Below are 57,671 nucleotides of genomic sequence, written 5' to 3'. Positions count from 1 at the left end.
AGGCGATCGGCCGCCGTCAGGCCCAGGCTCTCACCGACCATGTAACCGTTATTGAGAATGTTGTAGTGGCTGAGGGTCGCGCCCTTGGGAAAACCGGTGGTGCCAGAGGTGTACTGGATATTCACCGGCTGATCGAAATGCAGGCTGTTCTGGCGCTCATGCAGTTGCTCGACCGTCACGCTGCCAGCCAGACCGGTCAATTGCGACCAGGGCAGGAACCCCGACGGCGGCTGGGCATCCAGGCTGATAACGCCACGCAGCTCCGGCAACCGCTCGCTTTGCAGTTTGCCGATGGATTGCTCGGCCAGCTCCGGCACCAGGCCCTGCAGCATCGCGTGATAGTTTGAGGTCTTGAAGGCGCCGGCACACACCAGCCATTGGCAGCCGGACTGCTTGAGTACGTATTCGAGTTCGGAACTGCGATACGCCGGATTGATATTGACCAGGATCACGCCGATTTTCGCGGTGGCAACCTGGCTGATGCACCACTGCGCACAGTTCGGCGCCCAGATACCAAGACGGTCCCCGGCTTGCAGCCCCAGCGCCAGCAGCGCCCTGGCGTGCAGGTCCGCGGCCTCGGCCAACTGCCGCCAGGTGTAACGCAGCTGTTGATGGCGCACCACCAGCGCCTCCCCGTCCGGGTACCGCGCGACCGTGTTGTCGAACGCCTGGCCGATGGTCATCGCCAGCAAGGCTTTGTCCTGGGAACCACGGGTGTAACTGCGTTGCGGGCTTGCACTGGGTTGATCCATGACGACCCCTATTGTCTTTATTTATGGGCTTGCCGCGGCTACCTGTGAGAGCAACCTGTGGCGAGGGGGCTTGCCCCCGTTTGAGTGCGCAGCACTCACAAGATCTTCGACATATCGGAAATTTTGGGGCTGCTGCGCAGCCCAACGGGGCGATGCGGCGTTCCGACAAGCCCCCTCGCCACAGGCCATCACCACAGGATGGGTCCGCGTTCTATCTTGAACTGGCTCTACTCTCGCTCAAGTTGACGTTAACGTAAAGGGTGATTGACAGCCATTCGTCACAGGCTTACGTTAACGTAAAGGTGAGAACCCATTGACAGTCCCACCAACCGACAAAAAAGCCAAAAGGTGACCCATGAGCTATCCATCCCTGAACTTCGCCCTCGGTGAAACCATCGACATGCTGCGCGATCAGGTCCAGTCCTTCGTCGCCAAGGAGATCGCCCCGCGCGCCGCTCAGATCGACATCGACAACCTGTTCCCCGCCGACCTGTGGCGCAAATTCGGCGACATGGGCCTGCTGGGCATTACCGTGCCTGAAGAGTACGGCGGCGCTGGCCTGGGTTACCTGGCCCACGTGGTCGCGATGGAAGAAATCAGTCGTGGCTCGGCCTCGGTGGCCCTGTCCTATGGCGCTCACTCCAACCTCTGCGTCAACCAGATCAACCGCAACGGCAACCACGAACAGAAATCCAAATACCTGCCGAAGCTGATCAGCGGCGAGCATATCGGCGCATTGGCCATGAGCGAACCGAATGCCGGTTCCGACGTGGTCTCGATGAAACTTCGCGCCGACAAGCGTGGCGACCACTACGTGCTCAACGGCAGCAAGACCTGGATCACCAACGGTCCGGACGCCAACACCTACGTGATCTACGCCAAGACCGACCTGGAAAAGGGCCCCCACGGCATCACCGCCTTCATCGTCGAGCGCGACTGGAAAGGTTTCAGCCGCAGCAACAAGTTCGACAAGCTCGGCATGCGCGGTTCGAACACCTGCGAGCTGTTCTTCGATGACGTCGAAGTGCCGGAAGAAAACATCCTCGGCGTACTCAACGGCGGCGTGAAAGTGCTGATGAGCGGCCTCGACTACGAGCGCGTCGTCCTTTCCGGTGGCCCGACCGGGATCATGCAGGCGTGCATGGACCTGATCGTGCCGTACATCCACGACCGCAAGCAGTTCGGCCAAAGCATCGGCGAATTCCAGCTGATCCAGGGCAAGGTCGCCGACATGTACACCCAGCTCAACGCCAGCCGCGCCTACCTGTACGCCGTGGCCCAGGCTTGCGAGCGCGGTGAAACCACGCGCAAGGACGCCGCCGGCGTGATCCTCTACAGCGCCGAACGTGCCACGCAAATGGCTCTGGACGCGATCCAGATTCTCGGTGGCAACGGCTACATCAATGAATTCCCGGCCGGCCGTCTGTTGCGTGACGCCAAGCTGTACGAAATCGGCGCGGGCACCAGTGAGATCCGTCGCATGCTGATCGGTCGCGAACTGTTCAACGAAACCCGCTAAACGGAGCTGTCCATGGCTACCCTGCATACCCAGCTCAACCCTCGTTCAGCGGAGTTCGCCACCAACAGCGCGGCGATGCTCCAGCAGGTCGACGCGTTGCACACCCTGCTCGCCCAAGTGGCGCAAGGTGGTGGCCCGAAGGCTCAGGAACGCCACACCTCGCGGGGCAAACTGCTGCCTCGCGAGCGCATCAACCGTTTGCTCGATCCGGGCTCGCCGTTTCTGGAAATCAGCCAACTGGCGGCGTATGAGGTGTATGGCGAAGACGTCCCCGCTGCGGGCGTGATCGCCGGGATCGGTCGTGTGGAAGGCGTCGAGTGCATGATCGTCGCCAACGACGCCACGGTGAAAGGTGGCTCGTACTATCCACTAACGGTGAAAAAACACCTGCGCGCCCAGACCATCGCCCAGCAGAACCGTCTGCCGTGCATCTACCTGGTGGACTCCGGCGGCGCCAACCTGCCGCGTCAGGATGAAGTGTTCCCGGACCGCGAGCACTTCGGGCGGATTTTCTTCAACCAGGCCAACATGAGCGCCATGGGCATTCCGCAGATTGCCGTGGTCATGGGCTCCTGCACCGCTGGTGGCGCCTACGTGCCGGCGATGGCCGACGAAGCGATCATGGTCCGCGAACAAGCGACGATCTTCCTCGCCGGCCCGCCGCTGGTGAAGGCCGCGACCGGTGAAGTGGTCAGTGCCGAAGACCTCGGCGGGGCCGATGTGCACTGCAAGATCTCCGGGGTGGCCGACCACTACGCCGAGAGCGATGAACACGCCCTGGCGCTGGCGCGCCGCAGCGTGGCCAACCTCAACTGGCGCAAGCAAGGCGAGGTTCAGCAACGCACACCAATCGCCCCGCTCTACAGCAGCGACGAGTTGTACGGCGTGGTGCCGGCCGATGCCAAGCAGCCGTTCGACGTGCGCGAAGTCATCGCGCGGCTGGTGGACGGTTCGGTGTTCGACGAGTTCAAGGCGCTGTTCGGGACCACGCTGGTCTGCGGTTTTGCTTACCTGCACGGTTACCCGATCGCGATCCTCGCCAACAACGGCATTCTTTTCGCTGAAGCGGCGCAAAAAGGCGCGCACTTCATTGAACTGGCGTGTCAGCGCGGCATTCCGTTGTTGTTCCTGCAAAACATCACCGGCTTCATGGTCGGCCAGAAATACGAAGCCGGCGGTATTGCCAAGCACGGCGCGAAACTGGTGACGGCGGTGGCTTGCGCCAAGGTGCCGAAGTTCACGGTGATCATCGGCGGCAGCTTCGGTGCCGGCAACTACGGCATGTGCGGTCGCGCCTACGATCCGCGCTTCTTGTGGATGTGGCCAAACGCACGCATCGGTGTGATGGGTGCCGAACAGGCGGCCGGCGTGCTGGTGCAGGTCAAGCGCGAACAGGCCGAACGCAGCGGCCATGGTTTCAGTGCCGAGCAGGAAGCCGAGATCAAGCAACCGATCCTCGACCAGTACGAAGAACAGGGTCACCCCTACTATTCCAGCGCGCGCCTGTGGGACGACGGTGTCATCGACCCGGCCCAGACCCGCGACGTACTGGCCCTGGCCTTGTCCGCGTCGTTGAACGCGCCAATCGAACCGAGCCGCTTCGGCGTGTTCCGGATGTGATTTTTTTGTTGTAGGAGCGAGCCGGCTCGCGATGGACGTTGACGATAACGCGTGGTTTCTGAAAAAACGCGCCGCCCTGTAGCCCATCGCGAGCAAGCTCGCTCCTACACAAGAGCCGTGGAGACGGACAACATGAGCGACTTCAACACCCTCGAACTGCTGAGCGATCCAAGGGGTTTTGCGACTCTCTGGCTCAGCCGTGAAGAAAAGAACAACGCCTTCAACGCCGAAATGATCCGCGAACTGATCATCGCCCTCGACAAAGTCGCGAGCGATGCCAGCCTGCGTTTCCTGATCGTGCGCGGCCGTGGCAAGCATTTCAGCGCCGGTGCCGACCTTGCCTGGATGCAGCAATCGGCCGAACTCGATTACGCCACCAACCTCGATGACGCCCGGGAACTGGCGGAGTTGATGTACAACCTGGCCAAGCTGAAAGTGCCGACCCTGGCCGTGGTGCAAGGCGCAGCCTTTGGCGGAGCGCTGGGCCTGATCAGTTGCTGCGACATGGCCATCGGTGCCGATGACGCGCAGTTCTGCCTGTCGGAAGTGCGCATCGGCCTGGCACCCGCAGTGATCAGCCCATTCGTGGTGCAAGCCATCGGCGAGCGCGCGACCCGGCGTTATGCCCTGACGGCCGAGCGCTTTGGCGGGCAACGGGCACGGGAAATCGGCCTGTTGTCGGAGAGCTATGCCAGTGCCGAACTGGAGCAGAAAGTCGAACAGTGGATCGACAACCTGCTGCTCAACAGCCCGGCCGCCATGCGCGCCAGCAAGGATCTTTTGCGCGAAGTCGGCGACGGCTCATTGACCCCGGCATTGCGCCGCTACACCGAAAACGCCATCGCCCGCATCCGCGTCAGCCCCGAAGGGCAGGAAGGCCTGCGCGCCTTCCTGCAAAAACGTCCACCGAGCTGGCAAGCCGAAACCACCAAGGAGCCCCGTTGATGAGCGCACCTGTACTCACCACCCTGCTGGTGGCCAACCGTGGCGAAATCGCTTGCCGGGTGATGCGCACCGCCAAGGCCCTGGGCCTGACGACCGTGGCCGTGCACAGCGCCACCGACCGTGACGCCCGGCACAGCCGCGAAGCCGACATTCGCGTTGACCTGGGTGGCAGCAAAGCCGCCGACAGTTATCTGCAGATCGACAAACTGATCGCCGCCGCCAAGGCCAGCGGCGCCCAGGCGATTCACCCCGGCTATGGTTTTCTGTCGGAGAACGCCGGATTCGCCCGCGCCATCGAAAACGCCGGCCTGATTTTCCTCGGCCCACCGGCCTCGGCCATCGACGCCATGGGCAGCAAGTCCGCGGCCAAAGCCTTGATGGAAACCGCCGGCGTGCCACTGGTGCCCGGTTATCACGGCGAAGCCCAGGACCTGGAAACCTTCCGTGCCGCCTGCGAACGCATCGGCTACCCGGTACTGCTCAAGGCCACCGCGGGTGGTGGCGGTAAAGGCATGAAAGTGGTCGAGGACGTCAGCCAGCTGGCCGAAGCCCTGGCCTCGGCCCAGCGCGAGGCGCAATCGTCGTTCGGCGATTCGCGGATGCTGGTGGAGAAATACCTGCTCAAGCCACGTCACGTGGAAATCCAGGTGTTCGCCGACCAACACGGCAACTGCCTGTACCTCAATGAGCGTGACTGCTCGATTCAGCGCCGGCACCAGAAGGTCGTCGAAGAAGCCCCGGCACCGGGCCTGAGTCCGGAACTGCGGCGCGCCATGGGTGAAGCGGCTGTGCGCTCGGCGCAGGCCATCGGCTACGTCGGTGCCGGCACCGTCGAGTTTTTGCTGGATGCCCGCGGCGAATTCTTCTTCATGGAGATGAACACCCGCCTGCAAGTCGAACACCCGGTCACCGAAGCCATCACCGGTCTCGACCTGGTAGCCTGGCAAATTCGTGTGGCGCGCGGCGAAGCGTTGCCGATGACTCAGGATCAGGTGCCGCTGGTGGGCCACGCGATCGAAGTGCGGCTGTACGCCGAAGATCCGGGCAATGATTTCCTGCCGGCGACCGGTCGCCTGGAGTTGTATCGCGAATCCGCCCCGGGGCCTGGGCGCCGGGTGGACAGCGGCGTTGAAGAAGGTGATGAGATCTCGCCGTTCTACGACCCGATGCTCGGCAAGCTGATTGCCTGGGGTGAGGATCGTGAACAGGCACGGTTGCGCCTGTTGAGCATGCTCGACGAGTTCGCCATCGGCGGGTTGAAGACCAACATCAATTTCCTGCGGCGCATCATCGGTCACCCGGCGTTCGCCGCTGCCGAACTCGATACCGGCTTCATTCCGCGCTATCAGGAACAGTTGTTGCCGGCGCCAGTGGAACTCGGCGATGAGTTCTGGCAAGCCGCCGCCCAGGCATTTGCCCAGAGCCAGCCGCACGCAACCCGTGCCGATGACCCGGCTTCACCGTGGGCGGCGCCTAATGGTCTGCGTGCCGGTTTGCCGAGAGAAATCACTCTGCACTTGAGTTGTGAAGGCCAGGACTGTGCGCTGACGCTGGGCGACATCAATGCCCACAGCGCCCGACTCAAGGGCGAGCATCTGTTGACCGAGCAGGCTGGCGTACGCCGTCAACACCGCGCGATACGCCGTGGCGAGCAGGTGTATTTGCAGTGGGATGGCGAATTGCACCGCATCGAGGCCTACGACCCGATCAGCGCCGTCGAGGCCAGCCACAGCCATCAGGGCGGACTGACCGCACCGATGAACGGCAGCATCGTCCGCGTGCTGGTGGAGGCCGGGCAATCGGTCGAGGCCGGAGCGCAGTTGGTGGTACTTGAAGCGATGAAAATGGAGCACAGCATTCGCGCGCCCCATGCCGGGGTGATCAAGGCGCTGTATTGCCAGGAAGGCGAGATGGTCAGTGAAGGCAGTGCGCTGGTCGAACTGGAAGAAGCGTGAAATGAAGATCGGTCCTACGCATTGCCAGGACCGATCTGATCAGAACCTGGCTGTTGCCTGAACCACCACGCCGATGATTCGACATTCGTCGGCGTACAAGGCTTTCGGATACGTCGGATTGAGCGGGACCAGATAACGCTGACCGCCCTCTTCGATCAGCTTGCGGAACGTGGCCTCGGTGCTGTCCGGCCACTGGGCAATGACCAGTTTGCCAGGCACGGCTTCCACGGCCGGGTCCACCAGAATCAGCATGCCTTCCGGGATGCTGATGCCATTGGGCGCGGTCATCGCGTCGCCCGCCACTCTCAACCAGAATGCCGGCCCCCGGGCGTGGTAATCGGACAGTTCATAGCGCTCCTTGCCGTACACCGGAACCTCGCCGTCGCGCACTTCGGCAGGCTCGCGCCAGTCACTGACCGGGTAGCGAAAGTACGGGTTGTACTTGTGGGCCAGGGGGATTTCGTCGTCCGCTGACGCCTGAGGTTCCCGGATCACCAGCGCCACTTCGAGAAACTCCAGGCCCAGCGCCTTCAGCACCCGGTTCATGTCTTCGATGCCTGGTTCACGACGTTTGTTGAGCCAGTGGCCAATGCCGCCCTGGGACATCCCGAGGCGCTCGGCGAGTATCTCTTGAGTGATTTTGAGTTCACTCATCTTGGCCTTGACCAATTCAATCCATTTATCCATGTGCGGCACGATACGTGGGCGCCTCCGACCATCAAAACACAAATTGTAGTATTTAAATTCTCGTCACAAATACAGTTCGTATTAGGATCGACTCACGGATCTGAATCTAACACGGAGCTTGCCATCGCCATGAACTCACCCGCCAATGACCTGCCAGGCATGCAAATCGACACTACCCTCACCTCATCCCTGGACTCGGCGGCGGCACAACGCGCGCTGGACTATTACTTGAAACCTGCTGTTTCGGAGGAAGTGGCCGAGTCGCGTTTTTTTGATGTGAACCGCAACATCAGCGGCGAAGAAGCGCTGGTCCATGCCTTGGACCTGTTGCGCTGCGCTGCCGCCACCGCGTACGAATCAGCCAGCCACCTGCAAGGCGTAAACCGCGACCTGGCGTTTTCGACGGTGCACATGATCGACATGGCCAAGGCGATGGTCGATCGGTCGCTGGAAAAGTATGAAAACGCTTGAGGTGAGAAGGCAGATCAAGAGGACAGGAAAGAATTTTCCTGTCGCGCAGGTAAAAACGTTTGACTTGCAAACGAGAATGATTATTATTGCATCGACTGATCGCGAGATCAGTCGATGGACCAGGTGACCTTAGGTCGGTCTCCTGGACTATCTCCTCATCAGGCTAATCACGGTTTTTGACCCGGCTTTTTGCCGGGTCTTTTTTTGCCAGTTTTTTTCTGGCTTTGGCTTCAGGCTAATGAAGTCTTTGGGTGCCGCAAATTCGATGGCGCGGATGATATCAAAAGAATTCCAGTTGGCAAGAGAAGCCCGGCATCATGGGTTCAATCCAGCGACAGATAGCACTTGAGAAGCAATCGCACAGTCTCTAAGCTGCGTCAGCGTCAAGGAGGACGCCCCCACCTCTGCACCCCGCAATTTCCCTCGGTTTCACCCCTCTCTTGCGTGTAAAGTAGCCGCGATAAAAATCATATTCAGGACCCGATTATGACCGTGGCCAAATCCTCTTTCGACATCAGTGCCAACTTCGACAGCGGCAACATCCAAGTCATCGACATCAGCGATCCGCTCAAACCGCTTCTGGCCATTCGTCCGGACACCCGCAGTGCCCATTTCCAGTGGTTCCACTTCAAGGCCAGCGGCCTGCATGTCGGCCAGGACCACTGGTTTCGCCTGAACAATGCCAGCCAGTCCTCCTATAACAAGGCCTGGACCGGCTATCAGGCGGTGGCGTCCTACGATCACGTCAACTGGTTCCGCGTACCCACCATTTTCGAAGGCGACTGTCTGCGTTTCAGCCTCGAAGCCGAGCAGACCCACGCCTGGTTCGCCTACTTCGAACCCTACAGCCGCGGCCGCCACGACTGGCTGATCGAGCAGGCGCTGAGCAAGGCCGGAACCGAACTGCTGGCCACCGGCAAGAGCGTCGAAGGCCGTGACATCCAGCTGTTGCGCAAAGGCACCGGGGCCGAAGGTCGACGCAAGGTGTGGATGATTGCCCAGCAACATCCGGGCGAACACATGGCCGAGTGGTTCATGGAAGGCGTGATCGAACGCCTGGAAAAACACGATGACCCTGTGCTGAACAAACTGCTGGCCAGCGCCGACCTGTACCTGGTGCCGAACATGAACCCGGACGGCGCTTTCCACGGTCACCTGCGCACCAACGCCATGGGCCAGGACCTCAATCGTGCCTGGCAGAGCGCCAGCCAGGAAATCAGCCCGGAGGTTCTGTTCGTTCAGCAGCAGATGGAAAAGTACGGTGTCGATATGTTCCTCGACGTTCACGGCGATGAGGAGATCCCTCACGTGTTCACCGCCGGCTGCGAAGGCAATCCCGGTTACACGCCGCGGATCGAAAAGCTCGAGGAGCACTTCCGCAGCCACCTGAAGCACACCACCAAAGACTTCCAGACCAAGTACGGCTACACCCGCGACGAACCGGGCCAGGCCAACATGACGCTGGCCTGCAACAGCGTCGGCCAGAAGTACGACTGCCTGTCACTGACCCTGGAAATGCCGTTCAAGGATCATGATGATCATCCGAATCCGTTGACGGGCTGGTCGGGCAAGCGGTCGAAGCAGTTGGGCAAGGATGTACTCACCACCCTTGCGGATATGGTCGATACCCTGCGCTGATCACCCTCACAAAGCGCTGCAGCCGGTGCACTTGTGGCGAGGGGGCTTGCCCCCGTTGGGGTGCGCAGCAGCCCTAAAATCAGATGACGCGGTAAATCAGGTATACCGCGCCGGATCGGTTTACGTCTGCTGCGCAGCCGGACGGGGGCAAGCCCCCTCGCCACAATGGTTAGCCTGCATCCTCTTAACCGCGATCCTTACCCCGCAACATGCTGTCCAGCACCTCATCACGCCGCACCCAACCGTGAAACAGCGCAGCCGCCAGATGCAGCAACACGGTCAGAAACAGCAGATACGCCAGATACCCATGCGCCTTGCGCAAAAACGCAAACAGCTGTGCATTCGCCGACACAATCGACGGTAGCTGCAACGAACTGCTGAGCATGACCGGCTCGCCCGATGCCGAAATCATCGCCCAGCCCAGCAGCGGCAAGACCAGCATCAGTGCATACAACAAGACATGCGAAGCCTTGGCCGCCAGCGCTTGCCAACCCGGCAGGTCAGCCGGCAGCGGAGGCTGTGTGGTGGAGAAACGCACCACCAGACGCACAATCACCAACAGCAAAATCGCGATGCCCAAGGGTTTGTGCAAATGGATCAGCCATTCATGCCGTTCGGACACCGAGGCGACCATGCCGGCGCCGATAAACAGCATGGCGATGATCAACAGCGCCATCAGCCAGTGCAGCAGGCGCGCCAGCGGGGCGAAGTGGTTCGGTTGAGTGCTCATTGCTGGACCTCCTGCTTGGCGGCGGGCAACTGACTGACTTCGCTGGTGCGACGCAGGTAGGAATTGGCGTACCCGGCTGAACGCGCGGCGAGCAACGGGTCGTCGGAACCTTCGATCCCGGCAGGCAACACCAGCGGATCGTAATTGATGTCACGGCATTCGCCGTTGAGTTGCGGCTGAGTCTTTTCAAGCACCAGCGTGCCAGCGTTCAGCACCTTGCGTCCTTCGGGCCAGGCTTTGCTGGCGTCGTTCACCGGATCGCCGGGGTTGGCCAGGGTGATGTTCAGTTGCCAGCGCAAGGGGCCTGCGGCGATTCGCTGGACCAGGTCTTTCTCCAGGAAATCACTGCCCTCCGGCGCCGTGGCCCCGGGTGCGTCCTGGGCCAGAGGCACCATGTTCCAGCGCACAGCCTGGCGTTGACCCGCCGCGTTGACCAGGTAGAACGCATTGACGCTGTTGTAGTTTTCGGTCACGTAACTGGCCGACGGCTTGGCGGTTTTGATCCAGGCCAGGAAAGGTGCCGCTTCCGGGTGCGAAGCAAAGAATGCGGGCACGGCCTTGGGGTCCGGCTTGCCGGTGGCCGGGTCTGGCGACTGGGCTTTTTGCAATTGATAGAACGCCTCGGGCGTGCCCACCGGGAACACCGGCATGCTGTTCATTCCGGTGCGCCACTGCTGGCCGTTGGCCTGAGTGAAACGCAAGGCCATGCTGCGGATCGGCACGGCACTGTCCGGCGCGTAGGGGTTACCGGCCGGCAAGGCGAAACGCCCGACCACCGACGTCTGCGCCTCATTGAACACCTGAGCGGTGGAATAGCTGCGCGCCTCGCCACTGCTCTCGAAATGCCCGATCACGCACACACCTTTGGAATGGTTGCGGCGGAAACCCGGATGCACACCGTTGTTGGTTTCCAGCACGTTGATCAGTTTCTTCGGGGTCAGGCGCTGTGGGTCGAAGGTGCCGTTGACGTAGGCAAACGCCCCGGCCAGTGCGGCAACGACCACGGCAATGCCAGCCAGACGCAACGTCAGGCTCGCCGCACTCAAGGGTGGCCGGGTGGGCGGTGATGATCGATCTACCATGAAAGACTCCAGGGCCATCGGCCACAAGTGAGAAGAATCAAGCAGACGAACCGCACACAGTTTTATTCCCACGTACGGTATTTATTTTTTCTGACGTGGAATAACCTCCAATAGCGAGCGTCTTCCTGGTCCACTGTCCAGCGTAGTGACTAGTCAGGACTTCATGAACGATATCGACGAACAACTCAGAGAAATCATTCCCCGATTGCGACGGTTCGCCGTGTCGCTGACGCGCAACCCGAGCAGCGCTGACGACCTGGTGCAAACGAGCCTGGAACGGGCGCTGTCGAGTTGGGCTGGCAAACGCGCCGAGGGCGACTTGCGCGCCTGGCTGTTCTCGATTCTGTATCGACAGTTTCTCGATGCGCACCGCCGCTCCCGGCGCTACGCGCGCATGCTCGATTTTTTCACCGGCCGTGACGATGCCCAGCCCTCGGTGGAGCGCACCGTCATTGCCCAATCGACCCTCAATGCCTTCGATCAACTGCCCACCGAACAACGTGCGCTGCTGCTCTGGGTCTCGGTAGAAGGCTTGAGTTACAAGGAGGTCGCCGAGATTCTCGACGTCCCCACCGGCACCGTGATGTCCCGCCTGTCCCGGGCTCGCCAGGCCCTGCGCCAACTCAGCGATGGCGAAATCAACCGCCCCTCCCTGCGGAGACTCAAATGATCAGCATGCCCCCAAGCGAGCGTGACTTGCACGCCTACGTCGACCACCAACTCAGCGAGGACGACCGACGCCTGGTGGAGACTTTTCTCACAAGCAATCCGACGGTTGCCGATCAAGTGCGGGCCTGGCAACAAGATGCCCAGCAACTGCGCGCGGCCCTGAGTGGCGTGTTGCAACAACCGGCCAATCCGGAACTCGATCCGGCCATGATTCGCCAACGCCTGAAACGCCAATCGCGGCGACATCTGGCCAGCGCGGCCGTGTTGCTGATCGCGGTCAGCATCGGCGGTTTCAGTGGCTGGCAGGCCCGTGAGATGACCTTCACTGGCGCACAGCTGCCGATGACCGATGCGCTGCAGGCGTATCGTCTGATTGCCCAGCAAGGGATCCTGCCAGCCGACTACAGGGCCAGCGACGACGGCGACATGCAGAGCTGGCTCGACCGTTATTTCACCCAGGCCAATCGCTTGCCTGACCTGTCGGGGGCAGGCTTCAAACCGGCCAGCGGGCGCTTGCTCAGCACCGAACAAGGGCCGGCGGCGATGGTGGTCTACGAGAATCAGGGCGGGCAGAAAATCAGCTTCTACGTGCGCCCCCCGGGACCGAAAAACTTCATGTTGCCAAGAGGCAGTCGCAGTGATGGCGACTTGCGGGCCGAGTATTGGTCGGGGGGCGGTTACAACTATGCGATGGTCAGCCCGGCGGATACGCCGGCGGCGCAGATGCTGAAGCAGACCGTGCAGTTTTAGTCACACCCACAGAACATGAATGGAACACTGTTCTATTGTGGGAGCGGGCTTGCTCGCGAAAGCGGAGTGTCAGTCGACATTCATTTATCTGATACACCGCCTTCGCGAGCAAGCCCGCTCCCACAGGGGATCGGTGGTGACTCACCCCTGTCCAAATACTTGAGAAGGCCGGCGCAGCAATGGATCGAACGGATTGATCCGCGGCCCGATCAATGCCGCTTCGCGCTTGAGCATCTCCACCACCGTCGGCAAACGATCCGGGCCCAGGCGGTCACTCACGGTCGCCACGCTCAACGCCGCCACCGCCCGACCCTCACGATCGAGAATCGGCACCGCCACCCCGGCCATACCCTGCAGCACACCGGTGTTGCGCCCGGCGTAACCGAGCTTGCGCACGCTCTCGACTTCCGAGCGCAGGAACACCTCGTCATACAGATGGAAGTCCTTCAGCCGCGGCAAGTTGTAGTGGATCACCGTGTCGCGCTCTTCCGGCGGCAGAAACGCCAGGATCGCCAAGCTGCCCTGCCCAACGCCCAGAGCCACGCGTCCGCCGATATCGCCGGTGAAGGTACGAATCGGAAACGGCCCTTCACTGCGATCCAGGCAGATTGCATCAAAGCCGCTGCGCGCCAGCAGAAACAACGAATCCCCCAGCGATGCCGATAGCCGCAGCAGTGCCGGACGCACCAATTCGCGCAGGTTGCCGCTGTTGCCCGCGCGGGCGGCCAAAGCGAAAAAGTCCAGGCTCAGGCGATAGCGCTTGCTGCGCGCGTCCTGCTCGACCATGCCCTCGTCCATCAGACTGCGCAATAAACGATGGGTCGTCGGCTGCGACAAACCGATGTGTTGCGCCAGTTGCGTCACGCGCTCACCGCCCTCGACGGTATCGCCCAACGCACGCAGCACCGCAAACAGTCGTGAGACAGCGCCGACACCGACATCATTTTTATTTCCATTCCGCTCAGTGGAATCAGACATGATTTTTCTCGACGATTAATTTACTCACCGAATGAAACTAAAAATAGTCATCGCTTCAGTGAAATAGGCCATTGAGCCCATCCTAGTCTTCGTCCTAATCTGCGTCCAGACAGGGGCGATTCGAACAACAGCGGCAGCCGACTCAAGTCGAGCGCCAACGCCCCCCGGAAACATTTTTTTCGTATCTGCCCATACAAAAAAGCGCGCCTTCGGGCGACGCATAACAATCTCAGGTGGAGGCGCAGTCATGGCTTTTTTGCAACTTGAAAAACTCGGCAAACGCTACGGTGAAATCGACGCCGTGGTCGCCACCGACCTCTCGGTGGAGAAAGGCGAATTCGTTTCCCTGCTCGGCCCTTCCGGATGCGGTAAAACCACCACCCTGCAAATGATCGCCGGGTTCGTTGAAGTCACCAGCGGGCGTATCGTCCTGGACGGTCGTGACATCACCCATGCCAAGCCCGCCAGCCGTGGCCTGGGCGTGGTGTTCCAGAGTTACGCGCTGTTCCCGCACATGACCGTCAAGGACAACGTCGCCTTCGGCCTGCGCATGCGCAAGGTGCCGAATGCCGAGATCCGGCAGCGGGTTGAGCGGGTTCTGAAACTGGTTCGCCTGCACCAGCACGCAGAGCGCTACCCACGGGAGCTGTCCGGCGGCCAGCGTCAGCGTGTAGCTCTGGCTCGGGCTTTGGTGATCCAGCCACCGGTGCTGCTGCTCGATGAACCGCTGTCCAACCTCGACGCCAATCTGCGCGAAGAGATGCAGTTCGAGATCCGCCGCATCCAGCGCGAAGTCGGCATCACCACGCTGATGGTCACCCACGACCAGTCCGAAGCCCTGTCGATCAGCGACCGCGTGGTGGTGATGCAGGCCGGACGCATCACCCAGATCGACGCGCCCTACACCCTCTACGAACACCCGCGTACCGAGTTCATTTCCGGGTTCGTCGGCAAGGCCAACCTGCTGCCCGGTGAACGCGATACGGCCGGTGTGGTTCAGGTGTGCGGACGTGGCGATGGCGACCTGACCCTGAGCCTGCGTCCAGAGAAAATCGATCTGCGCGAGGCTGGCGTTGGTCGCCTGCAAGGCAAGGTCAGCAGCCGTTTCTTCCTCGGCAGCCAGTGGCTGTACGGTGTGTCGACAACCCTGGGCGAACTCTGCGTGGTGCGCCGCAACGATGGCTCGGCACCATTGAGCGAAGGCACGGCGGTCGGCCTTGACTGGGACGCGGCGCTGTTGCGGGTGCTGAGTGTCGACGAAGTGACGGCATGAGTGCACTCGCCGCCATTCGCCTGGGGCGCCAGGGTTACCTGCTATCGGCACCTGCCCTGGCGTTGTATGTCAGCCTGCTGGTGATCCCGTTGATGCTGACGCTACTGCTGTCGTTCAACGTCTTCGACTACGGCTCGGGGATCAAGGGCGACGCCTACACCGTCGAACACTACGGCAGCCTGCTGGGCGATCCGTACTTCTACGAGATCTTTCTGCGCACCCTGTGGATCAGCGCCCTCACCACATTGCTCTGCGTGCTGATCGGGGTTCCCGAGGCGTACATCCTCAGCCGCATGGGTGCGCCGTGGCGCTCGATTTTTTTGATCCTGATCCTCACTCCGCTGCTGATCTCGGTCGTAGTACGCGCCTTCGGCTGGAGCCTGCTGCTCGGCGCCGACGGCCTGGTCAACCAGACCCTGCAAGCCTTCGGCGGCTCGCCGATGAAGCTGCTCTACACGCCGTTCGCGGTGGTGATTGCGTTGGTTCACGTGATGCTGCCGTTCATGATCATTCCGGTGTGGACCTCGCTGCAGAAACTCGACCCGGCCGCCGAACAAGCCGCGCTGTCGCTGGGCGCCGGTCACTTCACGGTGATTCGCCAGGTGGTATTGCCGCAGATCATGCCCGGCATCCTGTCCGGCACCCTGATCGTGTTCGGCCTCGCCGCCAGCTCCTTCGCCATTCCCGGCCTGCTCGGCGGACGTCGCCTGAAGATGGTCGCCACGCTGATCTACGACCAGTACCTGTCGGAACTCAACTGGCCCATGGGCGCGGCCATTGCCGTGGCTCTGCTGCTCATCAACCTGCTGATCATGCTGTCGTGGAACCGCATGATCGAAGGCCGCTACAAGAAGTCATTGGGATAATTCGTCATGTCCAGGAACGGTTCTTTCGCCCTGCTGTTTCACACCCTGGTGGTGCTGTTCATGCTCGCACCGCTGGTGGTGGTGTGCCTGGTGGCCTTCACTCCGGAGAACACCCTGAGCCTGCCGACCACCGAGTTTTCCCTGCGCTGGTTCCGGGCCGTGTTCGAGCGCGCCGACTTTGTCGATGCCTTCTATAACAGCCTGATTCTGGCGTTCAGCGCGGCCAGTCTGGCGACACTGATTGCCGTGCCGGCGGCGCTGGCGATCACCCGCTTCGAATTCCCTGGCCGGGACTTTTTCAATGGGCTGTTTCTGTCGCCAATCATCATTCCGCACCTGGTACTGGGTGTGGCGCTGCTGCGTTTGTTTGCACTGATAGGGGTCAACGGCAGCTTCGCCTGGCTGATATTCGCTCACGTGCTGGTGATCACTCCGTATGTGCTGCGCTTGGTGCTGGCCTCGGCCATCGGCCTGGATCGCAGCGCCGAACACGCCGCGCAATCCTTGGGTGCCGGGCGTTTCACGCTGTTCCGGCAGATCACTTTGCCGATGATCCTGCCGGGGGTCGCCGGGGGCTGGCTGCTGGCATTCATCAACAGTTTCGACGAAGTCACCCTGTCGATCTTCGTCACCTCGCCGGCCACGCAAACCCTGCCGGTACGCATGTACGTCTACGCCACCGAATCCATCGACCCGATGATGGCGGCGGTGTCGGCACTGGTCATCGCGCTGACCGCGCTGACCATGATTCTGCTCGACCGGGTCTATGGCCTGGATCGGGTTCTGGTGGGCAAGCAATGAGGACGCCATGGCGCTGCTGAAACGACTGGCCGAAGGCGACCGCCCGGTCCTGGACTTTACTCTCGACGGCCAACCGGCCAGCGGCTTGCTCGGCGATACCGTGCTGACTGCGGTGCTGACCTGCAGCGATCACCTGCGCGGCAGCGACTTCAGCGCCGAACCCCGCGCCGGCTTCTGCCTGATGGGCGCCTGCCAGGACTGCTGGGTGCGCCTGGGCGATGGTCGCCGGGTACGTGCGTGCTCGACGTTGCTGGAAGCCGGGCAACACATCAACCGCGAACCGGGGCGATCGATATGAACACCCATTCCCACTACAGAAACCGAATCCCCTGTGGGAGCGCGCTGGCTCGCGAAAGCGGCCTGCCAGCCAACATCTCAGCTGCCTGTGTCGCCGTCTTCGCGAGCAAGCCCGCTCCCACAAAAGCACAGCAGCCGAGGTGCGCATGAAACCCATCGTCATCATCGGCGCCGGACCTGCCGGAATTCGCGCGGCGCAAGCCCTGGTCGCCCACGGCGTTCGCCCAGTGCTGCTGGACGAAGCTGCACGCGGTGGCGGACAGATTTATCGGCGTCAGCCGATCAACTTCAAGCGTTCGCCAGTCAAGCTGTATGGCTTCGAAGCGCCCAAGGCCAGTGCGTTGCACCAGACCATCGACGAGTTGCGCGAACAGCTCGATTACCGCCCTGAAACCCTGGTGTGGAATGCCGAGGACGGCGCCCTCGACACCTTGCAGGACGGACGTGCCGCACGACTGGAATTTTCCCGGGTGATCGTCGCCACCGGCGCCACCGACCGGATTTTGCCGGTGCCGGGCTGGACGCTACCCGGGGTCTACAGCCTCGGCGCGGCGCAGATCGCCTTGAAGTTTCAGGGTTGCGCCATCGGCGAGCGCGTGGTGTTCGCCGGCAGTGGCCCGCTGCTGTATCTGGTCGCGTATCAATACGCCAAGGCTGGCGCCAAGGTGGTCGCGGTACTCGACAGCTCACCCTTCAGCGCCCAGGCTCGCGCCCTGCCAGGCCTGCTGTCGCAACCGGCCACGCTGGTCAAAGGCATCTACTACCGTGGCTGGCTGACCGCCCACGGCATCCCGGTGCATCAGGGTGCAACCTTGAAGCATGTCGACGGAGATCAACGGGTGCAGGCGCTGATCTGGTCCGACGCAAAAGGCGAACATCGACTGAACTGCGATGCCGTCGCCTTCGCCCACGGCCTGCGCAGCGAAACCCAGCTCGCCGACCTGCTCGGCTGCGAATTTGCCTGGAACCCGCTCAATCGCGCCTGGCTCCCACAACGCGATCGCGCCGGGCGCAGCAGCGTCGCCGAGGTGTACCTGGCCGGTGACGGCGCCGGGGTCATGGGCGCCGACGCCGCGGAAATGGCCGGCGAACGCGCCGCATTGGCGTTGCTCGAAGACATCGGCTACCTGATCCCGACGCAGCGCGCCGCACAGCTTGAACAGGTGCTGGAACGCATCGGCGATTTTCGTCAGGGCCTGGAACGCGCCTTCGCCTTTCCCGAGAACTGGGCCGCCGGCATCGCCGATGACGTGATGGTCTGCCGCTGCGAAGAAGTCCGCGCCGGCGATATTCGTGAAGTGGTGCGCGAGGGTCACTGGGAAATAAATCGGGTCAAGGCCCATTGCCGGGTCGGCATGGGTCGCTGTCAGGGTCGGATGTGCGGCGCGGCGGCAGCGGAGATCATCGCCTGCGAAAGCCAGCGCGCGGTGTCCGACATTGGCCGGCTGCGCGCCCAGGCCCCCATCAAGCCGCTGCCCTTTGGCCTGGAGATCGACGCATGATCGAAGTCGACGCAGTGATCATCGGCGGCGGCATTGTCGGTGCTTCGGCGGCGCTGTTTCTCGGCAAGGCCGGGCGTCGCGTGGTGCTGCTGGAGCGGGACTTCTGCGGTTCGCATTCCAGCGGCGTCAACTACGGTGGCGTCCGCCGCCAGGGCCGACCGTTGTCGCAATTGCCACTGTCGCAACGAGCCCACGCCATCTGGGCGCAGCTGCCGCAATTGATTGGCATCGACGGCGAATATCAACGCAGCGGCCACCTGAAACTCGCCCGCAGTACAGACGATTTGCGTGCCCTGCAAGACTACGCTGCCAGCAGCCAGGGCTTCGGCCTCGACTTGCAGGTGCTGGACCGCACCGAGCTGCGGCGCCGTTTTCCATGGGTGGGAGACGTCGCGGTGGGCGCCTCGTATTGCCCGGATGACGGTCACGCCAATCCGCGTCTGGTATCCCCTGCGTTCGCCCGGGCGGCGCGGCGACACGGTGTGCAGGTACATGAGCAATGCACGGTCACCGCCGTGGAACACGACGGCCAGCGCTTTTGCGTACGCACGCAAAACGGCATGCAGTTGCACGCACCCTGGCTGCTGAACTGCGCCGGGGCTTGGGCAGGCAGCATCGCCGCGCAATTCGGCGAACCGGTGCCGATGCATTCCGGACACCCGGCAATGTTGGTCACCGAACCCCTGCCGTTGGTGATGGATGCCAGCACCGGCGTCGAGGGTGGCGGCATTTACGCGCGACAGGTCGCCCGCGGCAATTGCGTGTTGGGTGGCGGCCAGGGTTTTGCCCTGGACGACGCCCGCGCCCGCCCCGGTCAAGGCGCCGTGCTGGAAATCCTGCGCCAGGCCGTCGAGCTCTATCCGTTTCTTGAAGGTGCCCAGGCGATTCGTACCTGGAGCGGCACCGAGGGTTACCTGCCTGATCGCCAGCCGGTGATCGGCCACAGCCGTACCCAGCCCGGTCTGTTGCATGCGTTCGGTTTTGCCGGCGCCGGTTTCCAGATCGGCCCGGCGGTGGGCCAGGCGCTCACCGAGATCATCTGTAGCGGCGCGTCAAAGACGTCGCTGGATGCGTTTTCCATCACCCGGTTTCACTCCATCTCCGTAGCTTGATAGAGGAAGGTCGCGCCAATGAAAAACCTCAAACGCAACGCACTGCTCGGTTTGTCCTGCATGAGCGCCCTGCTCACCATCACCCAGGCCCACGCCGAACCGACGCTTTACCTGGGCATGAACGGCGGGACCATGGAGCGGCTTTACGCCGACAAGGTACTGCCGGCCTTCGAGAAGGCCAACAACGTCAAAGTGGTGATCGTGCCCGGGACCTCCGCCGATATCCTGGCCAAGGTCCAGGCCAGCAAGGACAACCCACAGATGCATGTGATGTTCCTCGACGACGGCATCATGTACCGCGCCATCGCCATGGGCCTGTGCGACAAACTCGAAAACAACCCGGCCCTGGCGCAGATTCCCGCCAAGGGGCGGATCAAGGATGAAGCGGTAGCCGTCAGTCTCGGCGTCACCGGGCTGGCCTACAACACACGCTTGTTCAAGGAGAAAGGCTGGAGCGCGCCGACCTCGTGGATGGACATGGCTGACCCGCGCTTCAAGGACAAAGTGGTGTTCCAGTCGATGGCCTCCTCCACCTTCGGCCTGCACGGTTTCCTGATGTTCAACCGGATTCAGGGCGGCAGCGAAACCAACGTCGATCCGGGGTTCAAGGCTTGGCCGAACACAGTTGGGCGCAACGTACTGGAATACATCCCGAGTTCGGCGAAGATTTCCGAAATGCTCCAGACCGACGAGGCGGCGCTGTTTCCGCTGACACCGACCCAGGTCACCGCCCTGAAGCTCAAGGGCATGCCAGTGGAATACGCACAACCGAAGGAAGGCGCCGTGGTGCTCAACGTCGCTGAATGCGCCATCGCCAACAACACGCAACCGCCACTGGCGCAAAAACTCGCCGCGTTCCTGCTCACCCCCGAAGCCCAGGCCGCCGCGCTTGAGGACGGCGACCAGATTCCTTCCAACCCCAATACCCCGACCTCCGAGCGAACCCGTGGGCAGGTCGAAGCGATGCAACAATACCTGGAGACCGCAATCGCGGTGGATTGGGATCAGGTCAACGAACAGCGCCCTGCGTGGAATGCACGGTGGAATCGGAGCATCGAGCGATAGGCGACTGACACGACTGCGCTTCACAAACGACGCCCCCTGTAGGAGCGAGCTTGCTCGCGATGGACGTCAACGATAACGCGTGCTGCCTGAGTGCCCGCGCTATCCAGAGTTTTTCGCGAGCAAGCTCGCTCCTACAGGTCTTTCCAAGTGACCGGTCGGAACCGCTCCGACGCGCACCGACACAACTGGAAGCAAATTCCCTGCTCTGGTTACACTATGGCGCCCCGGCTCGGGGGAGCCTGCCCGCACACCAGAGGTGACATCTCAGTGGCCGTTCGACCGCCCAATCGTTCGCGAATCAAATCGCGCTGGCAATCGTTGCGTCGCCTTCTCGGCAAGGCACCGACCGCCGGCAGCACCGAGGCAGGCGAGGCTATCCGCGACTACTTTCGTCACCAGGCCCATTCCCGGGGCTACACCCTCAGTCACAGCCAGCAACGCGTGATCGACTGCATGGCCCGGCATGCCTGCCTGTTGATGGGCACTCCGACGCAAACCCTTCCGGGCCTTTACCTGCATGGTGCCGTGGGGCGTGGCAAGAGCTGGCTGCTCGACGGTTTTTTCCGGGCCGTTCCCCTCGCGCAAAAACAACGCCTGCACTTCCATCAGTTTTTCGCCCAACTGCACCAGGGCATGTTCGAGCATCGCGAACAGCCCGACGCCCTGGCGATCACCCTGGATGCCCTGCTCAGCGATTGCAGGGTGCTGTGTTTCGATGAGTTCCATGTGCACGACATCGGCGATGCGATGCTCATCACCCGGTTGTTCAAGGCACTGTTTCAGCGCGGCATCCTGTTGCTGGTCACCTCCAACTACCCGCCCGCAGGCCTGTTGCCCAATCCGCTGTACCACGCCCGCTTCAAACCGGTGATCGACTTGATCAATGCACGTATGCAGGTCATGGAAGTCGGCGGTCCGCACGACTATCGCAGCCAGGTCCGCAGCCACGCGCAACAGCTGTTCACCCAAGGCCATTATGTGTGGCCGGCCAGCGCGGTGCAGCGGCGTTCGTTGAATCTGCCGGATCGCAGCGCCCCGCCCCTTTCGCTTCCCGTAGGCACCCGGTATTTCCAGGCACGTTTGTGCGATGAGCGCCGCATCGGTTTCACTTTCGCCGACCTGTGCGAGCAGCCTGCGGCCGTGATGGATTACCTGGAGTTGTGCCGCCGCTTCGATCGCTGGATCATCGATGACCTGCCGCGGCTCGCTGAGTGCTCGATGGCCGCCCAACAGCGCTTCATCAACCTCATCGACGTACTGTACGACCAGAACAAGCACCTGACACTGCTCGCACAGCACGCCCTGCGCGAAAGCCTGGACGGCGATGCCATTGACCTGGCTCGCACCCGCAGTCGATTGGGGCAACTGGTGGAAGTCAGCGAGCCGGCCTGAGCGATATTATTTTGTTGTATTGAAGGGCCTCTTCGCGAGCAAGCCCGCTCCCACATTGGAACGCGGTCAACTGTGGGAGCGGGCTTGCTCGCGAAGGCGGCCTGACAGTCGCCACATCTTTCCCGCTATCATGTCGCCCATTTCCAGGGCCACGCGTCCTCTCTTTGGCTAATGGCGAATCTGTTCATGCATACCCTTGCTCAATTGCGTGCCGGCGAGTTGTCAGGCATCACGCGGCTGGATCTGGTCGACGGCCTCACGGAATTCCCTCGGGAAATTTTCGATCTGGCGGACTCGCTGGAAGTACTCAACCTCAGCGGCAATACCTTGAGCGCCCTGCCGGAAGACTTGCATCGCCTGACCCGTCTGCGCGTGCTGTTCTGCTCCGATAACCGTTTCACCGAGTTGCCGGCCTGCCTGGGCCAATGCGCCGCACTGACGATGATCGGCTTCAAGGCCAACCGCATCGCCCACGTGCCCGCTGCGGCACTGCCACCGCTGCTGCGCTGGCTGATCCTGACCGACAACTGCATCGAGACGCTGCCGAGCGCGTTGGGAGAGCGGCCATTCCTGCAAAAGCTCATGCTCGCCGGCAACCGTTTGCACGCGCTGCCGGAGTCGTTGCGTCAGTGCCATCGGCTGGAGCTGATTCGCATCGCCGCCAACCAGTTGACCGAGTTGCCGCATTGGTTGCTGGAATTGCCGAGCCTGACCTGGCTGGCGTACGCCGGTAACCCGCTGGAAACCGAAGCCGACGCCGCGGCCCTTGACGCGACACCGCGCATTGACTGGTCGGCATTGCGCCTGGAGAAAAAACTCGGCGAAGGGGCGTCCGGGGTGATCCATCAGGCCGTCTGGCAACCAGCTGACCAGCCGCCCATGGCCGTTGCGGTGAAGCTCTACAAGGGCGAAATGACCAGCGATGGTTCACCGCTGCACGAGATGAACGCCTGCATCACCGCCGGCCTGCACCCGAACCTGATCCGCGTCGAGGGGCGAATTGTCGATCACCCGCAGCAAACCGCCGGGCTGGTGATGCAACTGATCGCACCGAGTTACCGTAACCTCGCCGCACTGCCGAGCCTGGCGTCGTGCAGCCGCGACATCTACCCCGACGACTTGCGTTTCAGTGCGTCCGTGGCGCTGCGCATTGCCTCGGGCATTGCCTCGGTGGCCGAACACCTGCACAGCCATGGCATCACCCACGGCGACCTCTACGGGCACAATATCCTGTGGAATGAGCAGGGAGATTGCTTGCTGGGGGACTTTGGCGCGGCGTCGTTCCACGGGATTTCCGACAGCCTTGAAAGCCGTGCCTTGCAGCGGATCGAGGTGCGGGCGTTCGGGGTGTTGCTGGGGGAGTTGCTGGCACGGATCGACTCGGGGTTGAGCGATGAACGGCGTAGGGTGCTGGAAGATCTGGAGCGGCGTTGCTGTCAGCCGCAGGTGCTGGGGCGGCCGGGGTTTGATGAAGTTGTTCAGAAATTAGCTGAGTTCAAATTGTAAATACAAAACAATGTGGCGAGGGGGCTTGTCGGACCGCCGCACCGCCCCGTTCGGTTGCGCAGCAGCCGTCGCTTTTGGGACGGCTTCGCCGTCCAACGGGGGCAAGCCCCCTCGCCACAAGTCAGATCAAGACCAGTTCGATCAACCCGCCAACCCGACAAACATGTCCTGCACGTCATCATGGTTATCGAGGCCTTCGAGGAAGGCTTCGACTTCGGCCATCTGCTCATCGCTCAGGCCGCTGACCGGGTTTTTCGGCTGGTAGCCCAGTTTGGCCGACAGCACGGTGAAGCCTTGTTCCGGCAGGGCTTTCTGTACCGCGTCGAGGTCGGTCGGTTCGGTCAGGAACAGGGTTGCACCCTCTTCACCCGGTTCGAAATCCTGCGCACCGGCTTCGATGGCGGCCATTTCCGGGTCGGCGTCCGGGGTGTCCGGCGATGCTTCGATCATGCCGACATGGTTGAAGTCCCAGGCCACCGAACCGGAAGCGCCCAGTTGGCCCTTGCGGAACGCCACGCGGATTTCGGCAACGGTGCGGTTGATGTTGTCGGTCACGCACTCGACGATCAACGGCACCTGATGCGGGGCGAACCCTTCATAGGTCACGCGATGGTATTGCACGGTCTCGCCCAACAGGCCCGCGCCCTTCTTGATGGCGCGATCCAGTGTTTCCTTGGGCATCGAAGCTTTCTTGGCCTGTTCAACGACCAGGCGCAAGTGCGCGTTGGTCGCAACATCAGCGCCGTTGCGCGCAGCAATGGTGATTTCCTTCACCAGTTTGCCGAAGATCTTGCCCTTGGCATTGGCTGCCGCTTCTTTGTGTTTAACCTTCCACTGTGCGCCCATTTCTCACTCTCTTATCTGTGACATCTGTGGCGTCGAGACAACCATTGGCCGACGCTTTGCGCAAGTTTATACGGCCTAAAGTTGGCAATCGACCAAAAAATCCCGACTGGCATCGACATCTTCACCAGCGGTTGTAGGGGGATTCTGAAATGCCGCTTTGGCCTGTCCGCAATGTGCCGGGGTTTCGTACGCTTTGCACCCTATTCAACGGCGGCAGCGTGTTCGATGCACAACGACAAGGAAAGTCCCACCACCCTGACGCTTCTCGATGACGACCTGAGTTTCCAGGTAGTCCGGTTCAGCGGTCACGAAGCACTCAACCAGCCCTATCGATTCGACATCGAGGTTATCGGCCTGGCACCGGCCTTGAACCTTGAACGATTGCTGCACCAGCCGGCGTTCCTCGAATTCGGCCACGACCAGGGCCTGCATGGCGTGCTGCACAGCGCCGGGTGTGAACATCGAAGCGCACACCGGGTCGCTTACAAACTGGTACTGGTGTCCCGTCTCCAGGCGCTGGAGCAGCAACGCCGCCGACGGATTTTCCAGCGCGCCAGCGTGCCCATGATCTTGCGCCAGTTGCTCGAGGAACATGGGCTGCCCGCCAGCAGTTATCGCTTCGAACTGGCAACCGGGCACTATCCCCTGCGCCCGTTTTGCATTCAGTACGAAGAAACCGACCTGGCGTTGTTGCAACGACTGTGCGAGGAAGAAGGCATCCACTACCACTTCGAGCATCAACGCGACGGCCATGTACTGGTGTTGGCCGATGACAGCCTGAGTTTCCCCCAGGAGCCGCTGCTCATGCCGCTGCGCAGCGACGCACTCGACGATCATCACCAACCTGTGATCAGCGAATTGTTCCAGCGCCATGATGCCTCGCTCCCTCCTGTGCGCCCAGGTGCGAGGAATCCTGGTGCAGCGGACATCAGCGACGGCGCAGCCAATCACTCGTTCACCACTCACGAACAGCAGCATCGCGACCAGCTCAGCCGGCGACAGCTGGAACGCCTGCGGTGCCGGCACCTGCAAATACACGGTCAAAGCAACCTGGGAGCATTACGCAGCGGCCGGATCGTGCAGGTGGCCGGCCATCCTTTGGCGAATTTCAATGATCAATGGTTGGTGACCGAAATAAGCCATCAGGGGGGCCAACCATCGATTTTGCTCGACGAGTCAGCAGGCATGGCCTTGGGTTACCGCAATCAATTCAGCGCCATCCCCTGGTCGACGGTGTTCAGGCCCGCGCTTAAACAACCCAGGCCGAGCATTCCCGGGTATCAGCCCGGCCAGGTGTGCGGCCCGGTCGGACAGCCGCCGACTGTGGACGAGGATGGCCGGATTCGAGTGATCCTCTGGCCTGCCACAGATTCAGCCACAGAGTCGTTGTCCCGCGGCCTGTGGCTGCCCTTGGCGCTGACCACGGCCGAGGACTGGATCGATCCGTCCCGCTTGCCCGTGGCCGGCAGTGAAGTACAGGTGATTTTCCTCGACAGTGACCCGGATCGCCCGGTGCTCTGTACGGCGTTGGGCCCTCGGCCACAATCTCTACACCCACCGCCCCGTGAACCCCGGGGCGATACCCGCCTGCTGTTCGACTGGTTGCTCCACCGTCCTTGAGCGTGATCGCGGTCCACAGCCCGGTGTAACCGCCGCCGATGTACACATCGGCGACGAGGAACAGGATTCAGGTACGCAGGGGTTTGATGTTCATCGCCCGATCGGGCGCGCAGGGATGCTTGGTTTTCAGGCCGCCGGGGCGGCTGTTCCAGTGCGGGATCAGCACCAGCGCCGAGAACATCGCGCAGCCGGCGAAAACAATGAACACGGTGACCGAGTCGAAGTAACCCGGCAGCAGTCCGCCGAGCACCGCCCCGACGGAACCGCAACCGTTGACGAACCCGGCCGCCGTCGCACCGGCCTTGGCCGTGCCGAAATCGATCGCCGCCGCGCCGCTGATCATCGAGTCCGGCCCGTAGAGGGTCAGGCCCATGACGAACAAGAGCGCCACCACCAGGACCACACTGCCGGTATGCAGGGCGCCCATGAACAATGCCAGGGTCACGGTGAGTGCCAACAGACTGAGTACGCAAGCTGGCATGCGCCGGGCGCCGAACAGTTTGTCCGAGGCCAGGCCGATCATGATCGGCCCGAGCAACCCGGCCAGTTCGAACGAGGTCGGAATGATCGCCGCACCGACCTTGCCCACCGAAGGCATCTGTTCGAAGACGATCACCGGTCCCCACAGCAGAATCGCGTAGCGCGCCGGCTTCAACATGAAGTACGCCAGCCCAAGAACCAGCACCGTGCGGTTGCGCAGGATTTCCTTGAGTGGCACCCAGATACTGATTTTGCTTTGGGCAAGGGCTTCTTCAGCGGTCAGTTCGGGCTCCGGCTCCACAGCCGGCAAGCCGACGTCTTCAGGTTTGTTGCGCTGGAAAATAAAAAACAGCACGGCGACCAGCCCAACCACCGCCGCACTGGAAACAAACGCCGCATGCCAGGTGCCGATGAGCGTATAGGCCCACCAGCCGGCAAACGGCGACGCCACGAGCCCGCCAAAGGCGTAACAGGAACTCCACAGGCCCAATACCCGACCGCGCTGTTCGGAGGGAAAGAAACTGCCCAGGTTCTTGCACAATCCCGACCAGCCGGTGGACTGCGCCAGCCCTTGTATCAGCATGCAGGTAGCAAAAATCGGTAACGTTGCGAAGTTGCCCATCACCAGCGCCGCACCCGCGGAAATCAGCAACCCGCCCAGCACCACCACCCGCGGACCGAAGCGGTCGGCCAGGATGCCCCAGGTGAACTGCCCCACGGCGTAAGCCGTCAGGTAGATGGCATCGAGGTTGGCCATGGCCATTTTGTCGAGCATGAAGGTCGGGTCTTCGGCGATGCCGAGTTTGGCCACCGAGAAGGCTTTGCGGGTGAAGTAGAAAGCGGCGTAAGCGAGCCAGGTGATCGCGAAGATCTGCACGCGCCAACGCTTGATGGTGCCGATGTGCTTGTTCATTGTGGTTCTGACCTCAGGGTGTGAGTGTGCCGGCAGAATTGGAAGCAAACGCCTGTTTTTTTATTGTTGAGCACTGCGATATCGCCCTGTCCCTACGGCGGATACCGGTCAGATGAGTCCTGTTTTGCACGCCCAGGCTCATGGCACCCGCTGCGGTTCGACTGACCGGTCAACGGGGCTGAGAGTGATAAAAACAATTACTGTTTAATAAGTGAAATCGATTTATCGTATTTCCAAAATAAGCTTTGCTTGTTACTGGAGATATCGATGTCGGTTTCCCACGCCCAACTCAAAGCGTTCCATGCCGTTGCGGTACATGGAAGCTTTACCAAAGCCGCCGAGCGGCTATTTCTGACGCAGCCGGCGATTTCCGACCAAGTGCGCAAACTTGAAGAGCGCTACGGTGTTTTGCTGTTTCACCGCAACAAACGTTCGGTACGCCTGACCGATCTGGGCGAACGCCTGCTGAGCGTTACCCAGCGGCTTTTTGTGATTGAGGCCGAAGCCCAGGAACTGCTGCAGGATTCCCAGGCCCTGCAGACCGGCAGCCTGATTCTGGCGGTGGATGCGCCGGTGCACGTGCTGCCGCAGATTGCCCGATTCTGCGAACGCTACCCGGGGATCAGCGTGAAGATCGAAACCGGCAACACCGATGAGTCGCTGTTCCGACTGTTCAACTATCAGGCCGACCTGGCGTTGCTGGGCCGTGACGTCAGTGACGAACGCCTGATCTCCCTGCCCCTGCGCAATGACCCGATGGTGGCGTTCGTGTCGCGCAATCATCCGTGGGCCGACCGTGAATCCATCACCCTCGCCGACCTCGATGACACACCGCTGGTACTGCGGGAAATCGGTTCGGTGACGCGCCAGACCCTGGAAGAGGAAATGGCCGGCGCCGGGCTGCGCATTCGTCCGGCGATCCAGGTTGAAGGCCGGGAAGCTGCGCGTGAAGCGGTAGTGGTCGGGATTGGCATCGGCGTGGTGTCGGCGGCCGAATTCGGCGCCGACTCACGGGTATGCGCCTTGCCGATTACCGATTGCAAACGCCGCCTGACGGAAACCCTGGTGTGCTTGCGCGAGCAGAGTTCGCGGCGCATCGTGGCGACGTTTCTTGGGATGGTTCGCGAGAGTCTTGTGTAGGCAGGGCCGGCCTCTTCGCGAGCAAGCCCGCTCCCACATTTGACCGAGCTCCTACTGGAGGAATGCGATCATCTGTGGGAGCGGGCTTGCTCGCGAATGCAGGCGACTCGGTCTACCTGACGCGCGCCAACCCCAAAAAAGCCTGAATCAACCGCAAATCCCGCCGCCGCTCCATGCACCCGATCATGTGCCGGTTCACCAACCCCTCGCCAATGATCGGCACCGCCGCCACTCGCGGGTCGTGGCTGACTTCCACCGACGACACCACCCCCACCCCCAGTTCGGCGGCCACCGCCTCGGTCACCGCTTCGCGGCTGTCCAGTTCCAGCAGCACCCGCGGATTGACCCTGGCCTGGGCGCAAGCCTCATCGAAGGTGCGCCGGGTAATCGAACTCGGTTCACGCAGCACCATGATCACCTGATCCAGCTCCTTGAGCTGTACGCCATTGGTCTTCTGCGCCCAAGGGTGTCCGTCGGGTACCAGCGCACAAATCCGTGATTCGTTCAGTGCCTGTAAATGCAAACCCTTACGAGGCTCGATTTCGGTCAGCACCGCCACGTCGGCATGTTCGGACAGCAGCGCCGCCAGGGTTTCCTGGGCGTTGCCCAGGCGCAGGTTCACCGTGATCCCCGGATAACGCGCACGCAGGCTGGCAAGCATTGGCATGACCATGTGCGGACCATCCGCCGCCACCTCCAGGCGCCCGGTCAACAATTGCCGGTTGGCTTCGAGCATCACCTGCGCCTCCTCGGCCAGGCCGAACATCGCCCGGGTGATCGCCGCCAGCTTGGTGCCCTCCTCCGTCAGTTCCACACGTCGGGCGGTGCGGCGCAGCAGGGTGATCTGGTAGTGCTCTTCCAGCGCCTTGATGTGCCCGGTGACCGCCGGCTGGCTGATGAACAGCCGCGCCGCCGCCCGGGTAAAACTGCCTTCCCGGGCCACGGCATCGAAGGCACGGAGCTGAAACAGGTTCATGAATAACCCTCACTGATGGCTGGCATAACAATAAACAATTTGATTGATAACACGGCAAATTGCAATTTAAGCCCCGTAGCTTCACCCCATCGATTGCGAGGACACGAAAATGAGTGCTGCCGAACCCATCCTGCTCACCCCCGGCCCGTTGACCACTTCGGCCCGCACCCGTCAGGCGATGATGATCGACTGGGGTTCATGGGATGACCGCTTCAATCAACTGACCGCCAGCCTCTGCGAGCAATTGCTGGCGATCGTCAACGGCGCCGCGACCCACCACTGTGTGCCCTTGCAAGGCAGTGGCACCTTCGCCGTCGAGGCCGCGATTGGCACCCTGGTGCCTCGCGATGGCAAGGTTCTGGTACTGATCAACGGCGCCTACGGCAAACGCCTGGCGAAAATCTGCGAAGTGCTGGGCCGTTCCTTCAGCACCTTCGAAACCGCCGAAGACGAACCGACCACCGCTGCCGACGTCGACCGCCTGCTGCGCGCCGACGACGGCATCACCCACGTCGCCCTGATTCACTGCGAAACCAGCACTGGCATCCTAAATCCGCTGCCGGAGATCGCCCAGGTCGTCGCACAACACGGCAAACGCCTGATCATCGACGCCATGAGTTCCTTCGGTGCCTTGCCGGTGGACGCGCAACAAGTGCCGTTCGACGCCCTGATCGCCGCCTCGGGCAAATGCCTGGAAGGCGTGCCAGGCATGGGTTTTGTCTTCGCTCGCAAAGAATCCCTGGCCAGCGCCGCCGGCAACTCGCATTCGCTGGCGATGGACCTGCAGGACCAGCACGCCTACATGGCCAAGACCGGCCAGTGGCGCTTCACCCCGCCGACCCACGTGGTTGCGGCGCTGCACGAAGCCCTGCTGCAATACAACGAAGAAGGCGGCTTGCCGGCCCGGCACGAACGCTACGCCGCCAACTGCCAGGCTCTCATGGAAGAGATGGGCAACCTGGGGTTGCGCAGCTTCCTGCCGGCGGCCATTCAGGCGCCCATCATCGCCACCTTCCACGCCCCGAAAGATCCTCGCTACCAGTTCAAGGAATTCTACGAGCGGGTCAAGGCCAAGGGTTACATCCTCTACCCCGGCAAACTGACCCAGGTCGAAACCTTCCGCGTCGGCTGCATCGGACATGTGCAACCGGCCGAGATGCGCGAAGCCGTGGCCGCGATTGGCGAGGTGTTGCGCGAGATGGAAGTGCTGGAGATCTAACCCACACCGCATTCCCCTGTGGGAGCGGGCTTGCTCGCGAAGACGGACCGACATTCAACGTAGATGTCGGCTGACACACCGCTTTCGCGAGCAAGCCCGCTCCCACCAAAAGCAGCTTCCCTATTAGCCAGTTGCCACAGGACTTGATCACCATGAACTACTCCAACCCAAGCAAACTCCAGGCCGCCATCCTCGACTGGGCCGGCACCGTGGTCGACTTCGGCTCCTTCGCCCCGACGCAGATTTTCGTCGAGGCGTTCGCCGAGTTCGACGTCCAGGTGTCCATCGAAGAAGCCCGTGGCCCGATGGGCATGGGCAAGTGGGACCACATCCGCACCCTGTGCGATCTGCCGGAAGTTGCCGAGCGTTATCGCAAAGTCTTCGGCCGCACACCGACCGACGACGACGTCACCGCGATTTACCAGCGTTTCATGCCGCTGCAGATCGAGAAAATCGCCGAACACTCCGCATTGATTCCGGGCGCTCTGGAGACCATCGCCAACCTGCGCGAGCAAGGGATCAAGATCGGCTCCTGCTCCGGTTATCCGAAACAGGTCATGGACAAGGTGGTCGAACTGGCTGCCACCAACGGCTATGTGGCCGATCACGTGGTGGCCACCGACGAAGTCCCGAATGGCCGCCCATGGCCCGCCCAGGCACTGGCCAACGTCATCGCCCTGGGCATCGACGATGTTGCCGCGTGCGTGAAGATCGATGACACCGTGCCGGGCATTCTCGAAGGTCGCCGCGCCGGCATGTGGACCGTGGCGCTGATCTGCTCGGGCAATGCCCTGGGCCTGGATTACGAAGGTTATCGCGCGCTGGGCAGCGACCAACTGGACAGCGAGCGCAAGCGCATCCATGGGATGTTCGAAGATTCGCGCCCGCACTACATGATCGACACCATCACCGATCTGCCGCAAGTGATCGCCGACATCAACAAGCGCCTGGCCAACGGCGAAATGCCGCAAAGCCAATGACAAAAAGCCGTAGTACCTGGATGGGTACTACGGCTTTTTTAATGCCATCGAATTATCGCGAAATCAATTATCGCTCGTCACTATCAAGAGACAAGTAGCTCTCAACATCAGTCTCATCCTCGATAATCAACGCCTCTCCTTCGCCTTCTCCAACGTGTGTTTGAGTCAAGACCTCTTCAACTTCCTCTGGCTTAACACCTTCGGCACTTTCGTCGGGTAATGACTGTTCGGCGCCCTGCCCCTCGCCACCGGATGGAATCAGTTGTGTGTCATCAATAAGGCCAACCTGCTGTCCCGATGCATCAATGACAACCCCATCAGGGTAAAACGTCAAACCATCAAATTCGAGCGAGCCATCAGCGTACTGAATAGCTCCGTTGTTGAATTCCCTGGTACCGTCAGACCACAGTCTTCCCCAAGTGTACTCACTCACTTCGCCGCGGACTCCGTTCACATTGTCACTCATGCTCATTCCTTTGATAGCAAAATCAATAAATTCCAAAAGCATGGCAACCTCCTTAAATCAGCCGCCACGCCAGATAAATATCAATCAACTACCTGACTCACTCAAGCCTGAAACTGAAAATACGGCACAATCAGAATCCCCCTACGCCTGACCTTGGTTTTTCTAACAGGGTTCGACCTCTTTCTTTACGTTGAAACCTGAAATCACTTCGAGCGCGACCGAAAAGCCAACCGCGAGTCAGGCAATCCCGGTGAAACAGGATTACAGTTAGAACACACCGTCGGACAAGAGCGGTGGCTTTAAACCGGACCTCTGAGGAACACCGTATGCCGTGGAAAAACTCTGCCTCGCGCTACAGCACCGTATCGATCACGCTGCATTGGTTGATGCTGGTCCTGCTGGCGCTGGTTTACGCCTGTATCGAGTTTCGCGGGCTCTTTCCCAAGGGCAGTGGTGGGCGCACGCTAATCGTCGAATCACACTTCATGCTCGGCCTGACCGTATTCGTCCTGGTCTGGCTGCGATTGTTCGCACGCAGTCTCGGCCCGGCACCGCAGGTCTTCCCCGCTTCGCCGCCGTGGCAAACGACGCTGGCCAGGCTGATGCACTGGGCGCTGTACATTTTCATGATCGTCACGCCGATTCTCGGCTGGCTGGTCACCAGCGCCAAAGGCAATCAGGTGATGTTCTACGGTTTCGACCTGCCGATGCCGATCGCGGAAAACAAGGACCTGGCCAAACAACTCCAGGACTGGCACGAGCTCGGCGGCACTATCGGCTATTGGCTGATCGGCCTGCATGCCGTGGCCGCGCTTTATCACCATTATGTGGTGGGCGATAACACCTTGCTGCGGATGATGCCCAAAGGCGAAACCCGCGATAGCTGAACTGGACGGCAACCCGAGATGTGGGAGCGAGCTTGCTCGCGATGGCGGTGTGTCAGTCGACAAATGTTCTGAAGGCAATACCCTCATCGCGAGCAAGCTCGCTCCCACATTGATTTGCGGTGCGCTTCAGGCTTGTGAATCAAACCCTCGCCGCCCCTGCAAGCCGCCGGTGTGGACGAAGATCAGTCGCGTACCTTGGGCGAACCGGCCCGTTTCGACTTGTTGCTTGAGTGCCAGCAGTGCCTTGCCGGTGTACAGCGGCTCCAGTGGAAGATTTCCCGCCTGCTCTGTCTGTTCGATAAAGTCGAGTAACAGTGGGTCAACCTTGGCAAACCCACCACGACTCGCATCGACTAACTCATACACGGCATCAACCACCCCCGCCTCCTGCACGATCCGCTCGACCTGCTGCGCCACCCCATGATCGTCAGGCACCGCCAGGGCACCGTACACCGGGTGATCCCCCGCTTCGGCGAGTACCAGGCCTGCCAGCGTCGTGCCGGTTCCGCAGGCCAGCCACCAGCCGTCGTAGTCGTTCCAGCCCAGGCTCTGCAATTGTGCGCAGACAGCAGCCCGCAATGGCCTGCAACCCAGGGCACCTGGTAAACCACCTCCCCCTTCAGGCACCGGGTGCAAGGTCGGGTAGCGGGTTTGCCAGGGGTGCCAGAAACCGGCTTCGTGCCTCGCTCGATAGCCGGCGTAACCCAGCCAGTGCAACTGCATGCCGAACGCCTGCAAGTCGTTGACCGTCGGGGTTTGCTGAGGGTGGCCGCGCAACAGGCCGACGGTGGCAAAGCCGAAACGCCTGCCCGCCGCCGCCAGGGCGTGGAGGTGATTGGAATGCGCGCCACCGAGACTGATGATGCCCTCGGCCCCCGCGCGGTCGGCGGTCTTCAGGTGTTCGATCAGCTTGAACCATTTGTTGCCGCTGATCAGCGGATCGATCTGGTCCAGTCGCAGGATGGCCACCTCGATGCCGGCGTGTGTGAGCCAGTCGAGGTGAAGGCGTTCGAGGGGGGCCTGGGGTAGCCAGGTGTCGGGAGGGAGAAGCATCAATGCCGGCTCTGGGTGAAGAGCCGGCATGTTATCATCTGATTTGTGGCGAGGGAGCTTGCTCCCGCTCGCCTGCGCAGCAGGCGCAAACCCGGAACACTCGATACTTCTGATGTGCCGGACCTACCGATTTTGGGCCGCTTCGCGGCCCAGCGGGAGCAAGCTCCCTCGCCACAGGTTATGTGTGTGAGTCCAAACGATGCGTATTACAACTGCGCCGCCAACCGCGAACCCTGATTGATCGCCCGCTTGGCATCCAGCTCTGCCGCGACATCCGCGCCACCGATCAGGTGCACGCTCTGCCCCGCCGCCACCAGGCTTTCATGCAACTCGCGCAGCGGGTCCTGCCCGGCGCAAATCACGATGTTGTCCACCGGCAGCACCTGCGGCTCGCCGGTTTCGCCGATGCGGATGTGCAGGCCTTCGTCGTCGATCTTCAGGTATTCAACGCTGTTGAGCATCTGTACCTGCTTGTTCTTCAGACCCGTGCGATGGATCCAGCCGGTGGTCTTGCCCAGGCCGTCGCCGACCTTGGACTTCTTGCGTTGCAGCAGGAACACCTCGCGGGCCGGCGCATGGGGTGCGGCCTTGATACCGGCAACACCACCGCGTGCCTCAAGGTGCGTATCGATGCCCCACTCCTTCCAGAACGCGGCGGGATCCTGACTGGTGGCGACGCCTTCATGAACGAGGAACTCGGAGACGTCGAAACCAATACCACCGGCACCAATCACCGCGACACGCTTGCCGACCGGTTTGCGCTCCAGGATCACATCCAGGTAGCTCAGCACCTTGGCGTTTTCCACGCCAGGAATCGCCGGCACGCGCGGCGCAATGCCGGTGGCCAGGATGATCTCGTCGTACTCGCCTTCGACCAGCTGTGCCACGTCGACTCGGGTGTTCAGGCACACCTCGACGTTGGTGGTCTGCAGCTTGCGGTTGAAGTAGCGAAGGGTCTCAAAGAACTCTTCCTTGCCCGGAACGCGCTTGGCGATGTTGAACTGACCGCCGATTTCGCTGGCCGAATCGAACAGCGTCACCTGATGGCCACGCTCGGCCGCCACGGTCGCGGCGGACAAACCGGCAGGGCCGGCACCGACCACGGCGATTTTCTTCAGTTGCTGCACGGGCAGGTAATTGAGTTCGGTTTCGTGGCAGGCACGCGGGTTGACCAGGCAACTGGTCAGCTTGCCGCCAAAGGTGTGATCGAGGCAGGCCTGGTTGCAGCCGATGCAGGTGTTGATCTCATCGGCGCGACCTTCAGCGGCCTTGTTGACGAAATCCGGGTCGGCAAGGAATGGCCGCGCCATGGACACCATGTCGGCATCGCCCTCGGCGAGGATCTGCTCGGCGACTTCCGGCGTGTTGATGCGATTGGTGGTGATCAGCGGAATATTCACCGAACCCCGCAGCTTGGCCGTGACCTTGCTGAACGCCGCACGCGGCACTTTGGTGGCGATGGTCGGAATCCGCGCTTCGTGCCAGCCGATACCGGTGTTGATGATGGTCGCGCCGGCCTGCTCGATGGCCTTGGCCAGTTGAACGATCTCTTCCCAGGTGCTGCCACCTTCGACCAGGTCGAGCATCGACAGACGGAAAATGATGATGAAGTTCGGGCCGACCGCTTCACGCACGCGGCGAACGATTTCCACCGGCAGGCGCATGCGGTTTTCATAGCTGCCACCCCAACGGTCGGTACGGTGGTTGGTGTGGGCGGCGAGGAACTGGTTAATGAAATAACCTTCGGAGCCCATGATTTCCACACCGTCGTACTCGGCGGTTTGCGCCAGTACCGAGCAGGTGACGAAATCGCTGATCTGCTTCTCGATGCCCTCCTCGTCCAGTTCCTTGGGCTTGAACGGGTTGATCGGCGCTTGAATGGCGCTGGGTGCAACCTGTTTCGGGCTGTAGGCATAACGACCGGCGTGGAGGATCTGCATGCAGATCTTGCCGCCCGCGTCATGAACGGCACCGGTGACGATACGGTGCTTGAGCGCCTCTTCTTCGGTCGTCAGCTTGGCCGCACCGGAATACACGCCACCTTCGTCGTTGGGGCCGATACCGCCGGTAACCATCAGGCCGACACCGCCACGGGCACGTTCGGCAAAGTACGCCGCCATGCGTTCGAAACCACCCGGTTTCTCTTCAAGGCCCGTGTGCATCGAGCCCATCAGGGTGCGATTGCGCAGCGTGGTGAAACCCAGGTCCAGCGGAGCCAACAGGTGCGGGTATTGAGCGGCGGTCATCGGTAACTCCACATCGTTCGATCACGGAAAGTGCAGGAGCTCTGCGGCCCCCATCAGTCATGCTCGACAGACTAAGAGTCGCAACGCCGTCGCTCAATGACCGTAACTGACAACTTAATGATCGAAATGTGCAGCAACAGGGAGTGACTGGGAAATAGCTGCTACACCCGCGGATGCCCAACAAGCCCGAAAATGCGCAAATGTTTTCGTCGCAGCAAAGCGTGTCAGGTCACTTCAGGGAGCTGTTCCGGCTCCGGAAAAATATGACCACCTTCCATGGCCCATGAAGCGGGAATGTCGACCAACGCCACGACCACTGCATTCGCATCGGCCCCGGTGACGGCCATGTAAACCTCGGTGATTGCGCGCAGGATGGCGTGGCGCGTCGCTTGTGGTCGTCCTGCACGGATCTGGCCGCGAATTATCGCGGGGGCCGCGACTTGGCCGGCGGTGAATGCGCTTCCCGCTTCAAGCTCCTTGAACAGCACGTGCACGTAGCTGGCCGGCGCGCCCGTCTCCTGGGTGTGAATGGATGTGATGGACTCGGCCAGCGATTGGCGTTGACGCTCGCTGAGCGTTCCCTTGACGGTCTGGCATTCATAGAGGGGCATGGAAAACTCCTTTGAAGACGTTATGGAACAGTCAGGTACACAGGGCTTCAGCCCTTCAACTTGATGATCAGTTCGATCAGCTTGTTGGGCTTGAGCGGTCCTTTGTCGTAGGGCGGCAGCATCATCCTGGTGGCGGCGAAGAAGCCCTGACGATAGACGGGGCGCATTTTGGAAAAGGTCTGAAAGCCTTCGTAACCGTGGTAATGGCCCATGCCGCTGGCGCCGACGCCGCCGAAGGGCATGTCGTGCTGAGCCACGTGCAGCAGCGCGGTGTTGATGCATACGCCGCCCGACATGATGTGGGTCACGTAGTAGTCCTGCAGGGCGCGGTCCCTGGTGAAGGGATACAGCGCCAGTGGCCTGTCGTGCTGGTTGACATAACCAGCCACGTCTTCGCGGCTGGTGTAGGTCTTGACCGGCAGCAGCGGGCCGAAGATCTCGCGCTGCATGATGACCATGTCGTCGCTGACGTCGAATACCAGGGTCAGCGGGAATTTGCGCAGGGTCTTGTCCGGCGTCTGGTCGGGGAAAAGATTGACCACCCGCGCGCCCTTGGCCACAGCGTCATCCAGCGTGGCCTGCATGCGGTCATAGGCGCGCTGGTCGATCATGGACGTGTAATCGGCATGATTGATGTCGGGGTAGCGCTCGGCTATTACCCGCTGGGCTTCGCGTTCGAAGTCCGCCTCGGAGCCGGCGGGAATGAAGACGTAGTCGACGTTGGTGCAGATCTGTCCCGCGTTGAAGGCCTTGCTCCACATGATGCGATCGACGGCCAGGGTCATCGGGAAATCCGGCGCGACCACGGCGGGTGATTTTCCGCCCAACTCCAGTGTCACCGGGGTCAGGTTGCGCGCAGCGTTCGCCATCACGGCGCGACCGGTCTGACCCGAACCCGTGAAGAAGAGATGATCGAAGGGGATCGAGGAAAAAGCCGGGCCCACCGAGCCATTGGCGTCGCTGTCTTCGAAGAACTGAAGCTGTTGCGGCGGGAAGTACTTCGGTGTGATGGACATCAGCAGGTGCGTCAGATTGTTCGAGTTTTCCGACATCTTGACCATCGCCCGGTTGCCGGCGGCGAAGATGGCAGTGAGTGGCCCGAACGACAGCAGCAGCGGAAAGTTCCAGGGTACGATCACGCCGACCACGCCCAGCGGCTGGGGAATGACGCGGTTGCTGGAGGTGGGGTAGACCATCAGATCGATGTGGCGCTTCTGCGGCTTCATCCATTTCTTCAGGTGCTTGATGGTGGACTTGATATCTCCCAGCACGACGAAAAACTCGGCGAACAGCGTCTCGAAGGTGGAGCGGTTGCCGTAGTCCTGGTTGATCGCTTCGATCAGTGCCTGGCGGTTGTCTTTCAGCATCCGCGCCAACTTCTTGAGGTCTTCCACGCGCTGGGCATGGCTGCGCTCGGGCATGGCAAGGTAGGCGGCGCGTTGGTGCTCGAAGCAGGATTGCATGGCAGGGGGAACGATGGGCTGGGCAATGTTCAGGGCACTCATGCCGAGTTCCTTGTGTAGTGATTGAAAGGCGGCAAATGGGTTTGGCTACGCTTGTCGCGCAGCCGCCCCCCCTTCTATTGCAAAGGATTCAATGCCTCAGGTGTGGCGCTCACGCGTCCTTGAAGTTCGGCGCTCGTTTTTCCAGGAAGGCTGCAGCGCCTTCCTTGAAGTCTTCTGCGCCGGTCAACCGGGCGACTTCACTTAGCAGAGTTGCAAGCGCCGCCTCGGGGCCTTTTTCACGGGCCAGGCGCACCGACGCTAGCGCTGCCTTAACCCCGGACGGTGAGTTCTGCGCAATCAGTCGTGCGAATTCGAAAGCGCGCGTCATCAGCTGGCTCTGCGGGACGACTTCTTGCACCAGCCCCATCCGGCAAGCGGACTGAGCATCGAACTCTTCCGCTGTCAGGATGTAGCGAAGCGCGTTACCGAGACCGATTTTTGCCGGCAAGAACACGGTGGCCCCCCCGAACGGGAACAACCCGACTGCCACCTCGCGTTGAATGAACGTGACATCTTGCGCGGCGATAACGATATCCGCCGCTGCCGCCAGCTCCACCCCCAGGTTCATGCACTTGCCATGAACGGCGAGGACCACCGGTTTGCTCCGGCGGCGAACGGTCGGGTCGATTTCGAGCATATCCACCAGCGATGGATCGCCGATACGCAACTCTCCCCGTGCGGCGAGAGGCGCAGAGCTGACGATGTCCATGCCCGAGGTAAAGAGCAGGCCGTTGGCATGCAACACCGCACAACGCAGGCTTGGATCGTCTTCGTAGATCGCCATGGCCTTGGCCAGGCCGATGAACATGTCGCGGTCGAAGGCATTCATCTTGCGCGGACGGTCCAGGCAGATCGACAGCACATCACCGTGGCGTGTGATGACCACCCGATCCTCGAGGCGGTCGCCGGACACGGCATGGGTTTCGCGTTTTTCGCGCTCGCGCAGTACCAGGATCCGCCGCAGGATTTTCCCTGCCGGGTTTTTCGGAATGGCGTCGATGAATTCGATGTCGCGCAGTTTCTTGTAGGGGGTTACACGCTGTGCGACGAAGTCGATCAGTTCGGCTTCTGTCACAGGTGAGCGCAGCACAACGAAGGCTTTGGGCACCTCACCGGATTCGGTGTCAGGGCTGGGCACGACGCCGGCATCGGCCACCGCCGGGTGCATCAACAACACACTTTCGAGTTCGACCGGGCTGATCTGGAAGCCTTTGAACTTGATGAACTCTTTGGCGCGGTCGATGATTCGCAGATTGCCGTGCTCATCGATCCGGCCGACATCTCCGGTTCGCAGCCATCCCTGCGCATCGATCGTTTCGGCGGTTGCCGCCGGATTGTTGAAGTAGCCGAGCATCACGTTGGGACCGCGTATCAGCAGCTCGCCATCCGCACCTGGCGCCACGTCCTGGTTGCCGCCGATTTCCACGACCCGCACCTCAATGCCATGCATCACCCGGCCGACCGAACCTTCGGCCTCTTTCGGCATGCCTGGCTCGGAAACAGCGCCGGTGGTGGTGGATTCGGTAAGGCCCCAGCCGTTGAGCACCGGTACTTTCAATCGATCGGCGGCGCTCTTCAGCAGCTCGGCACTGATGGGTGAGGCACCGGAGATGGCCAGGCGCAGGCTCGACAGGTCGAAGTGATCGACCAAAGGATGCTTGGCAAACTGCAAGACAACCGGAGCAACGACCGGAGCGACAGTGATTTTGTAGTCCTGAATCACGCGCAAAGTCACTTCCAGGTCGAGTGCGGGCAACACGATCAAGCGTGCTCCCTGAGAAAGCGCCGAGCCTATGAAGCTGGTCTGTCCGTAGATATGGAAGAACGGCAGCGCCGCCAGGATAGTGTCGGACTTGCGGAAAACCTCGGCGGCGGTCACCTGCTCGGTCGCCGCGACGTAGTTGCGATTGCTGAGCATCACCGCCTTGGGGAAGCCGCTGGTGCCACTGGAGAACATCAGGGCCAACAGGTCTTTTTGCAGATCACGGCAGCGCTCTTCGGCCAGAGGCTTGCCCACCAGCAACGAGGCAAACGGCGTGAGGCCCGCGGACTCACCCAGCACGAAAATGTCTTTCAATTCCAACGTGATCAGGGTGTCACGCAGCCTTTCGAAGACTTGCGGGGTGACGATCACACGCGTGGCCCCCACCAGCTTGAGGAGTTCTCGCACGTCCTCCGGCGAGGACATGGGATTGAGTGTGGAGTACACGCCGCCGGCGAAGGCTATACCGTACAGAGCCACCGGGAACCAGATGCTGTTCGGCGCGATGATGGCGGTGACCTCCCCGGGCTCCAGACCGCGCTCTATCATGTTGCCGGCAAGCACACGCACATGCCGGGACAGTTCGGCATAGGTGAGCTGTTCACCGCTCAGCCCGTCGATCAACGCCGGGTTGTCTGCGTAGCGTTGGATTCGCTCCAGAAATAGCCCGGCGAAGGAACCGACAGGTACTTCCAAAGGCCTTTGCGACAGAAATGAATTCATGTATTTACCCCGCTCGTGGTATTGGTCATCGCGTGTTCCGAGGCACGTTGGTGCGCCTTACGGGTCATCGATCTCGTGAACAACAGTACGAGCGGGGTCGTGAGCTCGACAAACGACATTGGTTTTACTTGGATGACAAAATGTCACGTGAAAAGAAGATCCTCATCCCGACGGAGAGCGTGCGACAACTACCCGCGCTCAATGCCTTTGAAGCCGCTGCGCGGCTGGGCTCCTTTCAAGAGGCCGCGACGTTCCTGCACCTGACGCCTTCGGCAATCAGTCACCAGGTTCGAAGGTTGGAAGGCGTATTGGGTGTGGCGCTTTTTGTTCGACGCAATCGGCAAATCGAATTGACCGAAAGCGGTCGCAAGCTGCAGCTTCACGTCAGCCGGGGGTTGGCCGAAATCTCTATCGGGCTTCAGGCGGTCAAACAAGCCAGTGACACCAGCCCTTTACGCATCAGTGTGGCGCCCAGTTTCGCGGCTACCTATCTGAGTGCGGGCATGGCGCAGTTCGAACGTGAGAACCCGGACATCACCGTGCATATGGAGTTTTCATCCAGGGTGGCCGATCTGGAAGCCCGCGAGCTGGACATCGCCATTCGCCATACCACGCAAACCCGATTCAACGTTTTTTCCGAAAAACTGGCAGATGTATCCGGTGCGCCTGTCTGTGCACCGCAAATAGCGGCAAGACTCGTTGCCGGGGAACGTATCGAGAGTATCCCTCGCATTGCGCTAGCCCAGGCGCCTGGGGTCTGGACGCTTTGGAATCAAGCCGCCGGACGCATGGATATCCCGCCACAGCGTGAGCTGCTTTTTGAAAATCTGAGTGATGGCCTGCAGGCGGCCATTGACGGTCACGGATTGATGATGGCTCCGCTGGGGCTTATCGAAAAGCACCTGAAGAATGGCCAATTGGTCCTGCCTTTCAAGGAGAAGCTTGAGCGAGTGTCGGCCTACCGCCTGCTGTGTCTCAATGGCAATGAGATGTCTCCCAAAGTCTTGCGGCTGCGGCGCTGGCTGAAGGCTGTGATTCGCAATAGCGGCCATTTCGGCGACGGTCTCGATGTCGCCAGCCATCAGGTCCCGCGCAAAGATCGATAACCTTTCATTCGAACAACTGACGGCGCCTGGCTCCTGGCGACATGGAAAACCAGCGCTGGCAAGCGCGATTGAACACGCTCTGTTCGCTATAGCCGAGCAGACCGGCAACCTGGGACATCGGCATGTGCCGCTCCGCCAGATAGTGATCGGCACGGTCACGCCGCAAGCTCTCGACTATTTCATCGAAGCTTCGCCCCTGCTCGGCCAGCCTTCGCTGCAACATACGCACGTGCATGCCCAGTTGCTCGGCAATCAATGGCAAACGGCAACGCTGTATCGGCATCATGCGCAAGACCAGGCGCTCGACCTGGCTGACAACATCCGACGTCGCTTGCAAGTCGAACTGCTGGAAATACTGTTCCAGTGCGCGATGCAGGTAAGGGGCTTGCTGTTCGATCCGCTGATTGAGTTGTTCGTCACGAAGTACCAAGGCGTTGCAGGATTGACCGGTGCACACCGCAGTTTTGAAATAGCGCCGGTACCGTGCTTGAGCCACTGAGTGATTGGCGGAAAACAGAACCGCCTGGGCAACGAAGTTGTCGCCATACAGCAGCTTCATACCGTTATGCGCCACCCCCATTGCCAGCTCCACCATTTGCCGTCGCGGGGTCGGTCCGGACAGGCGGATGTCGATCAACAGGCGCGGCGCGTGGTTCTCGCTGAGGTCCAGATCAAGCTGGATGCCCGGGCTGTGGTAGCCGATAAAACGGATGATTTGCTCCAACGCCTCCCCCGCCGTTGCGCACGTTCGAGCGATGACCGCAATCGGCCCCAGGACGTGCAAGTCCTGGTACTCGGCCATGCGCAGGCCAAAGTCAGGGCAATCCAGCTCCCGTGCGGCAAACTCCAGCAGCCCGACCAGCGAACGCAACGGTACCCGTGCCTCCTCGTCCATCAGCACGTCCGGATGGATGCGGAAGCGCTCGAGCATGAGGTCGACTTGCCCGCCGAGCTGGCTTGCCACCTCACGGAATCCGGTAAACGAGCTTGTTCTGATCAATGTAGTCATGTCGTCAAAGATCAAATAATTGGCATGAGAGGTCAATAATTTTCAAACGCCTTCAGCCAACAATCGATCCCAGGTACCTTTGTTGCTTCCTGGTGAAGCAGCCCCTGTTCGCTCGCTCGGGATCATTGTGTGATGGAATTCGACTACGTAATCATTGGTGCCGGTTCAGCCGGTTGTGTCCTGGCCAACCGCTTGAGTGCAAATCCCGATATCACGGTATGTTTGCTGGAGGCCGGTCCGGAAGACCGCTCGCCATTGATCCATGCCCCGGTGGGGGTCGCGGCGATCCTGCCGAGCCGACACGTCAACTGGGCATTTCACACAGTACCGCAGCCTGGCTTGAACGGCCGTCGCGGCTATCAGCCACGCGGCAAGGTGCTGGGCGGAAGCAGCTCGATCAACGGCATGGTGTACATCCGTGGCCACCACAGTGACTTCGACGATTGGCAGGCGCTGGGCAACCCCGGCTGGTCGTTCGCCGATGTACTGCCGTACTTTCGCAAGAGTGAGATGAGCCACCGCGGCGCATGCGACTACCACGGAGCGCAGGGCGAACTCTATGTCGGCAAGAACCCGATGCATCCCGTCACGCAAGCGTTCATCGAAGCGGGGCAGATGGCCGGACACCGCCACAATCCCGACTTCAATGGCGTCGACCAGGAGGGCGTTGGCCAGTTCGATGTGACGATCCGCAACGGTCGGCGCTGGAGCACGGCCACCGCGTTCCTCAAACCGGTACGACACCTGCGCAAGAACCTCACGGTGCTGACTTCGGCTGCGGCCGAACGCATTGTGCTCGAAGGCAAAAAAGCCGTCGGTATCGAGCTGCGTCTCAAGGGCAATCGCCAGACCATCAAGGCACGCCGGGAAGTCCTGCTCAGTGCCGGTTGTTTCGGCAGCCCACAATTGCTGATGCTCTCGGGGATTGGCCCGCAAGAGGAACTCAAACCCCAAGGCATCACGGTGCAGCACGAACTGCCCGGTGTCGGGCAAAACCTGCAGGACCATCCGGATGTCGTGCTCAGCTACAGGAGCCAGGATACGTCATTGATGGGTGTCTCCCTGCGCGGCAGTGTGAAGATGGGCAAGGCCTTGATCGACTATGCCCGTCATCGGCGCGGCCCTTTTGTGAGCAACTTCGCCGAAGGTGGCGGCTTCCTGAAAACCGATGCCAAGCTTACACGCCCGGATATCCAGCTGCATTCGGTGATCGCGATGATCGACGACCACAACCGCAAACTGCACTGGGGTCACGGCTTCAGTTGCCACGTCTGCGTGTTACGGCCCAAGAGCATCGGCAGCGTCGGTTTGCAATCAAACGATCCGAGCGCCCCACCGCGCATCGACCCGAACATTCTCGGGCATGACGACGATGTCGAGACCCTGCTCACGGGCTACCGCATGACCCGGAACATCATTCAACAAACACCGATGGCGCGTTATGGCTTGAAGGATATGTTCAGCGCGGGCTTGTACGGCGATGAACAGCTGATCGAACTGTTGCGCCAGCGTACCGACACCATTTATCACCCGGTCGGTACCTGCAAAATGGGCAACGACGAGCATGCGGTGGTGGACAGCCAATTGCGCGTGCATGGCATCGAGGGGCTGCGGGTGGTGGATGCCTCGATCATGCCGACGCTGGTGGGCGGCAACACCAACGCCGCTTCAATCATGATCGCCGAACGCGCAGCGGACTGGGTGTCCGCCAGCAGGTGATCGTGCTGTCGAATCGACCTTCGGCGTTACTGCCGCAGGTCAGCGGTTTCGCTACACAGGTTCCGAACAGTGCGGCAGTGGTTTGAGGTGATTTGCTCCTGATCAGCTAAGGTAATTTGGTCAACCATCCGTTTGGGCAGATCAGCAATGAACTCATACCTCACCCTGTTCTTCGGTATGTTCACAACCCTGCTGGCAATCATCAACCCACTGGAGGCCATTCCGGTATTCCTGGGTCTGCTGCAGGGCAAAGACTCTGCCGAACAGCGCCGCGTTGCACGCAAGGCCTGCCTTTATGCGCTGCTGTTGATGTTTTTCTTTTTAATTTTCGGCAACCTGCTGCTGCGTTTGTTTGAAGTTCCGCTGAGTATGATTCGGGTGGTCGGCGGGGTGATCCTGATGCGGATCGGGTTCGAGCTTTTTGCGCCCTCGCCCGACAGCAGCCTGATTCCAAGCGGTGGCAAAGGCGACGAGGACGTATCTTTCATCCCCATGGCCATGCCGATCATGTTCGGCCCCGGCGCCATTGCCACGGTGATCGGCCTGACCAGCACCATCAAGGACTCCGACCGCGCCATATTGTCCTTCGCCGTCGTGGCGCTGGCGATCTGCGCCACCATGCTGGTCACTTACCTCTCCTTGGCCTACGCCAACAACATCCTCAAGAAGATTGGCCCGCAAGGCATCGATGCCGCGACCCGCATCGTCGGTTTTTTCGTTTCGGCGATGGGCGTGGGGCTGATCTTTCACGGAACGGTGGAGTTTCTGCAGTCCTATGGGGTACTGCTCAACACCGTGACAAAGTAGGACAGCAACGTCCTCATGCAGTCTGAAAACGGGCGCCTGTCTGGGGCGCCCGTCGTTTATGGCAGCTGACCAGCCACGATGTTAATCGTGTCCGTTATGACCACTCTGCCGCATGGCTTTGAGAATGCCGTCCAGGTTGTAGGTTTCCGGCGCCTGCATGGGAGGGAAATCCTTGTATGACATCAGCTCCTTCTCCCAGAGCAATTGTCCGATCGGCAGCATGTTCCAGTTGTAGATATAGGCGTTACCCGGAGAGCCCAAGGCACCGCCATAGCCGGTGATGGACTTCGCGTCGGCACCGACCGTTGTTTCAAAAGGGTCGCGCTTGAGGTTGAGCAGTTGGGTCCAGTGGAACGTGGTCGCGCCATACAACCCGCCCGTCGCGGTATCCGGCACCATGGTGTAGTACATCTTCCAGTTCTTGTAGCGCACTGCCGAAGGTTGCGAGCCGGTGTAGTAGAAAAAGGTGTCGCGCGCCGACTTGTCGGACTTGCCGGTCAGGTAATCGGTTTGATCCACACCATCGAGCTTGGTCTTGACGATGCCGGGATAATTGCCCGCCATGATCTGCTCGTTCAGCTCATTGCCCTTCTTGCCGCCAGCGATACTGACCAGTGTCGGCACCCAGTCGAGCGAGGCAAAGATGTCGGTCAGGACCGTGCCTGGCTTGATCACCCCAGGCCAGCGGATGACCAGCGGCGCACGCATGCCACCTTCCCAGGTGGTCAGCTTGCCGCCCTTGAACGGGGTTGTGCCGCCATCGGGGAAGGTAATGGTTTCCGCGCCGTTGTCGGTGGTAAAGACGACAATGGTGTTGTCCAGTTGGCCCATGTCCTCGAGTTTCTTCAGGACATAACCAATGTTGTCATCCAGTTGTTTCATGCCTGCTTCGTTGGTGCCCCAGTCTTTTCCGCCGGGCTCGCCGACCATGGCGTCATACTTGGGTGGCAGCACCGTGGTGATGTGCATGCGTGCCGGGTTGTACCAGACGAAGAAGGGTTTACTGGTCTTCTTCGGATCGTTGCGGTCAAGGAAGTCGATGACCTTGGCGGAGATTTCTTCATCCACGGACTTCGAACGTTCCAGCGTCAGCGGCCCTTCGTCCTTGCACGTGGTGTTCTTTTGCGTACCGTCGCTGGAGACGCAGGACATGACCGGACGAGGTGGCGTCAGGCAGGTACCTTCCCGCGGATCGATGGCGCCAGGCACATCCGGCAGCCCGTTGATCGGTGTGGCCTTGCAGGGTGGGGCGATGCCCTGCACCTGCGGCGACTTGTTGATGTCGACAAAACTCACGCCCTGCATCGCATCGAGGTGATAGAGGTAACCCCAGAATTCCTGGAAGCCGTGGGATGTCGGCAGCGCTTCGAAGTTGTCGCCCAGGTGGTTCTTGCCGAACTCACCGGTGGTATAGCCCAGATCCAGCAGGAACTTGGACAACGCAGGTGTGCCAGGGCGCAGCCAGGAGGGACTGCCGGGCAATTGCGGTGGGATCATGCCGGTTCGCAGCGGGTGCATCCCGGTAAAGAAAGCGTTGCGCCCCGCCGTACAACTCTGCTCGGCGTAGTAGGTCATGAATTTCGCGCCTTCCTGGGCGATGCGGTCGATATTCGGCGTTTCACCCACCGCCAGGCCCTGGTGATAGATACTCGGCTGCATCCAGCCGATGTCATCGGCCATGATGAACAGGATGTTGGGTTTCTTGTCGGCCGCTTGAGTCACTGTCGACAGGCTGGCAGTACCGGCAAGACTGCTTAACGCCAGTCCCGTCAGTACAAGTTTTCTCAGTTTCATGAACTTGATCCTCTTCCAGTTGATTCACATAACTACCCATCTCGGATACGTCGTGCTCTCATCTCTCAAGGCTCAAAAACTTCAACTGCCCCATCCTTAATACTGACGGTCATCCGTCACGGGTGCGGCTTTCTTAAATATGTTGAGCTTTGACCGCAATGGCGATTGGCTCCAGTCCTATGCATACCCAGTGCTCAGCCCTACCACTAACCGGATGGTGAGTATAGACGCGCATTTACAAGGTGTCGGCCGCAAAGCCGCCCCTCCATGGATCACCTCATTTCAGCGCTTTGCCTGCGCGACATCGCCGCAGAAAATATCGACGCTGCCATCTTCGGGTGATGTACGCACGACGACGGAATATTTTCCGGAAAGCAACTCTGACGTGGCGATCGGCGCATTACGGTAAAAGCTCCAACCATTGGACCCGGCTTCATTTTTTGTATTGACCTTATCGTTCATTGCATAGGCGACAGGTCCGGGTTGCTGACAGCTGCCTTTGTTGATGAAGGTGTAAATGCGCGGCGGCAGAAGGGTTCCGGTCGGAACGCCAGTGATATAGAAATCAAAATTGGTCTGGTTGCCTTCGGCCGTCAGTGTGGCGTTGCCCGTCTGGCCCGCATTTCTGTGGGTGGCAGCCAGAGGCAGATTCATTGAATGGTTTGAAGCCGTACTGCAACCGAAGAGACCTGCCATGAGTAGCGTGAGTGGAACGATGCGAGCATTCATAACAACCTCCAAAAGTGGAAGAAGTGCATGGGGGAACATTGGGTATAGCTCATTAATAAATGGGCTGTACCTCAATAAATTCGCATTGGACAACTTCGCACCTGCCACCCGGCGATCAGGCAAAAAATAGAAGAAACGCTGACAGTGTCATCTGTCCTTGCTTTCACGCCTCCATGATCTTGACCAACAGACTTTCGCGCTGGCAAACGTCGGCCTCCACTGCCCTCACTTCTTGCATGAACACCTCTACCGCGGGTGGCAGCGAACGTTCCTTGAGGTAAATGAAGCCGTACCGGGTACGCAGGGCAAGGTCCTGAACGGGTAACAGCGCGATTTCACCCGCCGACAATTCGCGCTCGAACGTCGACAGATTCCCCAGCGCCAGGGCGTTGCTGTTCTCGACGAACTTCACGATTTGCATGGGCACATCAATTTCGATGGCCGGTACAAAGTCTCCGGTCAGCGCATCATAGGCACCGGCGCAGCCCAGCGTTGCCGGAAGCAAGTGGGTCGCCAATCGCAAAGGGATGCGCGAAGCCACCCAGGGGTAATCAAGTGTTTGTGCCAATGTCAGAGGACGGTCTTGCCCAAGCAGCGGATGGTCCGGGCGACAGAACAGGCGGCCTTCATGCTCCCCCAACAGCTCGCAGGTGAGTTCTTCCCGGCCTTGCAAGGTGCTGATTTCAGCGATGCCAAGATCCACCACGCCGGTTGTGACCTGGTGAGCCACCTCGCGCCACCCGGCCACATGGGCCGTCACCCTGATTTGCGGATGCCGGGCATGCATCCGCGCGATGCCGGCGTAGCCGCTGATGATGCTGGGGTAAGGACCGAAAGCGACTTTCAGTGCGCCGATATCCCCGCCCGCCAGCAAGGCGATGTCACGCCGCAGATCCTGCTCCGCCACTAACAGGCGCCGACTCTTCTCCCGCAGCAAATGGCCAAATGCAGTCAATACAACACCGTCGGTGCGTCGATCGAACAACGTGACCCCGAGTTCGCGCTCCAGCATCTGGATGCTTTTACTCAGCGCCGGTTGGGAAACACCCAGAGCCTTGGCGGCCCGGCCAAAGTGCGCGTGCTCGATCAATGCCAAAAACTGACGTAGACGGTTCGGTGTCATTTCATAACCTTTACGTTATCGAAAACCTTTAAAACGGAATTTTTAGGAATCAGATCAATATGCTATTCATGGTTCGACGGGTCAAGCCGAGAACGCAGAACGCTTGCGTTGCCTTGACGCCCCTGGACATTTCATCTGGCGCAGGAACCTTTCATGTACAACAAGACCCTCCATCTGGCACTGGCGATCACACTTGGCGGTAGCATCAGCCCTTGCGTTTTCGCTGCCGATGCAAACGGCGCAGCTTCCGATCCGGCTCCATCGCAAAACGTGCACTTCGACAGCAAGGGCAAGGCGCCTTCGTCCTACACGGTCGACATGCAGAACACTGTGCGCAAGACACTCCCCTTTGCCGACAAGCGCGACCTTGAAGAAGCGAAAAAAGGCTTCATCGCCGCACCGCCCTACAAGAAGATCATGGCCGACGCCGGGAACGTCGCGTGGAACATGGGGAGCTACAACTTCCTGAATGAAGGCAAGGATTACGACAGCATCAATCCGTCGCTGCAGCGTCAGGCAGTGCTCAACACGGCCTATGGCCTCTACGAAGTCGTTCCGGACAAAATTTACCAGGTGCGCGGGTTTGACCTGGCCAATATCACGTTCATCAAGGGCGACACCGGCTGGATTGTCTTCGACACGCTGCTGTCGAAGGAAACCGCCAGGGCCGCCCTGGACTTCATCAACGAAAAACTGGGCAAGCGCCCGGTCGTGGCGGTGGTGATCTCCCACTCCCATGCCGATCACTTTGGAGGAATCCGCGGCGTTGTTGACGAGGCCGATGTCCGCAGCGGCAAGATCCCGCTGATTGCGCCGCAAGGCTTCATGGAGCATGCCGTGGCTGAAAACGTCTACGCCGGCAACGCCATGAACCGGCGGGCGTTCTTGCAATATGGCTTGCTGTTACCCCACAGCCCGTACGGTCATGTCGACATGGCCATTGGTAAAAATGCTTCGATTGGCAACATGGGGTTAATCGAGCCCAACCGTTACATTGCCAAAGATTTCGAAACCCTGACCATCGACGGTATCGAAATGGAGTTCCAGAGCACGCCCGGCACTGAAGCGCCTGCGGAGATGAATACCTGGTTCCCACAGTTCAAGGCGTTCTGGGCCGCCGAAAACATCACCGGCACCATCCATAATATCTATACCCTGCGCGGCGCCCTCGTCCGCGACCCGCTGGTCTGGTCGAAGAACATCAACAATGCCCTGTATCGCTACGGTCAAACGGCAGACGTCATGTTCGCCTCCCACAGTTGGCCACGCTGGGGCAACGAGCGGATTCAGGATGTAATGCGCGCGCAACGCGATGCCTACGCCAACCTGAACAACGCCGTGCTGCATGCCGCCAACCAGGGCGTCACCATCAACGAAATTCAAAACGTCTACAAACTGCCCGAAAGTCTGAAAAACAACTGGGCGACCCATAGCTACCACGGCTCGGAAGAACACAACAGTCGTGCCGTGATCAACCGCTACCTGGGTTATTGGGATGCCAATCCGGCGACGCTGATGCCGCTGTCGCCAAAGGACTCGGCCCCGCTCTACGTGGAAATGATGGGAGGCGCCGACAAGATCATGACCAAGGGGCAATCCTTGTTCGATCAGGGCAAGTACCGCGAAGCCTATGAAATCCTCAACAAGCTGGTGTATGCCGAACCGCAGAACAGCAAGGCCAAGGACTTGCTCGCGGATGTCTATGAGCAAGTCGGTTATCAGAAGGAAAGTGCCGGCGTGCGCAACAGTTTCCTTTCGGCAGCCTATGAACTGCGCCATGGCATGCCCAAGGGCCTGCCGCCAAAAACCGGCGGCCCCGACATGATTCGCGGCATGAGCACCGAGTTATGGCTCGAATACCTGGGCATTGCCCTCGATGGCAGCAAAGTCGCGGATCAACACTTCATCTTCAATCTCAAGACGCCCGATAACGGCGAGCAGTTCGTGGTGGAGTTGAGCAACTCGACATTGACCAATATCAAGGGGCAACAAGCCAGCAATGCCGACCTCACCATCACCCTTGACCGTGCTGATCTGGAAGGCGTGATGGCCCGCAAGACCGGATTTGAACAACTCGTCGCAACCGGCAAGGCCACCTTCGAAGGCAACCGCAAACCGTTCGAACTGTTAATGGCGGCGATCACCCCATTTACCCCGACCTTTGAACTACTGCCAGGTACCCTTCAGTAACCCACAAGGGCTGCGCTTCATCCTGCCCCGGGATGAAGCGCTTTGGCGTTCTACTTCGCGATCCTGAATACACAATAACGAGCATGGATGGCGCTATTCATAAGTTGTTCCTTCCAATATCGAAAATATGAACTACCACTTATGTGTGCCCCCCCAGGCCGTTTGAACGTAATACAGATTTTTCGACATTCGTTAATTCACCCTTATTCGAAAATGCACATTTGCCGGGATTTAATCCATGCAAACCAGAACAGGTGCACTGCCTGCCTTTACGCTACTTGCCTTGTGCAGCCAGCAAGCACACGCCGGCGGCATCATGCTTTACGAAATCGGCACCGATAACGCCGGCCTGGCCAATGCCGGCGCCGCTGCCCGCGCCCAGGGCCCTTCCACTATCGCCAGCAATCCGGCGGGCCTGAGTTATTTGCCGGGAACACAGATCACCGCGGGCTTGCAGGTGCTTTACGGCAACCTCAAGTTCGATCGCGATGCCGACACCAATGTGCCGGGTAGCGGCAGTGGCAACGCCCTCGACCCAATTCCCGGCGGCAGTTTTTTCATCAGCCATGAACTGGACGATCACTGGAGTGTCGGCTTCGGCCAATACGCCGACTTCGGTCTGGCGGTCAACTACGACAACGACTGGTCCGGGCGCTACTTCGCACAGAACGCCAGCCTCGGTGGTTTGTCGTTGGTACCGAGCGTGGCTTACCGCTTCAACGAGCAATGGTCGGTGGGTCTGGGGGTCAAGGCCATGTACGGCATGCTGCAAGCCCAGACCGCGATTGACCGCTCGCCGTTCGGTTTTACCGACCGCACGGACGGCCAATTCAAGTACAAGGACCAGGATTGGGGTTTCGGTGCGAATGTCGGCGTCATCTACGCCCCGCAAGCCGGCACACGCATAGGCCTGACCTACACCAGCCAGGTCGATCTGGACTTCGAGGACCGGCTGGACGTGAATGGCGATGGCCGACTGCTCGATCGCGTCAACAACACCAAGACCGAACTCGACATGAAGGTGCCGCAAACCGTCACCCTGAGCCTGTTCCAGCAACTGGACCGCCAATGGGCCTTGCTCGCTTCGCTCAACTGGCAGGACTGGTCAGAGTTCGGCGACATTGCGGTGCAGGTCGACACCACGGCGCTCGGCGCCCAATCGACAACGGTCGACGCCGGTTTCAAGGACACCTGGCACCTGTCCCTGGGTGCGCAATACCAGGCCACCGAGCAATGGCTGTGGAACGTCGGCGTGGCGTACGACAGCAGCGCCGTGTCGGACCACAACCGCACCGTGACCGTACCGATGGCCGAATCATGGCGCCTTGCGACAGGAGCCACCTATGCGCTGGACAAGGACACCGACGTCAACCTCAGCTGGGCCATGATCTGGATTGGCGACATGCCGGTGGACCAGACCAGAAACGTTTCGGGCAATCGAATTTCCGGTCAATTCGACAGCGCCTGGATTCAAGCCGTGACCGGAAACATGACCTGGCGCTTTTGAGTGTCTTGCCACACAAAAGCGACTTCATCCGAGGAGCACACAGCATCATGAATCTGTCCCGAAACCTGCTTTTCGGTGCCGCCGTGGCCGGGCTTCTGCTCGGCGGTTGCACCTCCAAAGTCACTGAACAGACGCAGTACTCCGGCTACCTGTCCAACTACGACAATCTGCAGGAGGTCACCACGCCCAGCGGCGGTACGGCGATGCGCTGGGTGAGCCCGTCGTGGAACCCCAATGCCTATGACACGGTAGCGTTCGAGCGACTGGAACTGTATCCGGCGCCCAAGCCCAATGAGCGGGTCAACCAGCAGACACTCGATGACATCCGGGACTACATGAGCAACAGGGTCAAGGCGACGCTGGGGCAGAAATACCGGATGGTCCACCACACGAGTGCCGCGCCAAAAGGTTCGAAACCCTTGATCCTGCGCGCCGCGATTACCGGCGTGAGCGCCTCCAACGAAGGCATGAAATGGTATGAAGTGGTGCCAATCGCCGCTGTCGTCGGGGCGACACAGGCGGCTACCGGTCACCGCGATCAGGACACCGAGCTGTATATCGAGGCCGAGCTCATCGACGCGAGAGACAACCAGACCGTGGTCAGGGTCGTGCGCAAGGTGTTCGGCAAGCAACTGTCCAACGAAACCCAGAAAATCACCGCCCAGGACTTCAAGGCGGCGATCGACAAGTTGAACGTCGATCTCTGGGCATTCATCCGCAGTTGAACCCCTGATTCAACCCGCCAACCGATGTTGGCGGCTGAATCGCTCCCGGAAGAGGAATGGCTGATATGGCTTCCCATGCATTGCTTCGACTCACACATTTGCACAGACCTTTAATCGCCGCAGCGCTCATCGCCAGCGTGCTTGCGTTAAGCGCTTGCGCAACGGTGGATGCCCAGACGACCGCCTACGTCGGGGTCGAGCACCCTGCTCCGACCCTGCCCGCCGAAGTCCAGATATTACGCACGGAACCGACTCGACCCAGTGTGCGTTTGGGCGAAATCCTGATTGATGCCAGCGTCGACCCGGCACCGCCCATCACCCAGGTCGAACAGAAACTGCGTGAAGAAGGCGCCAAGCTGGGTGCAGACGCGGTGGTGGTGGTTTATGACCGGATCCAACCCGTCGCCGCCTACGTGACCGGTCCTCTGTGGAACCGCGACATCGATACGATCCAGGGTCGCAAGCTCAAAGGCATTGCCATCAAATACCAATGACGAGGTGTACAGCTATGAAAGCAATCATGTCCTGGCTGACGGTCACGTTGGTGACGGTCTTGATCAGTGCCTGTTCCGCCGTGGGGTCGAACGATGGCGGCGCCGGTGAAATGGAGATTCGCTCGGGCAAGATCGAGCAGATATCGCTGACGCAGATGCAGACCAATCACGACAGTGGCGTCGGCGCCGTACTCGGAGGCCTTGGCGGCCTCGGTATCGGCAGCCTGATCGGCAGTGGCACCGGGCGCGACGTCGCCATGGTCGCCGGCGCACTCGCCGGTGCGGTGGGCGGCAATTACGCAGAGAAGAAAAAGTATGACCAGCCGGTAGCGGCGCAACAGGTCATCGTTCGGGTGAAAAGTGGCGTGTTGGTATCGGTGACCCAGCCGATCAATCCAGCCCTGAGCAAAGGCATGAACGTTTATATCGAAGGCGCGGGGAACAATGCCCGGGTGCTGCCACAGGGTGGGTAGTGGCCACGCCTGGAACGGTAAACCGCCGTTGACCAGGCAGCCCAAGGCATCAACCTGATCATTACAGTAAAAATAAATAAACTTATCTTTGTGTAATATTACACATTACGATAGATTTATTCAGAACCTGTAATGACCTGGAAAGACAATGAAACCTTGCGTAAAAAGCCTGGTGCTCGAACTGCTGGTTGCTAAAAACGGCGTTCCCCTGCAGGTCAGGGAAGCCATCGTCGCCTGCGAGCTATTCGGCATCAGTGAAAACAATGTCCGGGTCACCTTGGCGCGCCTCACTATCGAAGCATTGCTGGAAGGTGCGGGCCGAGGCAGTTATCAGCTGGGGCCACAGGCCAGGGACATCTCGGCGCAGTTGTTCGAGTGGCGCAACGTGGAGCAGCATCTGCGGCCGTGGGACGGCAGTTATCTGATGGTGGCGTGCAACGCCCTGGGGCGCAGTGATCGCAACATCTTGCGCCAGCGTGAACGGGCCCTGCACATGCTGGGTTTCGCGGAGCTGGACAAAGACCTGTACGTGCGCCCGAACAATATCTCGCCTGATATCGAGTCGTTGCGTCGACGTTTGATCGAACTCGGCCTGGAACCGGCCGCACTGGTTTTCCAGGCCCAGGGCTTCGAAGAGGCGCAGGCGCAGCGAATACAAAACCTGTGGAAGGGTGAGTTGCTCGACGACAGCTACCGCCGCCATTGCGAGCAATTGGAAAGCTGGACGCTGCGCGCCGGGCAACTGAAGCCGGACATGGCCGCACGCGAGTCTTTCATCCTCGGTCGCGAAGGCATCCGCCAGATCGTCTTCGATCCCCTGCTACCGGAACCTATGGTCGATGTGGCGCTGCGCACGGAGTTCTTTGCCTGCACCCAGCGCTTCGTGGATCGCGGCCACCAGATCTGGCGCACCTTTCTGCAACAGCCCTGAAGACTCAACTGACTCATCACCCGTGCCGTTCCAGGCCCTTGATGTCGAGGATAGACATGCATAACAAAACCAAAATCAGCGATATTCTCAGCCGCGACGAAATCAAATCCTTCAGCGAACGCTCAGACCTCTGGGGTGCCTGGGCGGTGGTGTCTACCTGGGGCGTGTTGGCCTTGACCTTTACAAGCCTGGCCTGGGCCCGCGAACTCCTGCCCTGGTGGGGATTCAGTCTCGCCCTGATCGTGGCTTTGGTGATTATTGCCGGACGCCAGTTGTGCCTTGGCATTTTGCAGCACGACGCCGCGCACGGGACATTGTTCAAGAGCAAATGGTGCAATGACGTACTGGTCGACTGGATGTGCGCCCGGCCGATCTGGAACGAGCTGCGCAAATATCGTCCCTATCACCTGACTCATCACGCCAGGACCTCATCCGTCGACGATCCCGATCTCTGCCTGGTTGCCGGATTGCCTACGACGCGCCGCTCCATGATGCGCAAGTGCCTGCGTGATCTTTCAGGCATTACCGGCCTCAAGTTCCTCGCGGGACGCATACTGATGGATGCCGGCGTGCTGCAGTGGTCGCTCACCAGCGATATCCGCCGCCTGCCGCAGGCTGGTCGTCGCTGGTGGGACTACCCACGGACCTTTTTCAGAAACGCCAGCGGCATGCTGCTCACCAACGGCCTGCTCCTTGCCGCATTCTGGATCAGTGGACAGGCGTGGTTATACGGCGTGTGGGTGCTGGCCTATATCACGCCGTTCCCGTTGTTCATCCGCATTCGCTCCATGGCGGAACATGCTTGCCTGGAATCAGGCACGGACGTCCTTCGCAATACGCGAACCACACAGGCCGGTTTGATCGCCCGCGCTTGCGTGGCGCCTATCCGGGTCAACTTCCACATCGAGCACCATCTGATGGCATCGGTGCCGTATTTTCGCCTGCCGAAGTTGCACGCTCTTTTGCGGCAGCGCGGCATCGTACCGCCACCACCCACTTACTGGCAGGTGCTCAAGCGTGTGAGCCAGCGAACTCACTCCGTCTGATGGAAGAATGCTGTTCGCCCCAGACTCAAAAGCCGAAATACACAAATGCCGTGGCTGCCGCCATACCCCACGCGAGCAACGCCATGACCGTTGAATTTTGCGGTAACCCGGATTCGCTCAATCGCTGAAAACCGGGCCTCGCAACACCGGCCTGTACGTAATAACCCTGCCTGATTGCCCGGTAGGTTTGCCGCAGGCCGACCAACAGAAACAGGGTGATCAGGCCAAGGGCAAGTCCACGCCTGATAGCCGGTTTAGCCAATGCTGCAAGGTGATCCTGCTCGCAGGCAACGCTATTGAGTTGCACAACGGTAATTCGTTGATAGTCCGTCACAGAGCGCTTTTGCCCCATCTGCATCGCCGCCTGTTGCTCCAGATCCAGCACCTGATACTTCCAGAGTGTTGACGATCCTTCTCGGCAGAAGGTAAACGCGGCAGGGCTTGATACGGAGATAATGCAAGCGTCGTTGATATCCAGTTTTTCCAGCGTTTCCATGGCTGACCTGGTGAAGTCCAGGTCCAAGACCGAAGCGGCCCCGGTAGCAGAAGCCGTGACCGAAACCAGTAGGCTGCTCAAGATGCAGATGGCTGAAATGTTCACGGCCAGGTTTCCCCTTTTCCATTTTTTTGATTTCGCAGCTCGGTTCCAGCCTGCCTTGTCGAGCTCCAGTACGCTGCTGGCCCCCCGATTCACCATGGGTCATTGAGTGGAAGGAAAAAGGGAGGGCATCCATTGCCCTCCCCTCCGTGGTCCACACTCCCTGCGACAGTACTGGCCAGGACCTCAAGTGGCCAGGATGAAGTCCGTCTGATCAACGGCCGCGCTGTTGACACCGACAAGCTGAATCGTGTCCGCCCCGATCCCTACCACCGTGTCTGCCCCGTTAGCCGTGATGGTCACGTTGGCAGCGAACGTCGCGCTGTTGATCCCCAGCGCCGTGATATTGAGCAAGTCCTGCCCGACCGGATTGGCTCCGAAGT

52 protein-coding genes (1 of these 52 running past the window's edge) are annotated in these 57,671 nt (G+C 60.5%); 32 read left to right on the top strand and 20 right to left on the bottom strand.

Annotation, left to right across the window (positions count from 1 at the left end; genetic code table 11):
* A protein-coding gene (locus KW846_RS16385; protein ID WP_218483476.1) for an AMP-binding protein crosses the window boundary here: on the bottom strand, window positions 1-752 show its 5' end (the start). Its footprint begins 946 nt before the window's first position; the window shows 752 of its 1,698 coding nt (coding positions 1-752); the start codon lies at window positions 750-752; the stop codon falls past the left edge of the window.
* A gap of 355 nt (window positions 753-1,107) precedes the next feature.
* Between KW846_RS16385 and KW846_RS16380 the strand changes: the two genes are divergently transcribed.
* The 4 genes from KW846_RS16380 to KW846_RS16365 all read left to right on the top strand — a co-directional run bounded on the left by KW846_RS16380 (window position 1,108) and on the right by KW846_RS16365 (window position 6,791).
* A complete protein-coding gene (locus KW846_RS16380) occupies window positions 1,108-2,271 on the top strand; it encodes an isovaleryl-CoA dehydrogenase (protein WP_008031893.1) in 1,164 nt (387 codons plus the stop codon).
* A 12-nt stretch (window positions 2,272-2,283) separates the two neighbouring features.
* A complete protein-coding gene (locus KW846_RS16375) occupies window positions 2,284-3,891 on the top strand; it encodes a carboxyl transferase domain-containing protein (protein ID WP_218483474.1) in 1,608 nt (535 codons plus the stop codon).
* 132 nt (window positions 3,892-4,023) lie between these two features.
* A complete protein-coding gene (locus tag KW846_RS16370; RefSeq protein WP_007981004.1) occupies window positions 4,024-4,836 on the top strand; it encodes a gamma-carboxygeranoyl-CoA hydratase in 813 nt (270 codons plus the stop codon).
* Window positions 4,836-6,791 (top strand): acetyl/propionyl/methylcrotonyl-CoA carboxylase subunit alpha, encoded by a 1,956-nt coding sequence (locus KW846_RS16365; RefSeq protein ID WP_218483472.1) that lies wholly within the window; start codon window positions 4,836-4,838, stop codon window positions 6,789-6,791. The genes KW846_RS16370 and KW846_RS16365 overlap by 1 nt, the downstream gene beginning before the upstream one ends.
* Window positions 6,792-6,830: 39 nt before the next feature.
* Here KW846_RS16365 and KW846_RS16360 read toward each other — a convergent pair whose 3' ends face one another.
* Window positions 6,831-7,478, bottom strand: coding sequence for a LexA family transcriptional regulator (locus KW846_RS16360; RefSeq protein ID WP_218483469.1), 648 nt, complete (start codon window positions 7,476-7,478; stop codon window positions 6,831-6,833).
* A 129-nt stretch (window positions 7,479-7,607) separates the two neighbouring features.
* Here KW846_RS16360 and KW846_RS16355 point away from each other — a divergent pair, with 129 nt between their 5' ends.
* Together KW846_RS16355 and KW846_RS16350 are read left to right on the top strand one after the other, a co-directional pair.
* Window positions 7,608-7,949, top strand: a complete 342-nt coding sequence (locus tag KW846_RS16355; protein WP_218483467.1) for a DUF6124 family protein — start codon at window positions 7,608-7,610, stop codon at window positions 7,947-7,949.
* Window positions 7,950-8,435: 486 nt separating this feature from the next.
* Window positions 8,436-9,587, top strand: coding sequence for a M14-type cytosolic carboxypeptidase (locus KW846_RS16350; RefSeq protein ID WP_104447815.1), 1,152 nt, complete (start codon window positions 8,436-8,438; stop codon window positions 9,585-9,587).
* 184 nt (window positions 9,588-9,771) lie between these two features.
* On the opposite strand, the gene KW846_RS16345 is transcribed toward KW846_RS16350, so the two are convergent.
* Together KW846_RS16345 and KW846_RS16340 are read right to left on the bottom strand one after the other, a co-directional pair.
* Window positions 9,772-10,317, bottom strand: a complete 546-nt coding sequence (locus KW846_RS16345) for a cytochrome b (RefSeq protein ID WP_218483465.1) — start codon at window positions 10,315-10,317, stop codon at window positions 9,772-9,774.
* Complete coding sequence (locus KW846_RS16340; protein ID WP_218483463.1) at window positions 10,314-11,399, bottom strand: catalase family peroxidase; 1,086 nt, start codon at window positions 11,397-11,399, stop codon at window positions 10,314-10,316. Before KW846_RS16340 ends, KW846_RS16345 begins: the two co-directional genes overlap by 4 nt.
* Before the next feature lie 163 nt (window positions 11,400-11,562).
* Here KW846_RS16340 and KW846_RS16335 point away from each other — a divergent pair, with 163 nt between their 5' ends.
* Window positions 11,563-12,069 carry a sigma-70 family RNA polymerase sigma factor gene (locus KW846_RS16335; RefSeq protein ID WP_218483461.1) on the top strand — a complete coding sequence of 169 codons (507 nt, stop codon included), beginning with the start codon at window positions 11,563-11,565 and terminating at the stop codon, window positions 12,067-12,069.
* Entirely contained in the window at window positions 12,066-12,818 is a 753-nt protein-coding gene (locus tag KW846_RS16330; RefSeq protein WP_218483459.1) for an anti-sigma factor, read from the top strand. Before KW846_RS16335 ends, KW846_RS16330 begins: the two co-directional genes overlap by 4 nt.
* A gap of 141 nt (window positions 12,819-12,959) precedes the next feature.
* On the opposite strand, the gene KW846_RS16325 is transcribed toward KW846_RS16330, so the two are convergent.
* A complete protein-coding gene (locus KW846_RS16325; RefSeq protein ID WP_218483456.1) occupies window positions 12,960-13,796 on the bottom strand; it encodes an IclR family transcriptional regulator in 837 nt (278 codons plus the stop codon).
* A 247-nt stretch (window positions 13,797-14,043) separates the two neighbouring features.
* Between KW846_RS16325 and KW846_RS16320 the strand changes: the two genes are divergently transcribed.
* The 9 genes from KW846_RS16320 to KW846_RS16280 all read left to right on the top strand — a co-directional run bounded on the left by KW846_RS16320 (window position 14,044) and on the right by KW846_RS16280 (window position 23,610).
* Window positions 14,044-15,069 (top strand): ABC transporter ATP-binding protein, encoded by a 1,026-nt coding sequence (locus KW846_RS16320; protein ID WP_116581318.1) that lies wholly within the window; start codon window positions 14,044-14,046, stop codon window positions 15,067-15,069.
* The gene (locus tag KW846_RS16315; RefSeq protein WP_007992817.1) at window positions 15,066-15,935 is read left to right on the top strand and encodes an ABC transporter permease; all 870 of its coding nucleotides are present in this window, start codon (window positions 15,066-15,068) and stop codon (window positions 15,933-15,935) included. Before KW846_RS16320 ends, KW846_RS16315 begins: the two co-directional genes overlap by 4 nt.
* 6 nt (window positions 15,936-15,941) lie before the next feature.
* Window positions 15,942-16,736, top strand: a complete 795-nt coding sequence (locus KW846_RS16310) for an ABC transporter permease (protein WP_095966537.1) — start codon at window positions 15,942-15,944, stop codon at window positions 16,734-16,736.
* A gap of 7 nt (window positions 16,737-16,743) precedes the next feature.
* Window positions 16,744-17,034, top strand: a complete 291-nt coding sequence (locus KW846_RS16305) for a (2Fe-2S)-binding protein (RefSeq protein ID WP_095966538.1) — start codon at window positions 16,744-16,746, stop codon at window positions 17,032-17,034.
* A gap of 145 nt (window positions 17,035-17,179) precedes the next feature.
* Window positions 17,180-18,535 carry an NAD(P)/FAD-dependent oxidoreductase gene (locus tag KW846_RS16300; RefSeq protein WP_218483454.1) on the top strand — a complete coding sequence of 452 codons (1,356 nt, stop codon included), beginning with the start codon at window positions 17,180-17,182 and terminating at the stop codon, window positions 18,533-18,535.
* Entirely contained in the window at window positions 18,532-19,647 is a 1,116-nt protein-coding gene (locus tag KW846_RS16295; RefSeq protein WP_218483451.1) for an FAD-binding oxidoreductase, read from the top strand. The genes KW846_RS16300 and KW846_RS16295 overlap by 4 nt, the downstream gene beginning before the upstream one ends.
* A gap of 18 nt (window positions 19,648-19,665) precedes the next feature.
* Window positions 19,666-20,712, top strand: coding sequence for an ABC transporter substrate-binding protein (locus KW846_RS16290; RefSeq protein WP_218483448.1), 1,047 nt, complete (start codon window positions 19,666-19,668; stop codon window positions 20,710-20,712).
* Window positions 20,713-20,979: 267 nt separating this feature from the next.
* Window positions 20,980-22,104, top strand: a complete 1,125-nt coding sequence (gene zapE, locus KW846_RS16285) for a cell division protein ZapE (protein WP_218483446.1) — start codon at window positions 20,980-20,982, stop codon at window positions 22,102-22,104.
* Between the two features lie 186 nt (window positions 22,105-22,290).
* Complete coding sequence (locus KW846_RS16280; RefSeq protein ID WP_218483444.1) at window positions 22,291-23,610, top strand: leucine-rich repeat-containing protein kinase family protein; 1,320 nt, start codon at window positions 22,291-22,293, stop codon at window positions 23,608-23,610.
* A 141-nt stretch (window positions 23,611-23,751) separates the two neighbouring features.
* On the opposite strand, the gene KW846_RS16275 is transcribed toward KW846_RS16280, so the two are convergent.
* On the bottom strand, window positions 23,752-24,456 hold the full coding sequence (locus tag KW846_RS16275) for a YebC/PmpR family DNA-binding transcriptional regulator (RefSeq protein ID WP_007976978.1): 705 nt from the start codon (window positions 24,454-24,456) through the stop codon (window positions 23,752-23,754).
* 225 nt (window positions 24,457-24,681) lie between these two features.
* On the opposite strand from KW846_RS16275, the gene KW846_RS16270 reads away from it, so the two are divergent.
* Entirely contained in the window at window positions 24,682-26,076 is a 1,395-nt protein-coding gene (locus tag KW846_RS16270; RefSeq protein ID WP_218483441.1) for a type VI secretion system Vgr family protein, read from the top strand.
* Between the two features lie 67 nt (window positions 26,077-26,143).
* On the opposite strand, the gene KW846_RS16265 is transcribed toward KW846_RS16270, so the two are convergent.
* Window positions 26,144-27,469, bottom strand: a complete 1,326-nt coding sequence (locus KW846_RS16265; RefSeq protein ID WP_007976973.1) for an MFS transporter — start codon at window positions 27,467-27,469, stop codon at window positions 26,144-26,146.
* 267 nt (window positions 27,470-27,736) lie between these two features.
* Here KW846_RS16265 and KW846_RS16260 point away from each other — a divergent pair, with 267 nt between their 5' ends.
* A complete protein-coding gene (locus KW846_RS16260; RefSeq protein WP_218483439.1) occupies window positions 27,737-28,609 on the top strand; it encodes a LysR family transcriptional regulator in 873 nt (290 codons plus the stop codon).
* A gap of 112 nt (window positions 28,610-28,721) precedes the next feature.
* Here KW846_RS16260 and KW846_RS16255 read toward each other — a convergent pair whose 3' ends face one another.
* Window positions 28,722-29,585 carry a LysR substrate-binding domain-containing protein gene (locus tag KW846_RS16255; protein ID WP_218483437.1) on the bottom strand — a complete coding sequence of 288 codons (864 nt, stop codon included), beginning with the start codon at window positions 29,583-29,585 and terminating at the stop codon, window positions 28,722-28,724.
* A 109-nt stretch (window positions 29,586-29,694) separates the two neighbouring features.
* On the opposite strand from KW846_RS16255, the gene KW846_RS16250 reads away from it, so the two are divergent.
* Both KW846_RS16250 and phnX read left to right on the top strand, forming a co-directional pair.
* Entirely contained in the window at window positions 29,695-30,804 is a 1,110-nt protein-coding gene (locus KW846_RS16250) for a 2-aminoethylphosphonate--pyruvate transaminase (protein WP_218483435.1), read from the top strand.
* 152 nt (window positions 30,805-30,956) lie between these two features.
* Window positions 30,957-31,784, top strand: coding sequence for a phosphonoacetaldehyde hydrolase (gene phnX, locus KW846_RS16245; RefSeq protein ID WP_218483433.1), 828 nt, complete (start codon window positions 30,957-30,959; stop codon window positions 31,782-31,784).
* 67 nt (window positions 31,785-31,851) lie between these two features.
* On the opposite strand, the gene KW846_RS16240 is transcribed toward phnX, so the two are convergent.
* A complete protein-coding gene (locus tag KW846_RS16240) occupies window positions 31,852-32,292 on the bottom strand; it encodes a hypothetical protein (protein WP_218483431.1) in 441 nt (146 codons plus the stop codon).
* Between the two features lie 284 nt (window positions 32,293-32,576).
* Here KW846_RS16240 and KW846_RS16235 point away from each other — a divergent pair, with 284 nt between their 5' ends.
* A complete protein-coding gene (locus KW846_RS16235) occupies window positions 32,577-33,137 on the top strand; it encodes a cytochrome b (RefSeq protein ID WP_218483429.1) in 561 nt (186 codons plus the stop codon).
* Window positions 33,138-33,263: 126 nt separating this feature from the next.
* On the opposite strand, the gene KW846_RS16230 is transcribed toward KW846_RS16235, so the two are convergent.
* The 5 genes from KW846_RS16230 to KW846_RS16210 form a co-directional block, all read right to left on the bottom strand.
* Window positions 33,264-34,190 carry a 1-aminocyclopropane-1-carboxylate deaminase/D-cysteine desulfhydrase gene (locus KW846_RS16230; protein WP_218483427.1) on the bottom strand — a complete coding sequence of 309 codons (927 nt, stop codon included), beginning with the start codon at window positions 34,188-34,190 and terminating at the stop codon, window positions 33,264-33,266.
* A gap of 206 nt (window positions 34,191-34,396) precedes the next feature.
* On the bottom strand, window positions 34,397-36,436 hold the full coding sequence (locus tag KW846_RS16225; protein ID WP_218483425.1) for an FAD-dependent oxidoreductase: 2,040 nt from the start codon (window positions 36,434-36,436) through the stop codon (window positions 34,397-34,399).
* Between the two features lie 224 nt (window positions 36,437-36,660).
* The gene (locus tag KW846_RS16220) at window positions 36,661-37,047 is read right to left on the bottom strand and encodes a tautomerase family protein (RefSeq protein WP_218483423.1); all 387 of its coding nucleotides are present in this window, start codon (window positions 37,045-37,047) and stop codon (window positions 36,661-36,663) included.
* 47 nt (window positions 37,048-37,094) lie between these two features.
* Complete coding sequence (locus KW846_RS16215; protein ID WP_218483420.1) at window positions 37,095-38,552, bottom strand: coniferyl aldehyde dehydrogenase; 1,458 nt, start codon at window positions 38,550-38,552, stop codon at window positions 37,095-37,097.
* Between the two features lie 109 nt (window positions 38,553-38,661).
* The gene (locus tag KW846_RS16210) at window positions 38,662-41,037 is read right to left on the bottom strand and encodes a crotonase/enoyl-CoA hydratase family protein (RefSeq protein WP_218483419.1); all 2,376 of its coding nucleotides are present in this window, start codon (window positions 41,035-41,037) and stop codon (window positions 38,662-38,664) included.
* Window positions 41,038-41,177: 140 nt separating this feature from the next.
* On the opposite strand from KW846_RS16210, the gene KW846_RS16205 reads away from it, so the two are divergent.
* Window positions 41,178-42,143 (top strand): LysR substrate-binding domain-containing protein, encoded by a 966-nt coding sequence (locus KW846_RS16205; protein ID WP_218483418.1) that lies wholly within the window; start codon window positions 41,178-41,180, stop codon window positions 42,141-42,143.
* 4 nt (window positions 42,144-42,147) lie between these two features.
* Here KW846_RS16205 and KW846_RS16200 read toward each other — a convergent pair whose 3' ends face one another.
* Window positions 42,148-43,107, bottom strand: a complete 960-nt coding sequence (locus KW846_RS16200; RefSeq protein WP_371321758.1) for an AraC family transcriptional regulator — start codon at window positions 43,105-43,107, stop codon at window positions 42,148-42,150.
* 177 nt (window positions 43,108-43,284) lie between these two features.
* Between KW846_RS16200 and KW846_RS16195 the strand changes: the two genes are divergently transcribed.
* Window positions 43,285-44,871, top strand: coding sequence for a GMC family oxidoreductase (locus KW846_RS16195; protein WP_218483413.1), 1,587 nt, complete (start codon window positions 43,285-43,287; stop codon window positions 44,869-44,871).
* 147 nt (window positions 44,872-45,018) lie between these two features.
* On the top strand, window positions 45,019-45,678 hold the full coding sequence (locus KW846_RS16190; protein ID WP_218483411.1) for a MarC family protein: 660 nt from the start codon (window positions 45,019-45,021) through the stop codon (window positions 45,676-45,678).
* Window positions 45,679-45,759: 81 nt separating this feature from the next.
* On the opposite strand, the gene KW846_RS16185 is transcribed toward KW846_RS16190, so the two are convergent.
* The 3 genes from KW846_RS16185 to KW846_RS16175 all read right to left on the bottom strand — a co-directional run bounded on the left by KW846_RS16185 (window position 45,760) and on the right by KW846_RS16175 (window position 49,324).
* Window positions 45,760-47,472 carry an arylsulfatase gene (locus KW846_RS16185; RefSeq protein WP_218483409.1) on the bottom strand — a complete coding sequence of 571 codons (1,713 nt, stop codon included), beginning with the start codon at window positions 47,470-47,472 and terminating at the stop codon, window positions 45,760-45,762.
* Window positions 47,473-47,754: 282 nt separating this feature from the next.
* On the bottom strand, window positions 47,755-48,201 hold the full coding sequence (locus tag KW846_RS16180; protein WP_218483407.1) for a hypothetical protein: 447 nt from the start codon (window positions 48,199-48,201) through the stop codon (window positions 47,755-47,757).
* A gap of 163 nt (window positions 48,202-48,364) precedes the next feature.
* On the bottom strand, window positions 48,365-49,324 hold the full coding sequence (locus tag KW846_RS16175) for a LysR family transcriptional regulator (protein WP_218483405.1): 960 nt from the start codon (window positions 49,322-49,324) through the stop codon (window positions 48,365-48,367).
* 153 nt (window positions 49,325-49,477) lie between these two features.
* On the opposite strand from KW846_RS16175, the gene KW846_RS16170 reads away from it, so the two are divergent.
* The 7 genes from KW846_RS16170 to KW846_RS16140 all read left to right on the top strand — a co-directional run bounded on the left by KW846_RS16170 (window position 49,478) and on the right by KW846_RS16140 (window position 56,690).
* Entirely contained in the window at window positions 49,478-51,514 is a 2,037-nt protein-coding gene (locus tag KW846_RS16170) for an alkyl/aryl-sulfatase (RefSeq protein WP_218483402.1), read from the top strand.
* A gap of 238 nt (window positions 51,515-51,752) precedes the next feature.
* Window positions 51,753-53,021, top strand: coding sequence for an OmpP1/FadL family transporter (locus KW846_RS16165; protein WP_218483400.1), 1,269 nt, complete (start codon window positions 51,753-51,755; stop codon window positions 53,019-53,021).
* A 47-nt stretch (window positions 53,022-53,068) separates the two neighbouring features.
* A complete protein-coding gene (locus KW846_RS16160; RefSeq protein WP_218483398.1) occupies window positions 53,069-53,746 on the top strand; it encodes a DUF3313 domain-containing protein in 678 nt (225 codons plus the stop codon).
* A gap of 65 nt (window positions 53,747-53,811) precedes the next feature.
* Entirely contained in the window at window positions 53,812-54,240 is a 429-nt protein-coding gene (locus tag KW846_RS16155) for a hypothetical protein (protein ID WP_218483396.1), read from the top strand.
* A 14-nt stretch (window positions 54,241-54,254) separates the two neighbouring features.
* Complete coding sequence (locus KW846_RS16150; protein WP_218483394.1) at window positions 54,255-54,713, top strand: glycine zipper 2TM domain-containing protein; 459 nt, start codon at window positions 54,255-54,257, stop codon at window positions 54,711-54,713.
* Window positions 54,714-54,861: 148 nt separating this feature from the next.
* Window positions 54,862-55,644 carry a PaaX family transcriptional regulator C-terminal domain-containing protein gene (locus KW846_RS16145; RefSeq protein WP_218483391.1) on the top strand — a complete coding sequence of 261 codons (783 nt, stop codon included), beginning with the start codon at window positions 54,862-54,864 and terminating at the stop codon, window positions 55,642-55,644.
* Between the two features lie 56 nt (window positions 55,645-55,700).
* Window positions 55,701-56,690, top strand: coding sequence for a fatty acid desaturase family protein (locus KW846_RS16140; protein ID WP_218483389.1), 990 nt, complete (start codon window positions 55,701-55,703; stop codon window positions 56,688-56,690).
* A 25-nt stretch (window positions 56,691-56,715) separates the two neighbouring features.
* Here the strand turns inward: KW846_RS16140 and KW846_RS16135 are convergent, their stop codons facing one another.
* Together KW846_RS16135 and KW846_RS16130 are read right to left on the bottom strand one after the other, a co-directional pair.
* Window positions 56,716-57,291 carry a hypothetical protein gene (locus KW846_RS16135; RefSeq protein ID WP_218483387.1) on the bottom strand — a complete coding sequence of 192 codons (576 nt, stop codon included), beginning with the start codon at window positions 57,289-57,291 and terminating at the stop codon, window positions 56,716-56,718.
* Window positions 57,292-57,474: 183 nt separating this feature from the next.
* On the bottom strand, window positions 57,475-57,671 hold a 197-nt coding region (locus KW846_RS16130), incomplete at its 5' end, for a hypothetical protein (RefSeq protein ID WP_218483385.1).

This window comes from Pseudomonas sp. PDM32, assembly GCF_019219225.1.
GTDB classification, from domain to species: domain Bacteria; phylum Pseudomonadota; class Gammaproteobacteria; order Pseudomonadales; family Pseudomonadaceae; genus Aquipseudomonas; species Aquipseudomonas laurylsulfatiphila.
This window is presented reverse-complemented; position numbering and strand designations above follow the sequence as displayed.

Coding starts and splice junctions, on each gene's coding strand:
- KW846_RS16145 (WP_218483391.1), top strand. CDS start 54,862: ATGAAACCTTGCGTAAAAAGCCTGGTGCTCGAACTGCTGGTTGCTAAA.
- KW846_RS16355 (WP_218483467.1), top strand. CDS start 7,608: ATGAACTCACCCGCCAATGACCTGCCAGGCATGCAAATCGACACTACC.
- KW846_RS16325 (WP_218483456.1), bottom strand. CDS start 13,796: ATGTCTGATTCCACTGAGCGGAATGGAAATAAAAATGATGTCGGTGTC.
- KW846_RS16230 (WP_218483427.1), bottom strand. CDS start 34,190: ATGCTTCTCCCTCCCGACACCTGGCTACCCCAGGCCCCCCTCGAACGC.
- phnX (WP_218483433.1), top strand. CDS start 30,957: ATGAACTACTCCAACCCAAGCAAACTCCAGGCCGCCATCCTCGACTGG.
- KW846_RS16330 (WP_218483459.1), top strand. CDS start 12,066: ATGATCAGCATGCCCCCAAGCGAGCGTGACTTGCACGCCTACGTCGAC.
- KW846_RS16360 (WP_218483469.1), bottom strand. CDS start 7,478: ATGGATAAATGGATTGAATTGGTCAAGGCCAAGATGAGTGAACTCAAA.
- KW846_RS16170 (WP_218483402.1), top strand. CDS start 49,478: ATGTACAACAAGACCCTCCATCTGGCACTGGCGATCACACTTGGCGGT.
- KW846_RS16310 (WP_095966537.1), top strand. CDS start 15,942: ATGTCCAGGAACGGTTCTTTCGCCCTGCTGTTTCACACCCTGGTGGTG.
- KW846_RS16260 (WP_218483439.1), top strand. CDS start 27,737: ATGTCGGTTTCCCACGCCCAACTCAAAGCGTTCCATGCCGTTGCGGTA.
- KW846_RS16165 (WP_218483400.1), top strand. CDS start 51,753: ATGCAAACCAGAACAGGTGCACTGCCTGCCTTTACGCTACTTGCCTTG.
- KW846_RS16305 (WP_095966538.1), top strand. CDS start 16,744: ATGGCGCTGCTGAAACGACTGGCCGAAGGCGACCGCCCGGTCCTGGAC.
- KW846_RS16160 (WP_218483398.1), top strand. CDS start 53,069: ATGAATCTGTCCCGAAACCTGCTTTTCGGTGCCGCCGTGGCCGGGCTT.
- KW846_RS16300 (WP_218483454.1), top strand. CDS start 17,180: ATGAAACCCATCGTCATCATCGGCGCCGGACCTGCCGGAATTCGCGCG.
- KW846_RS16265 (WP_007976973.1), bottom strand. CDS start 27,469: ATGAACAAGCACATCGGCACCATCAAGCGTTGGCGCGTGCAGATCTTC.
- KW846_RS16350 (WP_104447815.1), top strand. CDS start 8,436: ATGACCGTGGCCAAATCCTCTTTCGACATCAGTGCCAACTTCGACAGC.
- KW846_RS16270 (WP_218483441.1), top strand. CDS start 24,682: ATGCACAACGACAAGGAAAGTCCCACCACCCTGACGCTTCTCGATGAC.
- KW846_RS16155 (WP_218483396.1), top strand. CDS start 53,812: ATGGCTTCCCATGCATTGCTTCGACTCACACATTTGCACAGACCTTTA.
- KW846_RS16195 (WP_218483413.1), top strand. CDS start 43,285: ATGGAATTCGACTACGTAATCATTGGTGCCGGTTCAGCCGGTTGTGTC.
- KW846_RS16180 (WP_218483407.1), bottom strand. CDS start 48,201: ATGAATGCTCGCATCGTTCCACTCACGCTACTCATGGCAGGTCTCTTC.
- KW846_RS16205 (WP_218483418.1), top strand. CDS start 41,178: ATGTCACGTGAAAAGAAGATCCTCATCCCGACGGAGAGCGTGCGACAA.
- KW846_RS16190 (WP_218483411.1), top strand. CDS start 45,019: ATGAACTCATACCTCACCCTGTTCTTCGGTATGTTCACAACCCTGCTG.
- KW846_RS16365 (WP_218483472.1), top strand. CDS start 4,836: ATGAGCGCACCTGTACTCACCACCCTGCTGGTGGCCAACCGTGGCGAA.
- KW846_RS16380 (WP_008031893.1), top strand. CDS start 1,108: ATGAGCTATCCATCCCTGAACTTCGCCCTCGGTGAAACCATCGACATG.
- KW846_RS16225 (WP_218483425.1), bottom strand. CDS start 36,436: ATGACCGCCGCTCAATACCCGCACCTGTTGGCTCCGCTGGACCTGGGT.
- KW846_RS16275 (WP_007976978.1), bottom strand. CDS start 24,456: ATGGGCGCACAGTGGAAGGTTAAACACAAAGAAGCGGCAGCCAATGCC.
- KW846_RS16185 (WP_218483409.1), bottom strand. CDS start 47,472: ATGAAACTGAGAAAACTTGTACTGACGGGACTGGCGTTAAGCAGTCTT.
- KW846_RS16175 (WP_218483405.1), bottom strand. CDS start 49,324: ATGACACCGAACCGTCTACGTCAGTTTTTGGCATTGATCGAGCACGCG.
- KW846_RS16255 (WP_218483437.1), bottom strand. CDS start 29,585: ATGAACCTGTTTCAGCTCCGTGCCTTCGATGCCGTGGCCCGGGAAGGC.
- KW846_RS16240 (WP_218483431.1), bottom strand. CDS start 32,292: ATGCTTTTGGAATTTATTGATTTTGCTATCAAAGGAATGAGCATGAGT.
- KW846_RS16370 (WP_007981004.1), top strand. CDS start 4,024: ATGAGCGACTTCAACACCCTCGAACTGCTGAGCGATCCAAGGGGTTTT.
- KW846_RS16340 (WP_218483463.1), bottom strand. CDS start 11,399: ATGGTAGATCGATCATCACCGCCCACCCGGCCACCCTTGAGTGCGGCG.
- KW846_RS16320 (WP_116581318.1), top strand. CDS start 14,044: ATGGCTTTTTTGCAACTTGAAAAACTCGGCAAACGCTACGGTGAAATC.
- KW846_RS16280 (WP_218483444.1), top strand. CDS start 22,291: ATGCATACCCTTGCTCAATTGCGTGCCGGCGAGTTGTCAGGCATCACG.
- KW846_RS16220 (WP_218483423.1), bottom strand. CDS start 37,047: ATGCCCCTCTATGAATGCCAGACCGTCAAGGGAACGCTCAGCGAGCGT.
- KW846_RS16250 (WP_218483435.1), top strand. CDS start 29,695: ATGAGTGCTGCCGAACCCATCCTGCTCACCCCCGGCCCGTTGACCACT.
- KW846_RS16345 (WP_218483465.1), bottom strand. CDS start 10,317: ATGAGCACTCAACCGAACCACTTCGCCCCGCTGGCGCGCCTGCTGCAC.
- KW846_RS16315 (WP_007992817.1), top strand. CDS start 15,066: ATGAGTGCACTCGCCGCCATTCGCCTGGGGCGCCAGGGTTACCTGCTA.
- KW846_RS16375 (WP_218483474.1), top strand. CDS start 2,284: ATGGCTACCCTGCATACCCAGCTCAACCCTCGTTCAGCGGAGTTCGCC.
- KW846_RS16335 (WP_218483461.1), top strand. CDS start 11,563: ATGAACGATATCGACGAACAACTCAGAGAAATCATTCCCCGATTGCGA.
- KW846_RS16290 (WP_218483448.1), top strand. CDS start 19,666: ATGAAAAACCTCAAACGCAACGCACTGCTCGGTTTGTCCTGCATGAGC.
- KW846_RS16150 (WP_218483394.1), top strand. CDS start 54,255: ATGAAAGCAATCATGTCCTGGCTGACGGTCACGTTGGTGACGGTCTTG.
- KW846_RS16215 (WP_218483420.1), bottom strand. CDS start 38,552: ATGAGTGCCCTGAACATTGCCCAGCCCATCGTTCCCCCTGCCATGCAA.
- KW846_RS16295 (WP_218483451.1), top strand. CDS start 18,532: ATGATCGAAGTCGACGCAGTGATCATCGGCGGCGGCATTGTCGGTGCT.
- KW846_RS16210 (WP_218483419.1), bottom strand. CDS start 41,037: ATGAATTCATTTCTGTCGCAAAGGCCTTTGGAAGTACCTGTCGGTTCC.
- KW846_RS16140 (WP_218483389.1), top strand. CDS start 55,701: ATGCATAACAAAACCAAAATCAGCGATATTCTCAGCCGCGACGAAATC.
- KW846_RS16235 (WP_218483429.1), top strand. CDS start 32,577: ATGCCGTGGAAAAACTCTGCCTCGCGCTACAGCACCGTATCGATCACG.